This window comes from Serratia sp. 22278, from assembly GCF_052045405.1.
In the GTDB taxonomy this organism is placed as follows: Bacteria; Pseudomonadota; Gammaproteobacteria; order Enterobacterales; family Enterobacteriaceae; genus Serratia; species Serratia marcescens.
On sequence record NZ_JBQEOW010000001.1, the window covers coordinates 666447 to 723121 of the forward strand.

The 56675-nt window shown below is 60.5% G+C and carries 53 protein-coding genes (2 of these 53 cut by a window edge); 22 read left to right on the plus strand and 31 right to left on the minus strand.

The features are described from left to right. A protein-coding gene (locus ACTJJ6_RS03380) for an MFS transporter (RefSeq protein ID WP_033640564.1) crosses the window boundary here: on the minus strand, window positions 1-633 show its 5' portion. 627 nt of this gene lie to the left of the window's left edge; 633 of the gene's 1260 nt are visible here — the first part of the coding sequence; the start codon lies at window positions 631-633; its stop codon lies off the left edge, out of view. A 168-nt stretch (window positions 634-801) separates the two neighbouring features. Further along, entirely contained in the window at window positions 802-2106 is a 1305-nt protein-coding gene (locus ACTJJ6_RS03385; RefSeq protein WP_079449325.1) for an MFS transporter, read from the minus strand. Window positions 2107-2327: 221 nt separating this feature from the next. Here ACTJJ6_RS03385 and ACTJJ6_RS03390 point away from each other — a divergent pair, with 221 nt between their 5' ends. Then, entirely contained in the window at window positions 2328-3239 is a 912-nt protein-coding gene (locus tag ACTJJ6_RS03390; protein WP_004941330.1) for a LysR family transcriptional regulator, read from the plus strand. Between the two features lie 167 nt (window positions 3240-3406). Further along, complete coding sequence (locus ACTJJ6_RS03395; protein WP_143778905.1) at window positions 3407-4429, plus strand: alcohol dehydrogenase catalytic domain-containing protein; 1023 nt, start codon at window positions 3407-3409, stop codon at window positions 4427-4429. Window positions 4430-4484: 55 nt separating this feature from the next. Here ACTJJ6_RS03395 and pckA read toward each other — a convergent pair whose 3' ends face one another. Continuing rightward, window positions 4485-6104 carry a phosphoenolpyruvate carboxykinase (ATP) gene (gene pckA / locus ACTJJ6_RS03400; protein ID WP_015377656.1) on the minus strand — a complete coding sequence of 540 codons (1620 nt, stop codon included), beginning with the start codon at window positions 6102-6104 and terminating at the stop codon, window positions 4485-4487. A gap of 432 nt (window positions 6105-6536) precedes the next feature. Here pckA and ACTJJ6_RS03405 point away from each other — a divergent pair, with 432 nt between their 5' ends. Together ACTJJ6_RS03405 and ACTJJ6_RS03410 are read left to right on the plus strand one after the other, a co-directional pair. Further along, on the plus strand, window positions 6537-7880 hold the full coding sequence (locus ACTJJ6_RS03405; protein ID WP_049300216.1) for a 2-hydroxycarboxylate transporter family protein: 1344 nt from the start codon (window positions 6537-6539) through the stop codon (window positions 7878-7880). A 333-nt stretch (window positions 7881-8213) separates the two neighbouring features. Next, a complete protein-coding gene (locus tag ACTJJ6_RS03410) occupies window positions 8214-9632 on the plus strand; it encodes a serralysin family metalloprotease (protein ID WP_016928016.1) in 1419 nt (472 codons plus the stop codon). 147 nt (window positions 9633-9779) lie between these two features. Here the strand turns inward: ACTJJ6_RS03410 and ACTJJ6_RS03415 are convergent, their stop codons facing one another. Beyond that, a complete protein-coding gene (locus ACTJJ6_RS03415; protein WP_016928015.1) occupies window positions 9780-9989 on the minus strand; it encodes a hypothetical protein in 210 nt (69 codons plus the stop codon). 159 nt (window positions 9990-10148) lie between these two features. On the opposite strand from ACTJJ6_RS03415, the gene ACTJJ6_RS03420 reads away from it, so the two are divergent. Continuing rightward, the gene (locus ACTJJ6_RS03420; RefSeq protein WP_162835083.1) at window positions 10149-10301 is read left to right on the plus strand and encodes a hypothetical protein; all 153 of its coding nucleotides are present in this window, start codon (window positions 10149-10151) and stop codon (window positions 10299-10301) included. Window positions 10302-10337: 36 nt separating this feature from the next. On the opposite strand, the gene yniD is transcribed toward ACTJJ6_RS03420, so the two are convergent. Next, on the minus strand, window positions 10338-10430 hold the full coding sequence (gene yniD, locus ACTJJ6_RS03425; RefSeq protein WP_016928013.1) for a small membrane protein YniD: 93 nt from the start codon (window positions 10428-10430) through the stop codon (window positions 10338-10340). A 339-nt stretch (window positions 10431-10769) separates the two neighbouring features. On the opposite strand from yniD, the gene ACTJJ6_RS03430 reads away from it, so the two are divergent. Together ACTJJ6_RS03430 and ACTJJ6_RS03435 are read left to right on the plus strand one after the other, a co-directional pair. After that, on the plus strand, window positions 10770-11162 hold the full coding sequence (locus ACTJJ6_RS03430; protein ID WP_004931522.1) for an ASCH domain-containing protein: 393 nt from the start codon (window positions 10770-10772) through the stop codon (window positions 11160-11162). A 4-nt stretch (window positions 11163-11166) separates the two neighbouring features. Beyond that, window positions 11167-11766, plus strand: a complete 600-nt coding sequence (locus ACTJJ6_RS03435) for a papain-like cysteine protease family protein (protein WP_049300218.1) — start codon at window positions 11167-11169, stop codon at window positions 11764-11766. 54 nt (window positions 11767-11820) lie between these two features. Here ACTJJ6_RS03435 and ACTJJ6_RS03440 read toward each other — a convergent pair whose 3' ends face one another. From ACTJJ6_RS03440 to yebS, 10 genes are all read right to left on the minus strand, one after another. Next, window positions 11821-12060 carry a DUF1480 family protein gene (locus ACTJJ6_RS03440; RefSeq protein WP_004931517.1) on the minus strand — a complete coding sequence of 80 codons (240 nt, stop codon included), beginning with the start codon at window positions 12058-12060 and terminating at the stop codon, window positions 11821-11823. 135 nt (window positions 12061-12195) lie between these two features. Continuing rightward, on the minus strand, window positions 12196-13128 hold the full coding sequence (locus ACTJJ6_RS03445; RefSeq protein WP_079449321.1) for a Csu type fimbrial protein: 933 nt from the start codon (window positions 13126-13128) through the stop codon (window positions 12196-12198). Between the two features lie 20 nt (window positions 13129-13148). Then, window positions 13149-15569 carry a fimbria/pilus outer membrane usher protein gene (locus ACTJJ6_RS03450; RefSeq protein WP_440802104.1) on the minus strand — a complete coding sequence of 807 codons (2421 nt, stop codon included), beginning with the start codon at window positions 15567-15569 and terminating at the stop codon, window positions 13149-13151. Between the two features lie 67 nt (window positions 15570-15636). Beyond that, on the minus strand, window positions 15637-16401 hold the full coding sequence (locus ACTJJ6_RS03455; RefSeq protein WP_033640548.1) for a fimbrial biogenesis chaperone: 765 nt from the start codon (window positions 16399-16401) through the stop codon (window positions 15637-15639). 24 nt (window positions 16402-16425) lie between these two features. After that, a complete protein-coding gene (locus ACTJJ6_RS03460; RefSeq protein WP_086013591.1) occupies window positions 16426-16974 on the minus strand; it encodes a Csu type fimbrial protein in 549 nt (182 codons plus the stop codon). Between the two features lie 5 nt (window positions 16975-16979). Continuing rightward, on the minus strand, window positions 16980-17483 hold the full coding sequence (locus ACTJJ6_RS03465) for a Csu type fimbrial protein (RefSeq protein ID WP_049300220.1): 504 nt from the start codon (window positions 17481-17483) through the stop codon (window positions 16980-16982). 2 nt (window positions 17484-17485) lie between these two features. After that, window positions 17486-18025, minus strand: a complete 540-nt coding sequence (locus ACTJJ6_RS03470; RefSeq protein ID WP_016928005.1) for a Csu type fimbrial protein — start codon at window positions 18023-18025, stop codon at window positions 17486-17488. A gap of 274 nt (window positions 18026-18299) precedes the next feature. Further along, window positions 18300-19736, minus strand: a complete 1437-nt coding sequence (gene rsmF / locus ACTJJ6_RS03475) for a 16S rRNA (cytosine(1407)-C(5))-methyltransferase RsmF (protein ID WP_049300221.1) — start codon at window positions 19734-19736, stop codon at window positions 18300-18302. A 102-nt stretch (window positions 19737-19838) separates the two neighbouring features. Next, window positions 19839-22469, minus strand: coding sequence for an MlaD family protein (locus tag ACTJJ6_RS03480; protein WP_440802108.1), 2631 nt, complete (start codon window positions 22467-22469; stop codon window positions 19839-19841). After that, window positions 22438-23685, minus strand: a complete 1248-nt coding sequence (yebS, locus tag ACTJJ6_RS03485; protein WP_049300246.1) for a membrane integrity lipid transport subunit YebS — start codon at window positions 23683-23685, stop codon at window positions 22438-22440. Before yebS ends, ACTJJ6_RS03480 begins: the two co-directional genes overlap by 32 nt. A gap of 255 nt (window positions 23686-23940) precedes the next feature. Here yebS and ACTJJ6_RS03490 point away from each other — a divergent pair, with 255 nt between their 5' ends. The 5 genes from ACTJJ6_RS03490 (at window position 23941) to ACTJJ6_RS03510 (ending at window position 29554) form a co-directional block, all read left to right on the plus strand. Beyond that, window positions 23941-24438: a GAF domain-containing protein gene (locus tag ACTJJ6_RS03490; RefSeq protein ID WP_097102273.1), complete on the plus strand. Its 498-nt coding sequence runs from the start codon at window positions 23941-23943 to the stop codon at window positions 24436-24438. Between the two features lie 96 nt (window positions 24439-24534). Next, window positions 24535-25245 carry an RNA chaperone ProQ gene (proQ, locus tag ACTJJ6_RS03495; protein WP_016928000.1) on the plus strand — a complete coding sequence of 237 codons (711 nt, stop codon included), beginning with the start codon at window positions 24535-24537 and terminating at the stop codon, window positions 25243-25245. A gap of 19 nt (window positions 25246-25264) precedes the next feature. Then, window positions 25265-27313, plus strand: coding sequence for a carboxy terminal-processing peptidase (prc, locus tag ACTJJ6_RS03500; protein ID WP_016927999.1), 2049 nt, complete (start codon window positions 25265-25267; stop codon window positions 27311-27313). Window positions 27314-27622: 309 nt separating this feature from the next. After that, on the plus strand, window positions 27623-28507 hold the full coding sequence (gene htpX, locus ACTJJ6_RS03505) for a protease HtpX (RefSeq protein ID WP_016927998.1): 885 nt from the start codon (window positions 27623-27625) through the stop codon (window positions 28505-28507). 339 nt (window positions 28508-28846) lie between these two features. Then, complete coding sequence (locus tag ACTJJ6_RS03510) at window positions 28847-29554, plus strand: hypothetical protein (protein WP_420276942.1); 708 nt, start codon at window positions 28847-28849, stop codon at window positions 29552-29554. A gap of 90 nt (window positions 29555-29644) precedes the next feature. Here the strand turns inward: ACTJJ6_RS03510 and ACTJJ6_RS03515 are convergent, their stop codons facing one another. After that, on the minus strand, window positions 29645-31039 hold the full coding sequence (locus ACTJJ6_RS03515) for an MFS transporter (protein ID WP_049300224.1): 1395 nt from the start codon (window positions 31037-31039) through the stop codon (window positions 29645-29647). Window positions 31040-31270: 231 nt separating this feature from the next. Here ACTJJ6_RS03515 and kdgR point away from each other — a divergent pair, with 231 nt between their 5' ends. Then, on the plus strand, window positions 31271-32062 hold the full coding sequence (kdgR, locus tag ACTJJ6_RS03520) for a DNA-binding transcriptional regulator KdgR (RefSeq protein ID WP_028128163.1): 792 nt from the start codon (window positions 31271-31273) through the stop codon (window positions 32060-32062). A gap of 46 nt (window positions 32063-32108) precedes the next feature. Here the strand turns inward: kdgR and ACTJJ6_RS03525 are convergent, their stop codons facing one another. From ACTJJ6_RS03525 to phnR, 5 genes are all read right to left on the minus strand, one after another. Beyond that, window positions 32109-32912, minus strand: a complete 804-nt coding sequence (locus ACTJJ6_RS03525) for an ABC transporter permease (protein WP_016927993.1) — start codon at window positions 32910-32912, stop codon at window positions 32109-32111. Window positions 32913-32914: 2 nt separating this feature from the next. After that, a complete protein-coding gene (phnU, locus tag ACTJJ6_RS03530) occupies window positions 32915-33778 on the minus strand; it encodes a 2-aminoethylphosphonate ABC transporter permease subunit (RefSeq protein ID WP_440802117.1) in 864 nt (287 codons plus the stop codon). Window position 33779: 1 nt separating this feature from the next. Beyond that, the gene (gene phnT / locus ACTJJ6_RS03535; protein WP_046688468.1) at window positions 33780-34904 is read right to left on the minus strand and encodes a 2-aminoethylphosphonate ABC transport system ATP-binding subunit PhnT; all 1125 of its coding nucleotides are present in this window, start codon (window positions 34902-34904) and stop codon (window positions 33780-33782) included. Window positions 34905-34912: 8 nt separating this feature from the next. After that, window positions 34913-35923 carry a 2-aminoethylphosphonate ABC transporter substrate-binding protein gene (locus ACTJJ6_RS03540; RefSeq protein WP_097102267.1) on the minus strand — a complete coding sequence of 337 codons (1011 nt, stop codon included), beginning with the start codon at window positions 35921-35923 and terminating at the stop codon, window positions 34913-34915. Window positions 35924-36105: 182 nt separating this feature from the next. Continuing rightward, a complete protein-coding gene (gene phnR, locus ACTJJ6_RS03545; protein ID WP_033642859.1) occupies window positions 36106-36825 on the minus strand; it encodes a phosphonate utilization transcriptional regulator PhnR in 720 nt (239 codons plus the stop codon). A 154-nt stretch (window positions 36826-36979) separates the two neighbouring features. Here phnR and phnW point away from each other — a divergent pair, with 154 nt between their 5' ends. Continuing rightward, window positions 36980-38083 (plus strand): 2-aminoethylphosphonate--pyruvate transaminase, encoded by a 1104-nt coding sequence (phnW, locus tag ACTJJ6_RS03550; RefSeq protein WP_033640525.1) that lies wholly within the window; start codon window positions 36980-36982, stop codon window positions 38081-38083. A 9-nt stretch (window positions 38084-38092) separates the two neighbouring features. After that, window positions 38093-38902 carry a phosphonoacetaldehyde hydrolase gene (gene phnX, locus ACTJJ6_RS03555; RefSeq protein WP_016927987.1) on the plus strand — a complete coding sequence of 270 codons (810 nt, stop codon included), beginning with the start codon at window positions 38093-38095 and terminating at the stop codon, window positions 38900-38902. A 63-nt stretch (window positions 38903-38965) separates the two neighbouring features. Here the strand turns inward: phnX and ACTJJ6_RS03560 are convergent, their stop codons facing one another. The 4 genes from ACTJJ6_RS03560 to ACTJJ6_RS03575 form a co-directional block, all read right to left on the minus strand. Then, the gene (locus tag ACTJJ6_RS03560) at window positions 38966-40357 is read right to left on the minus strand and encodes an L-cystine transporter (RefSeq protein WP_049300227.1); all 1392 of its coding nucleotides are present in this window, start codon (window positions 40355-40357) and stop codon (window positions 38966-38968) included. A 181-nt stretch (window positions 40358-40538) separates the two neighbouring features. Then, complete coding sequence (locus tag ACTJJ6_RS03565) at window positions 40539-41087, minus strand: metal-dependent hydrolase (protein ID WP_004931456.1); 549 nt, start codon at window positions 41085-41087, stop codon at window positions 40539-40541. Window positions 41088-41498: 411 nt separating this feature from the next. Then, entirely contained in the window at window positions 41499-42164 is a 666-nt protein-coding gene (gene hxpB, locus ACTJJ6_RS03570) for a hexitol phosphatase HxpB (protein ID WP_033640522.1), read from the minus strand. Window positions 42165-42227: 63 nt separating this feature from the next. Further along, window positions 42228-43508, minus strand: coding sequence for an HdeD family acid-resistance protein (locus ACTJJ6_RS03575; RefSeq protein WP_143778915.1), 1281 nt, complete (start codon window positions 43506-43508; stop codon window positions 42228-42230). Window positions 43509-43693: 185 nt separating this feature from the next. On the opposite strand from ACTJJ6_RS03575, the gene ACTJJ6_RS03580 reads away from it, so the two are divergent. After that, the gene (locus tag ACTJJ6_RS03580) at window positions 43694-44254 is read left to right on the plus strand and encodes a YniB family protein (protein WP_004931453.1); all 561 of its coding nucleotides are present in this window, start codon (window positions 43694-43696) and stop codon (window positions 44252-44254) included. Between the two features lie 35 nt (window positions 44255-44289). Here the strand turns inward: ACTJJ6_RS03580 and ACTJJ6_RS03585 are convergent, their stop codons facing one another. The 6 genes from ACTJJ6_RS03585 to ghoS all read right to left on the minus strand — a co-directional run bounded on the left by ACTJJ6_RS03585 (window position 44290) and on the right by ghoS (window position 49372). Further along, entirely contained in the window at window positions 44290-45159 is an 870-nt protein-coding gene (locus ACTJJ6_RS03585; RefSeq protein ID WP_004931452.1) for a fructosamine kinase family protein, read from the minus strand. A 236-nt stretch (window positions 45160-45395) separates the two neighbouring features. Then, window positions 45396-46250 (minus strand): metal ABC transporter permease, encoded by an 855-nt coding sequence (locus tag ACTJJ6_RS03590; protein WP_033640520.1) that lies wholly within the window; start codon window positions 46248-46250, stop codon window positions 45396-45398. Next, window positions 46250-47110 (minus strand): iron/manganese ABC transporter permease subunit YfeC, encoded by an 861-nt coding sequence (gene yfeC, locus ACTJJ6_RS03595; protein WP_049300231.1) that lies wholly within the window; start codon window positions 47108-47110, stop codon window positions 46250-46252. Before yfeC ends, ACTJJ6_RS03590 begins: the two co-directional genes overlap by 1 nt. Beyond that, entirely contained in the window at window positions 47110-48000 is an 891-nt protein-coding gene (locus tag ACTJJ6_RS03600) for a manganese/iron ABC transporter ATP-binding protein (RefSeq protein WP_049300232.1), read from the minus strand. Before ACTJJ6_RS03600 ends, yfeC begins: the two co-directional genes overlap by 1 nt. Then, on the minus strand, window positions 47997-48941 hold the full coding sequence (locus ACTJJ6_RS03605; RefSeq protein WP_049300233.1) for a metal ABC transporter substrate-binding protein: 945 nt from the start codon (window positions 48939-48941) through the stop codon (window positions 47997-47999). Before ACTJJ6_RS03605 ends, ACTJJ6_RS03600 begins: the two co-directional genes overlap by 4 nt. A 131-nt stretch (window positions 48942-49072) precedes the next feature. Further along, window positions 49073-49372, minus strand: coding sequence for a type V toxin-antitoxin system endoribonuclease antitoxin GhoS (ghoS, locus tag ACTJJ6_RS03610; protein ID WP_016927977.1), 300 nt, complete (start codon window positions 49370-49372; stop codon window positions 49073-49075). A gap of 109 nt (window positions 49373-49481) precedes the next feature. Between ghoS and ACTJJ6_RS03615 the strand changes: the two genes are divergently transcribed. The 6 genes from ACTJJ6_RS03615 to ACTJJ6_RS03640 form a co-directional block, all read left to right on the plus strand. Further along, window positions 49482-50147 (plus strand): transglycosylase SLT domain-containing protein, encoded by a 666-nt coding sequence (locus ACTJJ6_RS03615; protein ID WP_004931439.1) that lies wholly within the window; start codon window positions 49482-49484, stop codon window positions 50145-50147. Window positions 50148-50454: 307 nt separating this feature from the next. Next, window positions 50455-51180, plus strand: coding sequence for a gluconate 2-dehydrogenase subunit 3 family protein (locus ACTJJ6_RS03620; protein ID WP_033640515.1), 726 nt, complete (start codon window positions 50455-50457; stop codon window positions 51178-51180). Window positions 51181-51182: 2 nt separating this feature from the next. Next, the gene (locus ACTJJ6_RS03625; RefSeq protein ID WP_004931432.1) at window positions 51183-52964 is read left to right on the plus strand and encodes a GMC family oxidoreductase; all 1782 of its coding nucleotides are present in this window, start codon (window positions 51183-51185) and stop codon (window positions 52962-52964) included. 12 nt (window positions 52965-52976) lie between these two features. Then, window positions 52977-54314 (plus strand): c-type cytochrome, encoded by a 1338-nt coding sequence (locus tag ACTJJ6_RS03630; protein ID WP_033640514.1) that lies wholly within the window; start codon window positions 52977-52979, stop codon window positions 54312-54314. A gap of 257 nt (window positions 54315-54571) precedes the next feature. Further along, window positions 54572-55855, plus strand: coding sequence for a serine/threonine protein kinase (locus ACTJJ6_RS03635; protein WP_028128168.1), 1284 nt, complete (start codon window positions 54572-54574; stop codon window positions 55853-55855). Window positions 55856-56005: 150 nt separating this feature from the next. Next, on the plus strand, window positions 56006-56675 hold the 5' portion of the coding sequence (locus ACTJJ6_RS03640; RefSeq protein WP_028128169.1) for an ABC transporter substrate-binding protein. It continues 464 nt past the right edge of the window; the window shows 670 of its 1134 coding nt (coding positions 1-670); the start codon lies at window positions 56006-56008; the stop codon falls past the right edge of the window.

A 56675-nucleotide genomic window follows, 5' to 3' on the forward strand; every position in this document is an offset into this window, starting at 1 on the left:
CGCGTCCTGCAGCCGCAGGTTTTCCGGTTTGCCGAACGCCAGGCCGGCCATGGCATTCGGCTTCAGCTCGCGTACCTGGCTAAGCAGCACCAGGAACACCACGGCGGCGGCGGAGGCCAGCCAGAAATTGATGTTCGGATTGATATTGAAGATAAAACCGGCCACAAAGGTGGCGCTGGCCCAGCCAAGCGAGCCCCACATGCGGGCGCGGCCGAATTCGAAACCGCTGATGCGGCTGACTCGCTCGGTATAAGATTCCAACGCGCCGATACCGGCGAAGAAGGTCGCGCCGATGAACACCCCGCCGACCAAAGCGCCGAGCGGCAGGCTGCTCGCCAGCAGCGGGGCGTAAACGTAGATAAAGAACGGGCCGGTCAGCAGCAGCATCACGCCGAGAAACTGCAGCAGGTGTTTGCGCAGCCCAAGTTTATCCTGAATAAACCCGTACAGCGGCTGTGCGCACAGCGCCACCAGCGAGATAGCGGAGAAGATCAGGCCGGTCTCGGCGCCTTTCAGGCCGATCTTTTGATTCAGCCACAGCGAGATCAACGAAAAGCTGGAAGACCAGGTGAAGAAAAAGAAGAACAGCAGGCCGCTGAGCAGCACGTAATATTTTTTCGTTTCGCGGTTCATGGGTAGGGCCCCGGTGAGTGAAGTTAGCTCTATTGTTAACGTTAACTCGCGAAGGGATGAAGCGGCCAGATATCACGCATGAGATGTTAATCACAAAAGTTAACGTTAACATTTTTGCCTTGTGATCGAGGTCACGAGTTGGCAAGGGGGCGATGCGCCCCCGCAGGATTAACGTTCGTTCAGCGAGCGCAGATGATCGTCGCGGCGCAGCGTCATCAGCGCAAACAGGCTCACCACCGAGGTGGCGACCACGTAGTAGGCGGGAATGTCGATATTGCCGGTCTGTTTGATGAGGCCGGTGATAATCAGCCCGGCCGAGCCGGAAAACACCGCATTGGATAGCGAGTAAGCCAGCCCCAAACCGGTATAGCGCACCCGGGTCGGGAACATCTCAGCCAGCATCGCCGGGCCGGGACCGGCCAGCAGGCCGACCACGGCGCCGGCGACCATCACCGCCAGCCCTTTGGCCCACAGTGAACTCTGCGCATCCTGCAGCAGGTGCAGTAAGGGAAAGGTGAACAGGATCACCGCCGCCACCGCCGTCAGCATCACCGTTTTACGTCCCAGTTTGTCGCTGATGATGCCCGCCGGCAGAATGGTCAGGGCGAAGCCGACGTTGGCCAGCACCGTCGCCACCAGCGCCTGCTGGAAGGTGGCGTGCAGCGAGGTTTGCAAATAGGAAGGCATCACCACCAGAAAGGTATAGCCGGCGGCCGACCAGCCCATCATGCGGCCGATGCCGATCAGTATGGTTTTCGCTACGCCGCCCAAGCTCGCTTCCGGCGGTGGGGCGCTGTGTTCCGCGGCCTGTTGCGCCTGGGTAAACGTGGGCGTCTCTTCGAGCTTGAGCCGCAGCCACAGCGCCACGGCGCCCATCGGCAGCGCCAGCAGGAACGGAATGCGCCAGCCCCAGTCATGCAGCTGCTGCGCGCTGAGCAGCGCGGCCAACAGCGCCACCAATCCGGCGCCGGCCAACAGGCCGAGCGCGACGGTCAGCGACTGCCAGGCGCCGAACAGCCCGCGCTTGCCCTTCGGGGCGAACTCGGTCATCAGCGACACGGCGCCGCCGAATTCGCCGCCGGCGAACAGCCCCTGAAACATGCGCAGCAGCGTCAGCAGCAGCGGGGCGGCGACGCCGATCGAGGCATAGGTCGGCATGACGCCGATCAGCGCGGTGGCCAGCGTCATCAACAGCAGAACCGCAATCAGCGTCGGGCGACGGCCGATGCGATCGCCGATGCGGCCGAAGATCACCGCGCCGATCGGCCGACAGAAAAACGCCAGCGCGAAAGCGGCGTAGGTGAGGATCAGACTGGTGATTTCATTTTCACCCTGCAGCGTGAAAAAATTGGCGGCGATAACGGTGGCCAGGAACCCGTATACGCCGAACTCATACCATTCGATAAAGTTGCCGACCGAGCCGGCCAGCAACGCCTGACGCGAGCGGCGCGCGTCGAGAGTCTGTTGATTCATCCCCGTTCCCATATTTTGAATTATTGTTCGTCAGTTCTAAATTTATACGACAAAACAATCAATTGATTTCAGCGGGAACTGTGAAGCGCTCAGCGCATGCCGTCGATGCGCCACCATCCGGGGCACACATCGGCGAAAACGCGGATTGCGCCGTATTGTGAGCCGCATTCATCTGTGGCATGTTAATTGTTCAATTTATGTCACTATTTTGCGATGCCCCCATGAATGCTGCTTACCCGTTCAAACAGGGCGATCTGTTCGCCTTGACCGTTTTTCTGGCCGTCGCCACCCATCGCAGCTTTCACGCGGCGGCGGTGGAGCTGGAGGTGACGCCGTCGGCGGTCAGCCACTCGATAAAAAACCTGGAACAGCGGCTTGGGGTGAGGTTGTTCAACCGCACCACGCGCAGCGTGGCGCCGACCGAAGCGGGTGAGCGTTTGGCGGCGCAGCTGCGCCCGGCGCTGTCGTCTATTTCGCAGGCGCTGCATGAAGTGGATGAATGGCGCGCCACGCCGAGCGGCACCGTGCGCATCAACGCCAGCGAAGGGGCAGTCAGGCTGGTATTGCGTCCGTTGCTGGCTGATTTTCTGCGCGAGTACCCCCATATCCACCTGGATATCGTCTGCGACGGCAAGCTGAGCGATATCGTCGCCGAGGGGTTTGATGCCGGCATTCGGCTGGCGGAAGCCGTACCGCAGGACATGATCGCGATGCGCGTCAGCCCGCCCGTGCGTTTCGCCGCCATCGCCGCGCCCGGCTATTTCGCCGTCCATGGGCGCCCGGCGACGCCGCAGGATTTGCTGCGTCATAACTGCATCCGCTTTCGCTTCGACAGCGGCACGATTTACCGCTGGGAATTCGAACGTGATGGCGTGAGCGAGTCGATCGGCGTTACCGGCTCGCTGACGCTGACCGATCAGCCTCTGATGGTGGACGCCGCCATCGACGGTATCGGCATCGCTTTCGTTCCTGAACATTTGGCGCTGGAAGCGCTGCACGACGGGCGCCTGGAGCGCGCGCTGGACGCGTGGTGTCCGGCTTATCCGGGGCTGTGCCTCTATTACTCCGGCCATCGCCACGTGTCGGGCGCGCTGAAGGCGTTGATCGAGTATCTGCGCGCGGCGCAGTCCTGATGCGTTCGCGTTCTGCTTTTGGCTACGCCAATTAGTGAGCCGCCTTCATCTCCACAGTGAGGTTCGCCTGCATTGTTGCGGCGTGGAGCCTGCCTTACGCTCATGAGGAGACGCCGGGCAACCGCCGGGCGCCACCCTGCTGCGAGGAGTTGATGATGGATAAGAAGATGAAAGCGGTAGTTATGACCGGCGCCAACCGGCCCTGGGAAATCAGACAGGTGCCGATGCCCCGCACCGAGCCGGGCCAGGTTCTGGTCAAAGTGCACGCCTCGGGCATGTGTTATACCGACGTATGGGCGACGCAAGGATATGGCGGCGATATCTACCCGCAAACGCCCGGCCATGAAGTGGTGGGGGAAGTGGTTGAGGTAGGGGCCGGCGTGCATACGCGGCAGATTGGCGATCGCGTCGGCACCACCTGGGTGCAATCGGCCTGCGGCCGCTGCCCGTACTGCCGTGAGAATCGGCCGCTAACCGGGCAAACGGCGATGAACTGCCCGGCGCCGCGCACCACCGGTTTTGCCGCCCAGGGCGGCCACGCCGAGTATATCGCCATCGCCGCTGAAGGCACGGTGTTGCTGCCGGACGGGCTGTCTTACATCGACGCCGCGCCGATGATGTGTGCGGGGTATACCACCTGGAGCGGCCTGCGCGACGCGGCGCCGCTGCCGCATGAGACGGTGGCGGTGTTAGGCATTGGCGGGCTGGGGCACGTCGCGTTGCAACTGTCGAAAGCCTGCGGTTTCGATACCGTTGCCATCACCCACTCGCCGGACAAGCACGCGCTGGCGAAGCAACTGGGCGCCGATCGCATCGTCGCCTCCGGCCAGGCGCTGCGGGAGAACGGCGGCGCGGACATTCTGCTGGTGACCACCAATGACTTCGACTCCGCGCAGGAGGCGATGAGCGGCTTGCGGGTCGATGGCCGCGTGGTGCTGTGCGGGCTGGACTTCAGTAAACCGTTCGCGATCTCTTCCGAAGGTGTGCCGTTCCATATGATGCGTCAGCGGGTGATCGGATCGACCCACGGTGGGCAGCGCTACCTGAGTGAGGTGCTGAACCTGGCGGCGAAAGGCAAAGTGAAACCGATGGTCGAGACTTTCACGCTCGATCAAGCCAGGGAAGCTTATGAGCGGCTTGCCTCCGGCAACATGCGTTTTCGTGGGGTTTTCGTGCCGTCGGCGATGTGAGAAAGGGCCGACGGATCGGCCCTTGAGTGCAGGGGCGCTGCGGCGCCCCGACTTTTTACAGCTTCGGCCCGGCCTTCACCAACTTTTCGCCCGCCGGGGTGACGGTATATTTGGCGAAGTTGTCGATAAAGCGCTGCGCCAGATCCTGCGCCTTCTCCTGCCACAGCGATTCGTCGGCGTAGGTTTTGCGCGGATCGAGGATCGACGGATCGACGCCCGGCAGTGCGGTCGGCACGTTCAGCCCGAAGATCGGCAGCGTGAAGGTCTCGGCCTGCTCAATGTCGCCATTCAAGATGGCGTCGATGATGCCGCGCGTATCTTTGATCGAGATACGCTTGCCGCTGCCGTTCCAGCCGGTGTTCACCAGGTAAGCCTGGGCGCCGGCGGCCTCCATGCGTTTCACCAGCACTTCGGCGTACTGCGTCGGGTGCAGCGTCAGGAACGCGGCGCCGAAGCAGGCGGAGAAGGTCGGCGTCGGCGCGGTGATGCCGCGTTCGGTGCCGGCCAGCTTGGCGGTGAAGCCGGACAGGAAGTGGTATTGGGTCTGCTCCGGCGTCAGGCGCGACACTGGCGGCAGCACGCCGAAGGCGTCGGCGGTCAGGAAGATGATCTTGCGCGCATGGCCGGCTTTGGACACCGGCTTGACGATGTTCTCGATGTGATAAATCGGGTAAGAGACGCGGGTGTTCTCGGTTTTGCTGGCGTCGTCGAAGTCGATGCTGCCGTCGGCCAGCACGGTGACGTTTTCCAGCAGCGCATCGCGGCGGATCGCCTGATAGATTTCCGGCTCCGCCTGCGGCGACAGCTTGATGGTTTTGGCGTAGCAGCCGCCTTCGAAGTTGAACACGCCGTCGTCGTCCCAGCCGTGCTCGTCATCGCCGATCAGCTGACGCTTAGGATCGGTGGAGAGGGTGGTTTTGCCGGTGCCGGACAGGCCGAAGAATACCGCCACGTCGCCTTGCTCGCCGACGTTGGCCGAGCAGTGCATCGAGGCGATGCCCTGCAGCGGCAGCAGATAGTTCATGATCGAGAACAGGCCTTTCTTCATTTCGCCGCCATACCAGGTGCCGCCGATCAACTGCATGCGCTCGCTCAGATTGAAGGCGACGAAGTTCTCCGAGTGCAGCCCTTGCTGCTGCCAGTCCGGGTTGGTGCATTTGGCGCCGTTCATCACCACGAAGTCCGGCTCGAAGTCAGCCAGCTCTTCGTCGCTCGGGCGGATAAACATGTTTTTCACGAAGTGCGCCTGCCAGGCCACCTCGGTGATGAAGCGCACTTTCAGACGCGTGTCGGCGTTGGCGCCGCAGAACGCGTCCACCACGAACAGACGCTTGCCGGAGAGCTGATTGCCCACCAGCGTCTTCAGATGCTGCCAGACTTCCGGCGAGAGCGGCTGGTTGTCGTTCTTGCCGGTGCCGTTGTCCGACCACCAGACGGTATCGCGCGTGGTGTCGTCGCGCACGATGTATTTGTCCTTCGGCGAACGGCCGGTAAATTCACCGGTCGCGACGTTGACCGCACCCAGTTGGGTGAGGGTGCCGCGCTCCAGCGGCGGCAGGTCGGCGCGGGTCTCTTCGGCGAACAGCAATTCATAGCTGGGGTTATAGACGATGTCGGCGGCCTGATGGATGCCGTAGCGAGCGAGGGTTTGTGGGGTAACAGCGCGTGAAGACATATTCTACTTCCTTATGAGTCATATTATGCCTCTTTCCCGTGCGGTGCCGCGCGCAGGATTGAGATTCGGATCAAGCTGACCGGATTCAGCTAATGCGTTTCCGGTTCTTTATTAATAAAACAGGGGGCTTTTTCGCCCTCCTATAGCATAGCAGCGAATTTAAGCCTGCTTACTTTAATTACAAAATGCTGACGATAATTAATTAAAACCAACCTTGGCGGAGGGTCACAATATTGAATTCCGCCGGCGTAATTTAGTTTTGCATTTTTATTTTTTATCATATCGTCAGGGCTGTCTACTGTTTTATTTCTTATTAGAAAAAGCGAAATCCACAATAGGATTTTTCGTAATCATTTGTTTTTGCTTGGCTATGGCAAATTTTTTGCGCCAGGTGAATCTAACCGTACTGTACGCTTGTCAGCAGGGTGAATAATGAAACAGATAAATGCAGAACTGGCCTGTGATAAAAATACGGCATCGTCCGAATCCTCAGGATTAATTAATCAACTTCGTCAAATAGATATCGGCGCGGTACCGATCGCCTTGTTTATCACGATTTGCGCGATCGTAGCGATTTCCGCCTACGCCAACTTCCTGCCGAAGAATATGATCGGCGGCCTGGCGGTGATAATGACGCTGGGCTTTGCGCTGGCGCAGTTGGGAAAAAGCATTCCCGTGCTGCGCGATATCGGCGGGCCGGCCATTCTGTGTTTGATGGTGCCGTCGGTGCTGGTCTATTTCGATGTCTTCCAGCCCAACGTCATGGGCACCGTCCATTTGCTGATGAAAGACGCGAACCTGCTTTATTTCGTCATCGCCAGTCTGGTGGTCGGCAGCATTCTCGGCATGAACCGGGTGATCCTGATCCAGGGGATGATTCGCATGTTCGTGCCGCTGGTGGTGGGCACGATCACGGCGGTGATCACCGGGCTGCTGGTGGGCAAGCTGTTCGGCTTTACCTTCTATCACACCTTCTTCTTCATCATCGTGCCGATCATCGGCGGCGGCATCGGCGAGGGGATTTTACCGCTGTCGCTGGCCTATTCGGCGATCCTGGGCTCGACGCCGGATGTCTATGTCGCGCAGCTGGCGCCGGCGGCGGTGCTGGGTAACATCTTCGCCATCGTGACCGCCGGGGTGCTGGCGCGCATCGGTATGCAGCGCAAGGCGCTGAGCGGCGACGGCATGCTGATCCGTTCGGCGCAGGAGAACGCGATGTTCGCCATCAAGGAGCAAGGCGGCAACGTCGATTTCCAACTGATGGGCGGCGGGCTGCTGGTGATCTGCGCCTTCTTTATCGTCGGCGGCCTGTTCGAACACATCGTGCATATTCCCGGCCCGGTGCTGATGATCCTGTTCGCGGTGCTGTGCAAGTACTGCCGGGTGATCCCGGCTTCGATGGAAACCGGCGCGCACAGTTTCTACAAGTTCGTCTCCACCGCGCTGGTGTGGCCGCTGATGATCGGTCTGGGCATGCTGTACGTGCCGCTGGAAAGCGTGGTGGCGGTGTTCTCGGTCGGTTATGTGGTGGTCTGTGGCTCGGTGGTGCTGTCGATGGGACTGGTCAGTTTCTTGATTGCGCCTTACCTGAAGATGTTTCCGGTGGAGGCGGCGATTGTCACCTGTTGTCACAGTGGCCTGGGCGGCACCGGTGACGTGGCGATCCTGTCGGCGTCGAACCGCATGGGGCTGATGCCGTTCGCCCAAATCGCCACGCGCATCGGCGGCGCTTCCACGGTCATCGGCGCGACGCTGCTGCTTGGTTGGTTAGTCTGAGTCCAGAGTATCTTATGGATAACCGGGGTTGGATTGCCCCGGTTTTTTTATGCGTTTTTATTCGCTTATCGTGATAGTGCTGATTATTGCCTTGAAAATCATTCGTGTGGCGCAAATGCATAGCCGTACTTTATCTAAGAAAATTCTGTAATCGGTGAAAATGTGTCTATTCTTTTCTCTTAAGGGATTATCGTTCTCATTCAGAGTGCCGAGGGAAGGCGCCAGCGCATTACCGATATCCCCGTATTGATTCAACACCGGGCCGCTGCCGTTCAGGCAATCCGCCAGTTGGGGCATCCCCCCGATTGAATTGACGAATATGGAGATAAGGTTATGTCATCAAGCAATGCTTCCGTTAAGGCCGAAGGCGTATTAGCCCTGCTGGGCGCTTATAAACCCGATGAAGACGACACCATTACCGTGCTTCATCCGTCGAAAACGTTCGAAAACGCCGGCCTGGAGCTGGTGCGCGGCGATCGCAGTTGGCACGACAAGGGCGTGACCGACACGCCGGTCTCCCTGACCTACAGCTTCTGGGAAAAGGCGCCGGGCAACATGTCGAGCATGAGCATCAGCGGCTTCAGCAGCTTTAACGCCGAACAGCGCGAGCAGGCTAAACTGTCGCTGCAGTCATGGTCAGACGTGGCTAACATCACCTTCACCGAAACCAGCAACACCGCCGCCGCCAACATCAAATTCGGCCTGTTCGACTACAGCTCGCGCGGCTCTTATGCCTTCGCGTATAACCCGGACTCCTCGCCTTCGGTCGCCGGGCAAACCTGGTATAACGCCAAGAACCCTACCTTCGTCAACAACCAGATCCATGAGAACGAGTACGGTCGCCAGACCTTCACCCATGAAATCGGCCATGCGTTGGGGTTGCAGCATCCGGGCGACTATAACGCCGCGCCGGGCGTCAGCATCACCTACGCTAAAGACGCGACCTACTTTGAGGACAGCCGCGCGCACAGCCTGATGAGCTATTTCAGCGAAAGCAACACCGGGCAGGACTTTAAAGGCGCGTACTCTTCCGGGCCGTTGCTCAACGACATCACGGCGATCCAGCATTTCTACGGCGCCAACATGAACACCCGTACCGGCGACACGGTTTACGGTTTCAATTCCAACACCGATCGCGACTTCCTCACCGCCACCGGCGCGCAGGACAAGATAATCTTCACCGCCTGGGACGCCGGCGGCAACGACACCTTCGACTTCTCCGGCTTCGGCCAGAATCAGCGCATCAATCTGAATGAAAAGGCGTTCTCGGACGTCGGCGGCCTGAAAGGCAACGTGTCTATCGCCGCAGGCGTAACGATTGAAAACGCCATCGGCGGGTCGGGTAACGATGTGCTGGTAGGGAACGCCGCCGATAACGTGCTCAAGGGCGGCGCGGGCGATGACGTGCTGTACGGCGGCAAAGGGGCGGATCAGCTGTGGGGCGGCGCCGGCAAGGACACCTTCGTCTACTTTGCGGCGGATGAGTCGACGGCGGCGGCGCCGGATTGGATCCGCGACTTCGTGCGCGGCGAGGACAAGATCGATCTGACGCTGTTCAACACCGGCAGCGCCGACGGCATCCGCTTCGTCGATCAGTTCAGCGGCAAGGCGGGCGAGGCGACGCTGAGCTACGATGCGCAAAATCACGTCAGTGACGTGGCGATCAACCTGGGCGGCGGCTTTGACGGCAGTGATTTCCTGGTGAAAGTGGTGGGACAGCCGCTGGATGCGGGGGATTTCGTGCTGGCCTGATGCAGGCAACAAAAATAGGGCATTTTGGGCAAAAACCCGACAATTCCTATTAATTACGTCATATTAGCGTGACATAGTAGCGCGCAGAAGGCCGGGCTTGCATACCTCGGGCTTCTGTCGGATCGCCAACCTTCTTCGGTTGGCGATTCATTTTCCGCCTTTCAGCATGTTGATGGCGGCGCCGAGCAGGATACGCCGTTCGATGTCGTTGCTCTCGGCCAACTGCCGCGTCAGATGTTTTTCCAGCGTTTCCACCGACAGCGCTTCGCCGCGATGACGCAGTTGCATCACGCCATCGCCGATCAGGCGTGCGACCTCATCCCATACGGGTTTAATCTCCTGTTCCGAGAACGTCATGGCCTACACCTCGGTGGGTTGATTTTTGCCCAATGTAGCAGCTGAGCTGCGGCTTCGCTACCCGCCGCCTAAAACAGGAAGCATAAAAAACAAGCCATCAGTATTTCTTCTGGTTTTTACGCTCAATACTTGCGTTGTCGAAAAGCAGGAGAAAACATCATGAACTGGGTCGAAACCTTGGCGGAGTACTACCGCCTGAGCCGCACGGGTGAAACGCAGCATTGGCTGTGTCGCCGCTGGTTGCTTCAGGAGGAGGCGCGTTTGGCCTATTTGCGGGAGTTGCTGGAGCCGACTGCGCCACGGCGGCGGTGAACAGGGCGCCGGCGTTGCCGGCGTCGTTTCGCGGGATTAACCGAAGGCGATCGCCGCCCAACGCAACAGCAGCAGCGCCAGGCAGATCAGCAGCAGCACCACGACCATTTTACTGAGCTTGTTGCCCATGCGTTTTGTCGCCACGTCGCCTTCCTTTTTAGCTGAAATACCACCCGCCGGCGAGGAGGATGAGGAAAAGCGTCACTAACGCGACGCCGTTGAGTAAGTCGCTGAACGTATCGTCAGCATCGATGTCATTTTGCCGCATGTTACCGCCTGGCGGACGCCATTGGGTGAATAATGTTCACAGTATGCGCCCCGCAGCGCGACAGGCACAGCGAAGAACGGTAAAAACGCGTAAAGACGGCGGTGGCGGAATGCGCAGTCGCGCCTGCGACGGGTGCAGACGGCCGGCAATACGTTGTACTATCCTGTCTGCATTGAGGCATTTTTCCAAAAGGTATAATCATGGCGACGGCAATTCCACAGAAATACGAACACCTTGAGCGTTGGGCATTCGGCGATACCGAGCAGCAGGCCGATGAAGTGGTGCAATTGATCCTCAATGGCACCAAAACGGCCACCTGTTCCAACCTGGACGGCGAAGGGATCCCGCAGGCCGGCGATCTGTTCCTGGTGGTGGATGGCAAGGGGGAGCCGGTCTGCGCGGTCGAGCTGACCGCGGTGGAAATGAAAACTTACGATCAGGTCGATGAAGCGCACGCCTTTGCCGAAGGCGAGGGCGATCGCTCGCTGGCGCATTGGCGCAAAGAGCTGCAGCGCTTCTTCGAAGAGTACGATCTGTTCTCGCCGGACATGACGCTGGTGCTGATGAATTTCAAAGTCGTCGACAAATTCTAATCTTATGCGCGCCGTTCCCTACGAGTGCCAGTGGGCGAGCCCGGCGTTGGCCGCCGATCTGATAGCCGGCCGGGCGACGCTGGCGCAAGACGAAAATTGGGCGCGCAGCGGCGCCCGCGATCGGGCCGAGTACATCGAGTGGGCCAACCACGTGTGTGGCATGGCCTGCCTGAAAATGGTGCTGGGCCATCGCGACGGCGCAGCGCCGCCGCTGCTGGAGCTGGCGCGGCGCAGCCTGCCCTATGGCGCCTATGTGCGTGAGGGTGAGCGGATCAAGGGCCTGATTTACGCGCCGTTCGTCGAGTACGTGCGCGAGCAGTTCGCGCTGCAAGCGGAGGTGAAGGTGGGGCTGGCGGCTGCCGACGTGCCGGCGCTGCTTAGCGAATGCCGTTACTTTATCGCCTCGGTGCATCCCGCCATTCGCCGGCCGGAGAGCGCACCGCCGCACAGGGGCGGGCATCTGGTGCTGATCACCGCCGCCGATGCGCAAAGCGTGACCTTCCATAATCCTTCGGGCGACAGCCCGGCGACGCGTGAGCACGTACAGCTGTCACTCAACCGCTTCGCCCCTTTCTTTGCCGGCCGCGGCATCGCCATCGCATAAAAAACGCGCTGTTTCCGATGAAAACAGCGCGTCGTCAGCAGTTCTGAGGCATTTTCATGCCAGCCGCATCACCCAGGCGTCCGCCTGCCGATCGTAGTGTTGCTTGTACAGCAGCGACTGTTTGCCGTCGAGGATCGCCGGGATGCTGGTGTGTTCATCCCAGCCGTCCAGCTGCATGCACAGATCCGGATCGGACTTGCAGGGAATGCTCAGGGTGCCGGCGCGGTCGGCGCCGGCGTGAAGATGCGCGTCATCGACCTCGAAGCTGCCAATTTTTACGACGGTTTTGCTCATGGGAACTCCTTGCTCAATGGTGTGGTAGGAGGTTAGACCAGTATGGTCATCGGTAAGAGCATAGCCAAATGAGCAAAAAATGCCACATAAAAATTACATTTTGGAAACAATTTCCACGCCGGCAAAACACAACGCCTAGTACTCCACCACAAAACTGAGGTTGTCCTGATAGCTGCCGACCGCCACTTCCGTCTGCGCCGCATTGACCGCCGCCTTATACGGGATGCTTTGCGCCAGGCCGGTGCCGGCGCCGCTCTGTTTGTTGGTGCTATCCCAAACGGTCGTCGTATTAGGCAAGTAAATCTGATACTGCATGAAATTGCTGGTGCCGCTTTTCATGCGCCGCCAACCGGTGACCGGGTTATTGCCGTTGGTGAAATAGGTGTTGTATCCCTCGGTTTTGGTGCAGGTCAGGGTAATGCTCTGATTGACGGGATTGAACTGTCCGACCAACGCCATGCTGCCGAAGTTGACGTTGGGTGCGGTGCCGATCAGGCAATCTTTGGTGATGGTGACGCTGACGCTGACCGTGCTGGGTTTGTCGACGCCATCCCACCAAACGCACAGGCCGAGCACGCCCAGACCGCAAATATGGTAATTCCAGATCAGGTTGATGCTGTCGGTATAGGTTCCTGCGCGCACGTTGGCGCCGGCGGTGGTTTTGATATACAGCGGAAAGTTGACGTTGGAGGAAATCAGGATCAGCGACAGCAGGTTCAGCGAGCTGTAGTCGATGGTTTGGCCGATGCTGTATGGATATTGGTAGTTGGCGTCGGGGTAGATCAGGTAAGCGATTTTATCGCCGGAGCCGTCGGTGTTGGCAACCGCCATATTGTTGGTGGTGGAGGCGATCTTGACCGTGACGGTGTTTTGCGTGAGCAAATTGAGGCCGAGGCCGGTGCAGTTGAGGCCGGCGGTGCCTTGGGCGTTGATCTGCCCATTGTAGACCACGAAAGAGCTGCTCCCCGGTAAGGTGACGGTGCCGTTGGTGGTGGCGCAGTCGGCGAATGCGCGCTGACAGAGCAGCAGCGAAAGGGTCAACAATAAGGCTTTCAATCCCCGAAACATAGTGACTCTCCGTCGTTGAATTAGCGGCAGACAACCGGGCCGACGCGCTGGATGCCCTGAGGCTTCGCCAAACTGAATTCCGCCTGGCATGGCGGGCCGCCGTCGGCCGGGATCACGCTCAGGCGATTGTGTTGTTGCACCGGGTCGATATAGGTCATGCCATCCCAACCGACATAGCTCTGCTGACGGCCGCCAACCACCGCCACCTGGCTGCCGTTGGCCAGCGGTTTGCCTTGCTCGTCAACCAGTTCGACGTCGGCGGCGGAGATGGGTTGGATGGGGAACTCGACCAGAAAACCGCTGTGATCGCGAATGGCGACGGTTTTTTCCACCGTCGGCAGCGCGACGTCGGCGGGCAGGCTGAGCGGATCAATCTGGAATTTCGCATGGTAGTAAGAGGTGACGGTCGGCACCAGTAAATAGCCCTGGGCATCGGTCTTGCCGATCGGCTGGTTCTCATAGCTCACCGGAATGTCGGCGTATCCTTGCGTGGACACCAGCGCAAAGGCATCGTTGATGGTGTTGGTGGCGTATACGCCGCCGTTCATCGCCACCAGCGAACCGCTGATTTCTCCCCAGTGGTTGGTTTCATCGCGGGTGCCGTATACGCCCGCGCGGGCTTCGAGCCTGCGGGTTCGCCAGGTCAGATCCGCCTGGCGGTAATCGCCGCCGCTCGGGTTATTGGCGTAGGCCAGATTCCAACCGAAACCGCCATCGGTCGGTGCGGCGCGGCTGTAGCTGACGCGTTCGCTCCAGCGGTTGTTGTTGTCGCGCGCGGCGCTGAAGCTGGCCGTGCCCCAACTGTCGAACGGAATCGAGAGCTGCAGTTGGGCGCTGTAACCGCTGCTGCCGATTTCCCGGTTCAGCGAGGCGTACAGGCTGCTGTTGCGCCAAAGCGACACACTGTAGGACAGGTTCACCAGGCGGGTTCGTTGAGCGATGGCGTCGCGAACGTCAAAATAACCGGCGCCGAGGCTGCCGAGCCGGCCCAGGCTGACGCTGCCGGTCAACTGATCGGTGCGGCGGCTCAGACGGTAGTCGCTTTTATACACGGAAATGTCGCCAAAATCGGCGCTGCGCAGGATGCGTTGCGCGTTGAGGCTGAAGCGTGAGTTGCTGTAGGTGTAGCCAAAACTGCTCTGATCGCCGTGGTTGCCGGTGTAGCGATAGACGGGCTGGGGATCCGGCTGTTGCAACGGCCTGCCGGTCAGCGGGTCATAATACGTGGGGGATTGTATCGGCCTGCCGCCGTTAAACGCTTCGTCGCCGGCCTGGCTGACGCTGTAGGACGCGTTGAAAACCCCCCATTGTCCGATGCGAATGTCGGCGCCGCCGCCGCCGACCGCCAACTCGGCTGCGCCTTCGGCGCGCCCTTCCAGGGTTAACCAGTCAGTGACGCCGTAACGTAAGCTGGCGCTGCCTACCCATTGCCCGTAATCGGCAGAATTCAACCCGTAGTTGCGCCGCAGCAAACCGGTGGAAATGCTGAAATCGCTCATGCCGGTCTGCAGCAGGTTGCTGGCCACGTAGAACGGTACCGTGGTGCTGACCTGGCGGCCGAGGGCGTCGGTGGTGACGACGGTGGCCTGACCCGCGCCGTTAATGTAGGGCACGCTGTTGAGGGTAAACGGCCCGGGATTGATGTTGGTGGTGCTGTTTTTATAGCTGTTGATGTATAAATCGACGCTGCTGGGCAATGCCGCCTGGCCGGAAAACTGCGGCAGCGGGTAGGTGATAAGATCCGGGCGCACCGCGAAATTGCGCGCCAATTGCAAGCCGCCGATGCGCACGGCGCTGCTCCAGGGGAGCGAGCCGGTGGTTAGGTCACCGGCGATCACACTCAGCATCCGCTGGTCATCGTTGAAACGCCAGTAGCTGTCATACCGAATATAGCGGCCGCCATCGTCGTTTGGCCCGCCGTTAAACCCGCTGCGGTAGATGCCGGTGTTGGCGACGACGCCGAACCCGTCGAACAGCCGCTGTTCGCTCCACGCCGACAGGTAGCCCGGCCGGCCATTGCCGTTGCTTTGGCTGGCGTAGATGTCGTAGTTGAACAGCAAACCGAGGCTGCTTTGCGCCGGCAAGCGCTGCAACGGTGAACGGGCGCCGATGGTTTGCTGCGGCAACCAGTCGTTGGGCACGTTGATCAGCAACTGCTGGCTCTCGCCGCTGTAGTTGACATTCACCTTCTCCAGCCGATCGACGGCGATTTCTTTCGCCTGTTTATCCGCTACCGGCAGCCCGGCGTCGAGCAGTTGTTGGGGCGTCATGTAGTAATGGCCGCCGCGGTAGTTGACCGGCACGACGTTGCCGGTTTGGCGCCCGTTGACGACCGGCTCCAGATACAGCGTGGTGTCCGGCATGCTGATGGCGCTGGGCGGCGGCGGCAGATCGTCGCCGAGCGCAAACGGCAGCCAGCCGCCGGCCGCCATGCTCAGCATGGCACACGCCAGCGGCTTAAGGCTGAAGCGCCGCGTCGATAGCCTCCCTGTCGGCTGCACCTGGGCCTCAATAAGACGGAATGGCTACGGGCTGTTTGTTGTCATTGACCGTAGCCATCAGCTTGCCGCTGCTGAAACCGCCGGCGGGCGGCAAGGCGAAGCGCATCTGTGAACCGGGCAGCACGTATCCCATCAGGCCGGGATTCAGGCTGCGGCCTTGCAGCGTCACTTTCGATATACGGGCATGCACTGCGCCTTGATTTCGCACCTCCAGCCAGCGTTCGCTGCTTTGCTGCTGTAGACGATAGCTGAGCAGGGGTTGGCTGGCGGTCGCGTAATCGCGCGGTTTTTCGCTGTCCTGTTTGGTCCAGATGCCCTTGCCGCTGACGAACAGCGGCACCGAGTAGCGCATCTGGAATTTCAACCCCATCTCCGCACCGCCGGGAGCGGCGCTCGACGATGGTTCTTTCACCGGCACTTCATCGACCAAAATGCGGTAGGCCCGCTCCTGTCCCGCCGCCGGCGCCGACTGTTTGATCAGGCGTATCAGCTGGCGTTTGCCTGGCGCGATCGACGCCACCGGCGGGCTGGCGATCACGTCGCTTTGGTTGCTGTAATCGTCTTTGCCGGCGGTTTGCTGCCAACCCAACACGCGAATTTGCATATAGACCGGTTTGCTGTCGCGATTTTCCAGCCACAGCGCGGTGGCCTGTTGTTGATCTTCAATCACCGGATCGATCGGCCAGATGAGAATGGAAGCCGCGGCCAGGGCGTGCTGTTGGCTTGCCAGGAGCAAGGCTGCCGTTAACGGCAGACGGAAGGGTATGCGCATAACTCAATCCTTATTGCAAAAAACTTAATAAGTGACCGTCAACAAGACCGTATCGCTGTAAACGCCACTGGTGGGCAGGGTACTGGTCGAAAACAGACGGGCGTAAACCTTGATTTCTTGCGTGCTGCCGGTGGCGGCGACGGTCTGCGCCGCGCCGCCGTTGGCGCCATCTCCCCAAAGGGTGGCGTAGTTGCTGTCTTGATAAAGTTGATACAGCAGCGTTTCAGACGTGACGGCGTTTTGTAATTTTCTGCCGCCGGCGATGGATCCGGTCACGTGATTGCCGACGCCGAGGGCTAGCGTGACGCTCAGCCCCGGGTTGCAGCGAAACAGCACCGAACCGGCGCCGCTGCTGGAGACGACGCTGACTGCGTTGCTCAGCGAGGACAGTTGGCCGAAGTTCAGGGTGCCGAAGGTGGTCACGTCACTGACGCCGCTGCCCAATACGCAGCCTTTTACCACGGTTGCATTGACGGTGAACGGCTGGCTTTTGGTCAAATCGTTGACGCCGGTATCGCTTTGGGCCGGGGAAAGCGGCAGGCAGAACAGCAAACCGCAAATGGAAGCGCGCATCGTCATTACCAATTGATCGTGACCTGTACCGTATCGGTGTAGCTGCCTGTCGGGGGCGTGGACTGCGCCGGAATCATGCCATAGACCGGCAACCAGTTGTCCGCACCGTTGGCGGTTTGTGACACGCCCGTCAGATTATCCCAAATGGCGCTGTGGGCGGCGTTGGTGTACAGGTTGTAATTCACCCGTTGGCCCGCCGCGCTTTGCAGGTAGCGGGCAGCGGTATTGCCGCTTTGCCCGCCGCCAAGCAGAACGCTGTAGCTGGTGCCGTTGGTGCATTTCACCCGAATGGCGCCGGCGTTTTGCTGCCCGGCGACGCTGGTTGCGGTGCTGAGAAAATACAGCGTGCCGAAATTCAGCGTGCCGAAGCTGACGTTGCCGCCTGAACTGCTGCCGGCCTCACAGGCGCTGAGCAAGGTCGCGCTGACGCCGAGGGTCGCGGTTTTACTGTCGGCCTGCGCCAACAGGCTGCACGCCCATAATCCGCAGCAGCAGAACGCGCGCCGCACCGTTACCAGGTGACCGTCATCGTGACGGTGTCGTTATAGGTGTCCGCCGCCGGGGTAGAGCCGGCCGCCGGTACGCGGCCATACACGATCAGCGGAACGGCGGCGCCGGTGCCGGTACCGGTCCGCGCGTTGGCACCGCTGCCCCAGGCGGTGGTGCGTGCGGCATCCTGGTACAGGTTATAGCTGATGAATGCGCCTGCCGTGCTGGCCATGCGGCGTTGGGTGCCTGAAGTGACGTGGAGCCCGTTGTCCAGCGCCACCGTGTAGTCTGTGCCGGTAGTGCAGGTCAATGACAGCGTACCGGCCCCCCCTGCGCCGGTGGCGCTGGCGTCGATGATGTTGGCCAGTGAAGAGTAAGTACCGAAGCTGATGGAGCCGAAGTCGTTGACGGAACCGCTGCTGCTGCCGCCCCCCACGACGCAACCGGCGCCGATGGTCAGCGTCACGCCTAACGTGCCTTGAATGGTGCCTGCTGCGTTAGCCGCGCCGTTGGCGCACAGCAGGGTTGCTACCGAGGTCAATGCCATCAGAGTTTTTTTCATCTTATATTCCTTGCCGTATGAGAGAAAGCCCGCAAAGACGCCACCCAGAGGTGGGTTGAACGTATTCATTTAGCTGCACTTTAATTAATAGAATAAGAATCGGGAATTGTCTTGATGAAAACGAGAAACTTTTTATTCTCATTCCCCGTATGACGGGGTTTGTAGGCGAGGTATACCGATAAAGTGAAATGATTAGAATAATAACGAACGGCGATGGGAATATTATTAGTGTTATTTTATCGCCGGGGAGTTTCATTCCCCGGCGCGGTATTATTTACAGGTGGAAATCGAGCGCGCCATCCCGCACCAGTTCACGCGGCAAATTGTTTTTGATGCGGCTGCCAATGCGTTTGGCGATGCCCAGCGGTTGCCCCTGATAGGTGACGATGCACTCGTCGCCCGCCGGAGGCTGCTCAGGGTAGAGATCGCGGCCGTGATACCACGCCTGGGCCAGCGCGGCGTCCAGCTCGAAATGCTGTTTGCCGCCGGCGCCTGCGAGGGCGATCGCCGCTTCGTGCTGCCAACGGAAACCTTTCGGGAAGCGTTCCGCCAGCTTGAGACCGATACGCGAGAAGCGCACCTTGCCGAACAGCGGCTCCAGCTCGGCCGGGAACAGCCAGATTTCCTTATCGCGCTCCCACAGCCGGCTGTCATCGCCCCAGGTTAAGCCGGATGCGGCGGCGGCTTGGGCGACCAGCGCCGCCTCTTTGCCGGACAGCGGGCTGAACGGAAACTTACCGACTTTATAGGTCGGCTTCGCCAACGGCGCTACGGCGTGCTGTTTGCGCAGACGGGCGACGAAAAAGCCTTCGCTGTCGTAAATCTGCGGGAAGACGTGCAGGAAACCTTCGGCGGTCAATGCCTTGCCGGCGCCGGGGAACAGCTCACCCAGCGGCTCGACGCTGACCGCGTCACCATAGGTGTCCAGCAGCCAGCGCACCACCTGCTGATTTTCCTGCGCATTGAGCGTGCAGGTGGAATAAACCATCACGCCGCCCGGCGCCAGCGCATGAAACGCGCTGTCGATCAGCTCACGCTGAGTGGCGGCGATCTCGGCGACGCTGTCCGGCGACCAGTTGCTCATGGCGTCCGGATCTTTACGCACCACGCCTTCACCGGAGCAGGGGGCGTCGAGCAGAATGGCGTCGAAGCTTTCCGGCAGCGCGGCGCCGAACACCCGGCCGTCGAAGTGGGTCAGCGCGGTGTTCTTCACGCCGCAGCGGCTGATATTGGCGTGCAGCACTTTCACCCGGCTGGCGGAGTATTCGTTGGCGACGATGCCGCCCTGGTTGCCCATCAACGCGGCGATCTGGGTGGTTTTGGAGCCCGGCGCCGCCGCCACGTCCAGCACCCGAGTCGGCGCCGCGTCGCCGGCGAACAGCGCGCTGACCGGCAACATCGAACTGGCCTCCTGAATGTAGAACAGACCGCTCAGGTGTTCGGCGGCGCTGCCCAGACGCAGTTCTTCATCGTCGCGCTCGATCCAGAACCCTTCCGCGCACCAGGGAATGGGCTCCAGTCGCCAGTCGTAATCCTGCACCAGCGCCAGGAAGTCGGCGACGCTGATTTTCAGCGTGTTGACGCGCAGGCTGCGGCGCAGCGGGCGTTGACAGGCGGCGATAAAATCGTCCATCGCCAGCTCGGCGGGCATGATGGCGCGGGTGGCGTCAAGGAAAGCGGGGGGCAGAAAAACGGCGGTGGATTTGGCCACGGGGCGAACTCTCAGGGTGCAATAAAGACAAGGGCGAGAGTTTATCACAAAGCGGAAAAAAACAGGGCCCGGCATTGCCGGGCCCTGAGGAAAACGCGAAAGTTAATCGCGCGGAATGGCGGTGCCCCAGGTTTTCCAGTCCTTCGGCTCTTCCGGATTCAGCAGGAAGTGCTTGTTCGGCGTCGCTTTCGGCGCCAGTGGAATGGTCGGCGGCGTGGCGAAGGCGATGCCGCCGCGGATGAACTGCTGGAAGGTGCCGCTCTTGATCACGCCGCCGGTCAGGCCGAACTGCAGGTTGTAACCCGACGCCAGCCAGAACACGCTGTTGTTGCGCACCAGATGTTGATACTTCTTGCTGATGCGCAGCGCAACGTGCACCCGGTCGGACATGGCGCCAAGGTAGAAACCGGTGATGGTGCCGACCTCCACGCCGCGGAACAGCACCGGCGTGCCGATCTGCAGCGAGCCGGTTTCGGCCGCGTCGAGCACGACGCTCAGGCCATCGAGATAGCGCGAGTCGGTGATGCTGGCCTGCTGCAGCTCGAAGGTGCGCAGCTCGCGGCCGCGCCCCGGCTCCACGTTGATATAAGGTTGAAGCAGGGTATCGAGATTGCTGACGCCGGCGGCGGAGATCTCCGGCGACACGATCGAGAAGCGGCTGCCGAGGCGCGCGAAGGTCTGCACGTATTCCGGATACAGCACCGCTTTGGCCAACACTTCGTTGCGCTCCGGCGCCAGCTGCAGCGACTCCACCTGGCCGACGTCGATGCCGAGGTAGCGCAGCGGCATGCCCGCCGACAGCTTGCTGGCGTCATAGGTTTTCAGCGTGATTTGGCTGCCCACCGCGCGGGCGGCGGTTTCGCTGGCGTACAGCACGCGGTTGGCGCCCTTGTTCAGCGTCACGCCCTGTAGATTATCGAAGCTGATGGCGCCTTTCAGCGCGCGGTTGAGCGGCGAAGCCTGCACCGTCAGCCCGCTGCCGTTGAGCTGCACCTTGGCGCCGCCTTCGGCCCAGAAGATGCTTTCGCGCGTCAGCAGCTTGCGGTATTCCGGGCTGATGTAGACGTCCACCTCAAACTCGTTGGCCTTCGGCCGAACGTTGACGATCTCGCCCACCTGGAATTTGCGGTACAGCACTACCGAGCCGGCCTGCACGTCCGGCAGGCTGGTGGCGCTGAGGGTCAGGGTGGTGGCGGGGGCGTTGCCGACGATGCCTTCCTCGGCTTTTTCGCTGTTGGCGTACAGCGGGTATTGGCCGCCCGGTTCCCCCTTGCTGCCGGGAATAATGCGCACGCCGCCGTCTACCCATTCCTGGGCGCTGGCGCCAAGCACTTCCATGCCGTCAATGCCCAGCTTGACGTCGAGACGGCTGTTGACCACGAATTTGCTGTCTTTGTGCAGCAGGCCGCGGTACTGCGCGTCGATGGCGGCGGTGAATACCACGCCGCCGGCGGTCAGCGTGCGGCTCAGGATTTGGCCGACTTTCACGCCGTGCACCACCAGCGGCTGCCCGACGTCGATGCCGTAGCTTTGCGGCGCATTCAGCGTAACGGTCAGCGCGCCAGGCTGTTGCAACAGCGTTTCGCTGCTGTCCAGCACGTTGAAGCGCTGCTGCGGCTCGCCTTCGCCCGGCACCAGCTCCAGCGTGGTGCCGGTCAGCAACTGGCTAAGCTTGGCGTCGTTGAGGCTGATGCGCGGGCTGCGCATCACGATGCGGGTGCCGCTGCGCATCAGATCGACCACCGAAGGATCGATGGTCAGTTCACCGACCACTTTGCTGTCCTGTTGCAACGTCAGCTTGGTCAGGGTGCCGACCTGCAGCCCCTGGTACATCAGCGGCGTGCGGTTTTCGCTCAGGCTGTTGCCGCTCGGCAGATCCAGCAGGATATTGACGCCGCGCTGGCTGTGGGCCAGATCAGGATACAGGGTATAGCTCTGATCGCCCTTGGCCTGCTGGCCATCGGCCGGAGAATCGAAGGCAATGGCGCCGTTGACCAGCGCAGCCAGGCTCTCCATCTGCACCGTGGCGCCGGACAGGCTAAAATCGCCCTTGAAGCCGGAAACGTTCCAGAAGCGGCTGTTGCTCTTCACCAGGTTGGCGAAGCGGCGGTCGATCAGCACGTCGATGGTCACGCCCTTGTTGCCTTCGCTGATGGTGTAGTCATACACCTTGCCGACCGGAATTTTACGGTAGTAGACCAGCGAGCCGCTGTTGAGCGAGCCGAGATCGTCGGCGTGCAGGTGAATCATCAGTTCACCGGTGTTCAGGCGGTACTTCGGCTGGGTATCGAGCGCGGTGAAGTGGGTTTGCTCCTTGCCGCTGCCGGGCATCATGCCGATATAGTTGCCGCCGACCAGCGCATCGAGGCCGGACACCCCGGCCAGCGAGGCCTTGGGCGTCACCAGCCAGAACTGGGTGCCTTCGCGCAGCGAGTCTTCCAGATCGCTTTTGATGCTGGCTTCCACCACGATGCTGCGCAGATCTTTGCTCAGACTGATTTTTTGCACCGTGCCGACCTCAACGCCCTGGTAGCGCACCGGCGTGCGGCCGGCAACGATGCCCGCCGCCGATTGGAAATCGATGGTGACGGTGGTGCCGCGCTCCTGGACATTGTTATAGACCAGCCACCCGGCGATCAGCAGGGCGATGAACGGCAGTAACCAGAACGGTGAAATGCGGCGTTTGTTCTTGACCCGCGCTTCAGTCGGTGTAGTCGGCGTTTCCTGTTGCATGTGCATCCCAAATCAATCGGCTATCGAGCCACTCAACGGCAAGAATAGTCAAAATGACCGCCGAGCCAAAGTAAAACGCGGCCGGTCCCATAGTAAAAGATAACAGCTGGTCGCGGTTTACCAGCGACATCATCAAGGCGATAACGAACAGATCGAGCATCGACCAGCGGCCGATCCAGGTGACCAGACGCAGCAGACGAATGCGCGTCTTCAGGCTGTGCGAGGTTTTGAAGTGGATGCTCAGCAACAGCGTGATCAGCACGATCACCTTGGTAAAAGGCACCAGCACGCTGGCGATGAACACGATGGCGGCGATCGGCACGTTGCCGGAGGTGGCCAGTGAGACCACGCCGGAGAAGATGGTGTCTTCCATCCGCACGCCGTTGGCGTAAATGATGGAAATCGGCAGCAGGTTGGCCGGTATCAGCAGGATCATCGCCGCGATCAGCGCTGCCCAGGTTTTCTGCAGGCTGTAGGGCTGGCGGTGGCACATCGGCACATGGCAGCGCGGGCAGCGGCCGCGCGCGTCAGGGTAGCCGGTATAGTGACAGGACAGGCAAATATGCAGCGCCGCTGGCGGGCCTTCCGGCTGTTCCTGCGGATAGTAACGCTCCCACAGCTGCTCTAGGTTAGCGTGGATCAGCGTCAGGATGCTGAGCAGGGTGAGCGACAGGTAGGCGATCAGCGCGCTGCCCGCCTGGATGTCGGCGTAATCCTGCACCTTGATGGCCGCCACCGCCATGCCGATCAGATAAATGTCCAGCATCACCCACTCTTTCAGCCGTTCCAGCATCAGCAGCACCGGGCGCAGGTTCATGCCGAGCGCGTGGCCGAAGCGCAGGTACAGCAACGACAGCGCCAGCGTCAGCGGGGCGCCGAGGGTGCAAAACGCCACCATGCTGGCGGTGAGCGGATCGCCCTGGCGGCTCATCTGCCAGATGCCCTCCAGCAAACTGGCGTCGATGCGCGTGCCGAGCAGGCGGATGCTGATCAGCGGTTCGGTGAAGGCGAACGGCATCAGCAGCAGCATGGTGATCGCCATGGCGGTCAGACGCGTCATCGACCAGTCGCGGCCGTGCACCACCTTGGCGTTGCAGCGCGGGCAATAAGCGGCCTGATTGCCGCTGAGCGGCGGCAGCATGAACAGCAGATCGCACTCGCAGCAGCGTTGGTGGCGCGCTTTGGAAAGGGGGGCGGTGATCGCGTGTATTTTCATTTTTGACAAGTCGCTGCCCTTGAGCCCGCCGGAACTGTCAGCGTAGCTGAAAAATAAACCGGCCGCGTCACTGGCGATCGGGCGCCGGACGGTAAAACGAGGTAAACCGGGATTCTGAGCGGCAAACATACCCCGAGCGACGGGGTTTTGTGAAGCAACAGATGATTAACCTTGTGGCTATACGCATTTAATGCTTATTTTATAGGGCCTAAGCTTTGGGCTTCTGGCCATCTTCACTGTTTCAATGGTTATCACATGACAAAAGAACAATTCTACGCGGAATTAAAACGTGATCTGAGCGCGTTGCTCGGCGGGGAGACCAACTTTATCGCGGCGCTGTCCAACGCCAGCGCCTTGCTCAACGAGCGTCTGGATGACGTGAACTGGGTCGGTTTCTATCTGATGGAGGGCGAACAGCTGGTGCTGGGGCCGTTCCAGGGCAAGATCGCCTGCGTGCGCATCCCGGTGGGCAAGGGCGTGTGCGGCACGGCGGTGGCGGAAAATCGCGTGCAGCGCGTCGGCGACGTGCATGCGTTCCCGGGCCATATCGCCTGCGATGCGGCCAGCAACGCGGAAATCGTGCTGCCGCTGGCGGTTGGCGGCCGGACGATCGGCGTTTTGGATATCGATAGCACGGTTTATCAACGCTTCGACGAACGGGACGAAGCGGGCCTGAAAGCAGTGGTGGCGGGGCTTTGTGAGCAACTGGAACAGTGCGACAGTGCGAAATATGTGACTGTGGCGGCAAGTTGATCGACGGTTAACGTGGCAATTACCGATGGCGTCATTATAATGACGCCTGTTCATGCCTGTGGCTTGTTGGCAATACCGTTGTAATCAGGAAATTTCATGGAAAATCAACCTAAGTTGAACTCTAGTAAAGAAGTCATTGCTTTTCTTGCCGAGCGTTTTCCGCTCTGCTTTAGCGCCGAAGGCGAAGCTCGTCCGCTGAAAATCGGTATTTTTCAGGATTTGGTAGAGCGCGTGCAGGGGGAAGAGAATCTCAGCAAAACGCAATTGCGTTCTGCCCTGCGCCTGTACACCTCAAGCTGGCGTTACCTGTACGGCGTTAAAGTCGGCGCGCAGCGCGTCGATCTGGACGGCAATCCGTGCGGTGAACTGGAACAGCAGCATGTCGATCATGCTCGCCAGCAGCTTGAAGAAGCCAAAGCGCGCGTTCAGGCACAGCGTGCCGAACAAAACGCCAAAAAACGTGAAGCCGCCGGCGAATCCGCCGATGCTGCGCCACGCCGTCCGCGTCCAGCCGGTAAAAAGCCCGCTGCACGTCGCGAAGGCGGAGCCGCGCCGGAAAACCGCAAGCCGCGCCCACAAACTCGCCCACAGCCCGCTCGCCAACCTCGTGTAGCCAAAGAGGAAAGCCAGCCGCGTTATGCGCCAGTCACGGATATCTCTAAACTGCAAATTGGCCAGGAAATCAAAGTCAGAGCAGGCAAGAGCGCGATGGATGCTACCGTACTCGAAATCGCTAAAGATGGCGTACGTGTGCAGCTCTCTTCCGGTCTGGCGATGATTGTGCGCGCAGAACACTTGCAGTTCTGATACGGAGGCCAACCCAGGCATGAACAAATTCGTCAGATTAACAGCGATTGCAGGGCTGCTGTGGGCGGGTGTCAGTTACGGCGCGGAAACAGCCAACATCCGCATCGGCCAACTGCCCCAACTGCAACAGGAACCCCAGCACGCTACGGTGAGTGAGCGCGTTACCTCGCGCTTCACTCGCTCTCATTACCGCCAGTTCGCCCTTGACGCGGAGTTTTCAGGCAAGATCTTCGATCGCTACCTGAACATGCTGGACTACAACCATAACGTATTGCTGGCTTCCGACGTGGCGCAGTTCGCCGGCAAACGCAATCAGGTTGGCGAAGAGCTGAAAACCGGCAAGCTGGACACCTTCTACGCGCTGTTCAATCTGGCGCAGAAACGCCGTTTCGAGCGTTATACCTATGCGTTGTCGTTGCTGGACAAGCCGATGAACTTCACCGGCAACGGCACTATCGATCTCGACCGCAGCAAAGCGCCGTGGCCGAAAGACAAGGCCGAGCTGGATAGCCTGTGGGATGCGAAAGTCACCTATGACGAGCTGAACCTCAAGCTGACCGGCAAGACCGACAAAGAAATCCGCGACACGCTGACCAAGCGTTATCAGTTCGCCATCAAGCGCCTGACGCAAAGCAACAGCGAAGACGTCTTCCAACTGGCGATGAATGCCTTTGCGCATGAAATCGACCCGCACACCAACTATCTGTCTCCGCGCAACACCGAGCAGTTCAACACCGAGATGAGCCTGTCGCTGGAAGGCATCGGCGCGGTGCTGCAGATGGATGACGACTACACCCTGATCAACTCGATGGTGCCGGGCGGCCCGGCGGCGAAGAGCAAGGCGATCACCGTAGGCGATCGCATCGTCGGCGTCGGCCAGGCCGGCAAACCGATGGTGGACGTGATCGGCTGGCGTCTGGACGACGTGGTGTCGTTGATCAAAGGGCCGAAGGGCAGCAAGGTGCGCCTGGAAGTCCTGCCGGCCGGCAAGGGCACCAAAACCCGCGTGGTCACCTTGACCCGCGAGCGCATCCGCCTGGAAGACCGCGCGGTGAAAATGACCATCAAGACCGTCGGCAAAGAGAAGGTGGCGGTGTTCGACATCCCCGGCTTCTACGTCGGTCTGACCGATGACGTGAAAGTGCAGCTGCAGAAGATGGCCAAGCAGAACGTCAAGAGCGTGATCATCGACCTGCGCACCAACGGCGGCGGCGCGCTGACTGAAGCGGTGTCGCTGTCCGGCCTGTTCATTCCGAGCGGCCCGGTGGTGCAGGTGCGCGATAACAACGGCAAAGTGCGTGAAGACGCCGACACCGACGGCGTGACCTACTACAAAGGCCCGCTGGTGGTGCTGGTCGATCGCTTCAGCGCCTCCGCCTCCGAGATCTTCGCGGCGGCGATGCAGGATTACGGCCGCGCGCTGATCGTCGGCGAACCGACCTTCGGTAAAGGCACCGTGCAGCAGTACCGTTCGTTGAACCGCATCTACGATCAGATGCTGCGCCCTGAGTGGCCGGCGCTCGGTTCGGTGCAGTACACCATTCAGAAGTTCTACCGCGTCAACGGCGGCAGCACCCAGCGGAAGGGCGTGACGCCGGACATTCTGATGCCGACCGGCGTCGATCCGGCGGAAACCGGCGAAGCGTTTGAAGACAACGCCATGCCGTGGGACAGCATCAATGCGGCGACCTACAGCAAGACCGGCGATATGACGCCGTTCGAGCCGGAACTGCTGAAAGATCACCAGCAGCGCATTGCGCAAAATCCGGAGTTCCAGTACATCGCGCAGGATATCGCGCATTACAAGGCGCTGAAGGATAAACGCAACATCGTGTCCCTCAATCTGGCGGTGCGCGAGAAAGAGAACCACGATGACGACGCGACCCGTCTGAAACGCATCAACGAGCGCCTGGAGCGCGCGGGCAAGAAGCCGCTGAAATCGCTCGACGATCTGCCGAAGGATTACCAGGAACCGGATCCGTACCTGGATGAATCTGTGCATATCGCGCTGGACCTGGCTCATCTGGAAAAAGATCAGCCCGCTCAGCAGCCAACGCCGGCCAAATAAGGCCGCCTACGGCAGGATGAAAAACGCACCCTCGGGTGCGTTTTTTTATGGCGACGCGAAGGCCAGCCTCCCTGCTGGATGAAGGGAGGCGGGCTGATGCATCGCCTGACAAATTTAGGGTAAAAAAACCTCCGCCTTGCGCAACAATCGTTTACAATTTGCCAAATCCCGGTCGCGCGCCGTTTTTGTAAAGTTTCGTATTTTTAGTAGGTTAATGACGCGCGACTCTTGAAACTGTGACGAATGCCCATACGATCTAGGGTATCTTAGACAGCGTTTTGTTAACATTTATGAGGAAGTAAACATTTTATGATGCGTATAGCTCTGTTCCTGCTCACCAACCTGGCGGTGATGTTGGTTTTCGGGCTGGTGCTCAGCCTGACAGGAATCCAATCCAGTAGCGTTCAGGGCCTGATGATCATGGCCGGTCTGTTCGGCTTCGGCGGCGCTTTCGTGTCGTTGCTGATGTCCAAGTGGATGGCGCTGCGCTCCGTCGGCGGGGAAGTGATTGAACAACCGCGTAACGAAACCGAAAACTGGCTGCTGGAAACGGTACGCCGTCAGTCGCAGCAGGCGGGCATCGCCATGCCGCAGGTCGCTATCTACCACGCGCCGGACATCAACGCCTTTGCTACCGGCGCACGCCGCGACGCCTCGCTGGTCGCCGTCAGCACCGGCCTGCTGCAGAGCATGAGCCGCGACGAAGCGGAAGCGGTCATCGCGCACGAAATCAGCCACGTTGCCAACGGCGATATGGTGACCATGACCCTGATTCAGGGCATCGTGAACACCTTCGTCATCTTCATTTCACGCCTGATCGCGCAGGTCGCCGCCGGTTTCCTCGGCAACCGCGACGGTGATGGCGAAGGGGAAGGCAACGGCAACCCGATGATTTACTTCGCGGTGTCGATGGTGCTGGAACTGGTGTTCGGCATCCTGGCGAGCATCATCACCATGTGGTTCTCGCGTCACCGCGAGTTCTATGCCGACGCCGGCTCCGCCAAACTGGTGGGCCGCGAGAAGATGATCGCCGCCTTGCAGCGTCTGAAAACCAGCTATGAACCGCAGGAAGCGGGCAGCATGATGGCGTTCTGCATCAACGGCAAATCCAAGTCGTTCAGCGAGCTGTTCATGTCGCATCCGCCGCTCGACAAGCGTATCGAAGCGCTGCGTTCCGGCCAGTACCTGAAATAATCGGCTGAATGAAAGGAAAACCCCGGCTTGCCGGGGTTTTTTTTATGGCATACCTGAACCGCTTGGTCAGCGGCGGTGACGGATTCAACAATGAAATTCGGCAATGAATGGGGTAAAGCGCCTCACCAAAGTCTACGGGCGTTAATGCTGCGCAGCAGCGTCCGAAGTCCCTGAAGCCCACCTGAAAATAGCGTCTTTCTGCCTCTCAGCCTGGGCAGGTGCGATGCCCGTTCACCCGGTGAGTGGGTAAGCCGCATCGTGCTCGGTCACGGCCGGCTGTTTGGCTTTGGAGGCGCATGTTATATGCTTTGGCGCAATGACATTTGTCCCTGAGGCCCTATGAAAATCAACCACCTTCCCTTACTCAACGGTGATGAGCTACCGGCGCGCCTGGCCGAATTGACAAGCGGTATCGCCGATGCGGTTGCGGAACTGTTCAACCGGCATGATGACGATGCTGAACAGCCGGCTATTCGCTGGCATTCAGGCGATCTTCACCTCCCGGCATTTTTCCCCGACGAGCACGACAGCCACGAGTACGATTACCTGATCGTGGACGGCGATGTGATCGTGGAAGGATGCCTGGCGGTGTCACCGCAGCGCGAGGACGGCGGCATTGTCGTGCTGGGTCGGGTGCAGGCGGATACGCTGATTTGCTGGGGCGGACTGGTCGTGCGTGATGATGTCCGCATACGCCACGCCTATTGCAGCTCAGGAAACGACGGCGCATTCGTGGTGGGGGGAGACCTGACCGCGCTCACTCTGGTAGAGACGGGGGAGTTTATCCATGTCCATGGCGATCTCGACGCGCGGTGTCTCGCTTCGTTGCAGAACTTCGTTCAGGTTGACGGAGACACGCGCTGTGATTGCCGCATCGACAGCGCGCAGGCCGAAGATCTGATAAAGCGGATGTTCGTCCCTGGCTTACTGAAGGGCTTCGAGGGGGTGGATAACGACGGCCAACGCATTGTTGGCTGGTATCCGGATGACGACGCCTATTTAGCGTGTCTACGACAAGGCCGCAGCCCTTTGAGGAGCGGCGACTGACGCCAGGCCTGCATCGCACTCGACGCGGCCCGGCTCAGGCAGGCCGCGACGGTTTTAAAATCGATTGGGTTCCGGCTCTTTCAATGTCCTCTATTTCACCTCGCGGCTGGGCTGCGCCGTTTGCGCGGTCGATTGGGTGATGCGCAGGCCGCTGACCGCCGCCGCCAGGGTAGCGAACACGCCGGCCAGGATCAGCGAAGCGTGGGTGCCGGAGGTAGGGAACAGGTTGAACATCAGCGCCACCAGCGCGGCCCCCGAGGTTTGCCCCAGCAGGCGGGCGGTGCCCAGCATGCCGCTGGCGCCGCCGCTGCGGTTGCGCGGCGCGGCGGAGATGATGGTGTGGTTGTTGGGCGACTGGAACAGGCCGAAGCCGGCGCCGCACAGCACCATGCGCCAGATGATGTCCATATTCGACGGCGCCGCCGGCAGCAGCGCCAGCGAAAACAGCCCGAGCGCGAACAGCGCCAGCCCAATACAGCCCAGCAGGCCGGCGTGCACGCGCTCCACCAGCCGACCGGCGATCGGCGCCATCACCACGATCGCCAGCGGCCACGGCGTCAGCAGCAGCCCGGTCGCCACCTCGTCGCGGCCCAATGCACTTTGCAGGAAGAACGGCAACGACACCATCGCCAGCATTTGCGCGGCGAACGAACAGATTGAGGTGCCCATCGACAGGGCGAAGATCGGGATACGCAGCAGGTCGACGGGCAGCAGAGGGAATTCCTGGCGCAACTGACGGCGCACGAACACCGCGCCAATCGCCAGCAGTGCGGCGATTTCGCTGAAGATCAGCGTCAGGCTCTGGCCCTGGGCGAAGCCGCTGATGGCGGTGATCAGCAGGCCGAAGGTCAGCGCGTTCAGCACCGCGCTGGTGGGATCGAAACGGCGGTTATCGCTTTTCTGGCCGTTGGCCGGCAGGAATTTCATCCCCAGCAGCAGCGCGACGATGCCGATCGGCAGGTTGATGGCGAACAGCCACTGCCAGGACGCGACCGACAGGATAGCGGCCGCCACCGTCGGCCCGGCCGCCGAGGAGCAGGCGACAATCAGCGAGTTGATGCCCATGCCGCGGCCGAGAAAACGCTGCGGGTAGATGATGCGGATCAGCGCGGTGTTGACGCTCATGATGGCGGCGGCGCCAAAGCCCTGCAGCACGCGGGCGATGGTCAGGGTGAGCAGCGAGTCGGACAGGGCGCAGAACAGTGAGGTGATGCTGAACACCAGCAATCCGGCCTGATAGATGCGGCGATAGCCGACCAGATCGCCGAGCGACGCCAGCGACAGCAGAGACACGGTGATCGCCAACTGATAGGCGTTGACTACCCAAATGGAGCTGGCCGGGCTGGCGTTGAGATCGCGAGCGATGGTGGGCAGCGCCACGTTGGCTATCGCGCCGTCGAGCACGGATACGGTAATGCCGAGGGCGATGGCGAGGATCGCCCCATAGCGTTGCGGGACGGGGAGGCCGTCGGAACAAGGACGCATGTTGGTCTCAGCGGTATTTATTCAGGGGAGTATTATCATGCTAATCATATTCGCCCGTGATTGCATGCCCCTTGTCCGCTTAATTGTAAACGGCGGTGAGCGGGCCAACGGTTATCCATTTGGCTTCAATTGCTTAGCGTTCAGCCGCGTTGCGCGCTGCGATCTGTTCCGATTATACTGAAACCCTTGTTTAAATTTCCTGAAACAAAACCGTTAAGTAGGGTATGCACCATGGCTAACGCAGATTCAGACAAGCAACCGGATGCCGTCTCATCCGTGATGAAAGTGTTCGGCATTCTGCAGGCGCTTGGCGATGAGCGCGAGATTGGCATTACCGAACTGTCCCAACGGGTGATGATGTCCAAAAGCACCGTCTACCGTTTTCTGCAGACCATGAAAGCGCTGGGCTACGTTTCGCAGGAGGGCGAGACGGAAAAGTATGCGCTGACGCTCAAGCTGTTCGAACTGGGCGCCAAATCGTTGGAGAACGTCGATCTGATCCGCAGCGCCGACGTGCAGATGCGCGAACTGTCGAACCGCACCCGCGAAACCATCCACCTCGGCGCTCTGGATGAGGACGGTATCGTCTATATCCACAAGATCGACGCGATGTACAACCTGCGCATGTATTCGCGCATCGGTCGCCGTAACCCGCTGCACAGCACCGCCATCGGTAAAGTGCTGCTGGCCTGGCGCGATCGGGATGAGGTGGCGCAGATCCTGTCGCAGATTGAATTTACCCGCAGCACCGAGCATACCTTGGCCAGCGCCGCCGAACTGTTGCCGGTGCTGGATCGGGTACGAGCGCAGGGATTCGGCGAAGATGCCGAAGAGCAGGAGGCGGGGATCCGCTGCATCGCCGTACCGGTCTTCGATCGGTTCGGGGTGGCGATCGCCGGGTTGAGCATCTCTTTCCCGACGCTGCGTTTTTCCGACGCGGCGCGGGAGGAGTATGTGGCGTTGCTGCACGTCGCCGCCCGACGCATTTCCGAGCTGCAGGGCTATCACGACTACCCGTTCTGACCCTTCGTTTCTAAAAACAAGGCGCCGCCATGGCAGCGCCTTGTTGCTATTTTGCGCCCGGCGTCAGCCGCTGCGCAATCCGCTCCAGCACTAACATCAGCAACAGCGTGGCCGCCACCAGGATCATGGTCAGCGTCGCGCCGTTGGCGATGCTGCCGCGATCGGTCAGGCTGAAGATCGTGACCGGCAGCGTCGCCCAACTCGGCGGGTAGATCATCATGGTCGCGCCCAGCTCCCCCATCGACAGCGACAGGCTGAGCGCGAAGGCGGAGATCATGTAGGGGGCGATCATCGGCAGGGTGACGTGGCGCAGGCGGAACAGCGGCGAAGCGCCCAGGCTGGCGGCGACGTTCTCGTAGTCGCCAGGTAGCCGGGTCAACCCGGCCATCACGTTGCCGAAGGTAAAGGCGGAAATCAGCACGAAGTGAGCGGCGGGCACGATCAGGAAGGTGCCGTTCATCTGCAGCGGTCCCTGGCTGAACGCCACCAGCATCCCCAAACCGATAGAGACCGAAGGCACCGCGCTGGGAATGAAAAACAGCGTGCCCAGCAGCCGTCGGCCGCGTTCAGGCGCGTGGCGCAGCGCCAGCGCCGCCCAGGTGCCGCACAACAGCGCGAACAGGCTGGCGCTGAAACCGATAGCCAGACTGGCGACCAGCGCGTCCCAGGAGGCGCCGCTGAACGCCTGGCGGAAGTGGTTGAGGGTGAAACCGCTCGGCAGCACGCCGTTCCACTGTTCACTGAGGCTGGACATCAGGATCACCGCCAGCGGCAGGCAGAAGAACAGGGCGAACAGCGTGATCGTCAACGTGCAGGTCAGGGTGCGTCCGGTGCGGGACCATATCAACATCGTCAGTTCCTCAGCCCGGCGCGCGCCGCGGCGTAGCGGTAAAGGGAGAACAGCCCGAGCGACAGCGCGATATTCACGACGGCGATCGTGCAGGCGACGGCGTAATCCGACTCCAGAATCGCTTTGGTGTAGACCATCATCGGCAGCGTGGTGACGCCCTTGGCGCCGATAAACAGCACGATGCCGAACTCATTGGTGGTCAACAGCAGGCACAGGCTGCCACCGGCCAGCAAGGCCGGCAGCGCGGCCGGTAAAATCACCTGGCGCACCACGCGCCCCGGCCGGGCGCCGAGAATGCTGGCGGCCTCGAGCTGGTTGCGATCGATCTGCGACAATGCCGCCATCAGCGGGCGCATCACCAGCGGCGTAAACACGGTGATTTCCGCCAGGATCACCCCCCAGATGGAGTAAAGAAAGTCCACCGGCGGCAGGGTGAAACCGAAGGCCGTCATCAGCGTGCCGTTCAGCAGACCGGCGGAGCCGTAGATAAAGGTGAAGGCCAGCGTGATCAGGAAGGTCGGCATGGCGATAAAGGTATCGATCACCCGGGCGATCAGTCGGCTGCCGGGGAACGGCGTGAACACCAGCAGCAGCGACAGCAGGGTGCCAAGCACCAGGCAGCCCAGCGTCGCCAGCAGCGCAATCTGCAGCGTGTTGAGCAGAGCGCTGACAAAGCGCCGGGATTCGAACACCTGTTGCAGCGCGGCGGCGCTGAATAGCCCCTGATCGTCGGTAAACGCCTGTTTGACGATCAGCGCCAACGGGTAGAAAAACAGCGTCGCCAGCACCAGCAGCGGCAGCAGGATCCACAGACTGCGCGGGAAACGCAGCCGCAGGGCCGGGCGAATAAGCGTAGAGTCGGTCATGTCAGTCCTCGATCAGTACCGCATCGTCGGGGGCGAAATAGAGCGGCACGCGCTCGCCGATCTGCGGCATCCGGCTGCGATGGGTGGTGACCACGCGCAGCGAATGGCCTTGTACCTCGAACTGCAGGTGCGTCAGCTCCCCCTGCCAATGAATATCGCGCAGCGTGCCGATGAGGCAGTTGCTGCGCTGGGCGTCGGCATCAAGCGCAATATGCTGCGGCCGGATGCACAGCAGCTTGTCGAAGCCGCGTTGTGCGCCGTAGGTGAAACAGCCGATCACTTTGCCGGCGCAGCTGACGGTGGTCATGCCTTGCTGCGCGGTAGTCTCAAGGGCGGTGGCCGGCAGCAGGTTGGCGCGGCCGAGAAACTCGGCGGCGAAGCGGTTCGTCGGATGGTGGTACAACGCGCGGGTTTCGCCGTGGGCGATCAGGTGGCCGTCGCGCATGATGCCGATCTTGTCCGCCAGCGTCAGCGCTTCCCCCTGATCGTGGGTGACGTACAGGATGGTCAGATCCGGCAGCTCGCGGTGCAGGCGGGCGATCTCTTCCACCATGCTGTGACGGATTTGCGCGTCCAGCGCCGACAGCGGCTCATCCAGCAGCAAGACTTTGGGGCGCACCGCAATGGCGCGAGCGATCGCCACCCTCTGCTGTTGGCCGCCGGAAAGCTGGCTGGGATAGCGCTTGGCGTAGGCGGACATGCCGACGATGGCCAACGCTTCTTCGACGCGCTCGGCGGTCAGGCCGCGCGGCTTGCCTTGCGCGCGCAGGCCGAACGCCACATTGTCCTCGACGCGCATATGCGGAAACAGCGCGTAGTTCTGTACCACCATGCCCAGGCCGCGCTCATAGGGCGGCACGTCGGTGACATCGATGTCACCGATGGCGATGCGTCCGGCGGAGGGCTGCACGAATCCGGCGATCGCCCGCAGCACGGTGGTTTTACCCGAGCCGGAGGGGCCGATCAGCGCCAGCACTTCGCCGGGAGCGATGGTGAGCGTGAGGGGTTTCAGCACCTCGGTGCCGCGATACGACACGCTGACGCGGTTGAGCTGAATGCCCGACGGCCCGGCGATGTCGAGGCTGCTATCCCGCGCCTCGGCGCGGGAAGAGAGGGTAGAAGGCATCGTCAGCGTCATTCGGTCACCTGGCGCCAGCGGGAGATATCGGCGGACAGGCTGTTCACCACCTGGTTCCAGTCCGGCGCCCAGATGTCCACGCCTTTCAGCGCCGCCTGCGACTGCTTGAAGTTATCGTCGGTCGGGGTGACGTCCTTGCGGACCGGCATACCGTAGGAAATGGCGCTGACGCTGCTCTGCGCTTCTTTGCTCAGCAGGAAGTCGATCAGTTTTTTGCCGTTGGCGCTTTGCGGCGCGCCTTGCACCAGGCCGATATAGTAAGGCAGCACCAGCGTGCTGCGTTTGCCGTCCGGCCCGGCCGGCCAGAACACCTTCACGTTCGGATTGCTGCGCATTTGCGCCAGATTCATCTGCAGATCGCCGTTGGCCACCAGCAACTCGCCTTTATTGACCAGCGCGGTCAGCTTGCCGGTGGAGGCCGAAGGGCCGACGTTGTTGCTTTGCAGCTTGCCGAGGTAGTCGAAACCGGCATCTTTGCCGCCGAAGCTGTGAAACGCCTGCAGCATCACCGCGGTGCCGTCACCCGCCTGACCCGGCGTGGAGTACTGCAGCTTATTGCGGAATTGCGCGTCCAGCAGTTGTTGATAGCTGGCGGGCGCCTGCGGCAGCAGTTTGGCGTTATAGATGAAGCTCAGGTAGTTGTTCACCAGCGGCACGAACTGCGGCTGGGCGTCGGCGATCTGCGCCGCATCCTGCGGGGTGAAATCCTGCAGCAGTTTTTCCGCGGCGGCGCGCTGGATGAACGGCGGCAGCGTCACCAGCACGTCGGCCTGCGGGTTGCTGCGCTCCTTCGACAGGCGCTCCACGATGGCGCCGGAGCCGCCTTCGACGTACTGCACTTTGACGCCGGTCGCCTGGGTGAAGGCGTCGAACTGGGTTTGATACCAGCTGTGATCGCCGTCGTGCAGACCATCGGCGGAGTAGACGGTCACCACCGCGTCGGCGGCCCAGGCCGGCGCGGCGCCGAGTGCGATGGCGGTCATCACGACCAGACGAGAGAATTTCATAGCTTCAGCCTCACTGTTGCGGGTTCATGCGAAACTGGTATACACCAGATATGCGGCCAAGCTAATCGGCAAATATGACAAACAAATGAAAGCGGCAAAATATAGTTGCCGGCGGCGGGGAGCGGGGATTAGGCGTGGGAGAGAAAGGCGGAGCGGCAGGCGCAGCCCCGTCATGCAGGGGGTTAAAGCGTATCGACTTCGATGCGCAGGCTGTCGTGGCGCCAGTATTCGATATCGAAATCGAGAATGCGGCCGTGCTGATCGTAATTCAACCGGCGCAGTAGCAACGCGGGCAGGCCGACCATGGCGCCGAGCGCATTGGCGGCGCGATAAGGCAGGGCGGTCGGGTAGAACGACAGGTGCATGTTGCTGTAAATCAAATCGTAATGCTGCTGATAAACCTCGGTCAGGCTGCCGTTGAGATCGTGACTGAGCAGTGCCGGCACCCGCTGCGGCAGGCAGTGGTTCTCGCAATAGCAGATGGCGCGGCCGTCGGCATACCGCACGCGGCGCAGCAGATACACCTGATCGAACGGTTCGAGCGCCAGCGGCTGCATCACGTCGAGCGGCACCGTGGTTTTTTCGCCGGACAGCAGCGCGGTGCGCGGCGTGCGCCCTTGCTCCTGACAGAGACGGTGGAAGTTGGTGTTCTGCGTCGGATCCAGCCACAGCCGTTCCGGCGTGACGAACCAGCCGCGGCGATCGGCGCGGTAGATGGCGCCGGTGGCTTCCAATTGCGCCAGGCTTTCGCGAATGGTGACGCGGGTGGTGGAGAAGATGGCGCACAGCTCGCGCTCCGAAGGCAGCTTATCGCCGGCCTGTAGCGCGCCGCGGGTGATGCGCGCCTGAAGCTGATCCTTGATCTGCAGGTAGTGAGGCATATCGCCCTGATGTTCTTTCATTTCATCTCGCTATGGCATCGGCCCGACATTCCGGCACGCGCTTATTATACATAGCCAGATGAATTTTTTGTTTCACCGCGCTTTGTCGTTTGACCGGGGCAGGAACTTGCCGCCACAATGTGCGCAATCTGGTATAGACCAACAGGTGAATAACATGTCCGATCGTAACTACCTGCTGTTGACCCCCGGCCCGTTGACCACGTCGAAAACGGTGAAAGAGGCGATGCTGTATGACAGCTGCACCTGGGATGAAGATTACAACCTCGGCGTGGTACAGCGCATTCGCCAACGGTTGGTGGCGCTGGCGACGCCGTCTGCCGGTTATACCTCGGTGCTGCTGCAAGGCAGCGGCAGCTTCGCGGTAGAGGGCGTGCTGGGCACGGTCATCGGCCCGCAGGACAAGCTGCTGATCGTCAACAACGGCGCCTACGGGGCGCGGATGATCGAAATGGCGCGGCTGATGGATATCGACCACCACGCTTTCGACTGCGGTGAGGTGAATGAACCGGATGTGACGGCGATGGAGGCGGTGCTGAAAAGCGATGCGCGCATCAGCCATATCGCCATGGTGCACTGTGAAACCACCACCGGCATGCTCAACCCGCTGCAGAAGGTTGCCGGTCTGGCGGCGCGCAACGGCAAGACCTTTATCGTCGACGCCATGAGCAGCTTTGGCGGCATCCCGTTGGATGTGGACGCGCTGGGCATCGATTTTCTGATCAGCTCCGCCAACAAATGCATTCAAGGCGTGCCGGGCTTCGCTTTTGTCATCGCCCGCCGCAGCGAGCTGGAGAAATGCGCCGGCCGTTCACGCTCGCTGTCGCTGGATCTGTATGCCCAGTGGCGCTGTATGGAGGATCAGGCCGGCAAATGGCGCTTTACGTCGCCGACCCACACCGTGCTGGCCTTCGCGCAGGCGCTGAAAGAGCTGGAACAAGAGGGCGGCATTGCCGCGCGCCACCACCGCTATCAGACTAATCAGCGTCGGCTGGTGGCGGGCATGCGCGAGCTGGGCTTTGAAACCCTGCTGGACGATGCGCTGCATTCGCCGATCATCACCGCGTTCTATTCGCCGAAGGCCGACACTTACCGCTTCGCCGAGTTTTATCAGCGCCTGAAGCAGCAAGGTTTCGTGATTTATCCCGGCAAAGTGTCGCAGAGCGACTGCTTCCGCATCGGCAACATCGGGGAAATTTATCCGCAGGATATCGAACGTTTGCTGGCGGCCGTCGGGCAGGCGATGTACTGGAATCAATAAGGATTGACCATGAAACAGATCAACGCAGTGATCCTCGACTGGGCCGGCACCACGGTGGACTTTGGTTCCTTTGCGCCGACGCAGATTTTCGTCGAGGCGTTCAAACACACCTTCGATATCGACATTAGCCTGGCGGAAGCGCGCATTCCGATGGGCCTCGGCAAATGGCAGCACATCGAGGCGCTGGGCAAACTGCCGGCGATCGACGCGCGCTGGCGACAGAAGCTGGGCCGCTCGATGAGCCATCAAGACATCGACGCGCTGTATCAGGCGTTTATGCCGCTGCAAATCGCCAAAGTGATCGACTTCGCCGATCCCATTGAGGGCGTGCCGCAGGTGATTGCCGGGCTGCGCGAACAGGGCATTAAAATCGGCTCCTGCTCCGGTTATCCACGCGCGGTGATGGAGGTGCTGGCGCCGGCCGCCGCGCAGCGCGGTTACGCGCCGGATTACTGGGTCGCCACTGACGATCTCGCGGCCGGCGGGCGGCCGGGGCCGTGGATGGCGTTGCAGAACGCGATCGCGCTGGGCATCGATGCGGTGGCGCACTGCGTGAAGGTGGATGACGCGGTGCCGGGCATTGCCGAAGGGCTGAACGCCGGGATGTGGAGCGTCGGGCTGGCGCTGTCCGGCAACGAGTTCGGCGCTACCTGGTCGGAGTACCGTCAAATGGCGGCAGGGGAAATAGCGCAGCGCCGCACGGCGGCGGCCGATAAGCTGTACGCGGCGGGCGCGCATTATGTGATAGACACGCTGGCGCAATTACCGGATGTGATCGCCGATATCAACCGGCGGCTGGCGAACGGCGAGCGGCCGTAACGACCGAACGCGGGGCATAAAAAAACCGGGGATAATCCCCGGTTTTTTTGTTCTGAGACGGCGTTAGCGGTGCGCCAGTTCGACTTCGTCTTCGCTGTCCATCACGGCTTTGTCGGTTTGCTTCATCAGCTGGCTGGTGATGGTGCCTGCCGCCATGGAGCCGTTGACATTCAGCGCGGTGCGGCCCATGTCGATCAACGGTTCGACCGAGATCAGCAGCGCGACCAGCGTCACCGGCAGGCCCATCGCCGGCAGCACGATCAGCGCGGCGAAGGTGGCGCCGCCGCCCACGCCCGCCACACCGGCGGAGCTGAGGGTGACGATGCCGACCAGGGTGGCGATCCACACCGGATCCAGCGGGTTGATGCCGACGGTCGGCGCAACCATCACCGCCAGCATCGCCGGGTAGAGGCCCGCACAGCCGTTCTGGCCAATGGTGGCGCCGAACGACGCCGAGAAGCTGGCGATGGATTCCGGCACGCCCAGACGACGGGTCTGCGCTTCCACGTTCAATGGAATGCTGGCGGCGCTGGAGCGGCTGGTGAAGGCGAAGGTAATCACCGGCCACACCTTGCGGAAGAACTTCATCGGGTTCACGCCGGTGAAGGCCAGCAGGATGGCATGTACCACGAACATGATGGCCAGGCCGATGTAGGAGGCCACCACGAAGCTGCCGAGCTTGACGATGTCGTGAATGTTGGAACCGGCGACCACTTTGGTCATCAGCGCCAGCACGCCATACGGCGTCAGCTTCATGACCAGACGCACCAGCTTCATTACCCAGGCCTGCAGGGTGTCGATAGCCACCAGCACGCGTTCGCCTTTCGGCTTGTCGTCTTTCAGCAGCTGCAGCGACGCCACGCCGAGGAAGGTGGCGAAAATCACCACGCTAATGATAGACGTCGGGCTGGCGCCGGTCAGATCGGCGAACGGGTTTTTCGGGATGAACGACAGCACCATCTGCGGCACGGTCAGATCGGCCAGTTTACCCACGTAGTTGGTCTGGATCGCCGTCAGACGCGCGCTTTCCTGCGCGCCCTGCACCAGGCCTTCGGCGGTCAGGCCGAACAGGTTGGTGACCAGCACGCCCACCAGCGCCGAGATCAGCGTGGTGAACAGCAGCGTGCCGATAGTCAGGACGCTGATTTTGCCCAGAGAAGAGGCGTTATGCAGCTTGGCCACCGCGCTCAGGATCGAGGCGAACACCAGCGGCATGACGATCATTTGCAGCAGTTGTACATAGCCGTTGCCGACGATGTTGAACCAGCTGATGGATTCTTTCAGTACCGGGTTGTCGGAGCCGTACACCAGCTGCAGGCCCAGGCCGAACACCACGCCGACCACCAGGCCGACCAGCACTTTTTTCGCCAGGCTCCATTGCTTGTGGCGGGTTTGCGCCAGCAGCAAAAGGAGCGCGACAAACACCAGCACGTTAATCACGAGCGGAAGATTCATCCCCAATGTCTCCAATAATCTTTCTTATAAAAACGACAACGCATCACGTATGTCGCGATGTAAATATCGTAACAGTTTGCCGAGTGGCCCACTTATATCCAAATGGAATTTGATATAGCTTTTTGTGTGTTTTTGTTCGTTTTATATACATCAAGGTGATGGGTTAAGCGTTTTTTTGTGATCAGAGTCTGATATTTCTGATTTGCTCGACATAGGATTGCACCGGCAGGGTGAAATCACCTTGCCAGCAGATGGCAAACGCCACCAGGCACAGACACAGCACCCGCTCCAGCTGGTTGCCTTTTTGCGAGTTGAGCAGCGGCAGGCGAAAACGCCAGCGGCATGGCCACAGCAGCGGCACGCCGGCGGGGGTGAGCATATCGGCCAGCAGATGGCTGAAGTAACCGATGATCATGGCGTGCAGCGCGTCGGCCGGGATCGGCCAACTGCGCGGCACGTCCAGCTGGAACAGCGCCATGCCGCCGGCGATCGCCAGCAGGCTGTGGGTGAAACCTCGGTGGCCGAAGGCGCGGGCGATGGGCAAGGCGATCCAGCGCAGGCGCTGGCCCAGCACCGACTTGGGGTGATCGATGTCCGGCAGCAGCGAGGTCAGCAGCGCGGCGGGTATGATGTGCCACCAGTCGCCGGTAGCCAGCTCTGGCGTCACTTCCGCCTTCTTGGCGAAGATCGCGCAAGCGACAGAGAATATAAGGTGTCCTTCCGCGGTCATGCTGTTGCGATTCCGGCTGGTAAACTGTTAATTTATCCAGTATATGGGAAAATTCCCAGTAGTGGAAGCAGTTACCCTGTAACCAATTGTTTATTTTTCCCTGTTTTACAACGGCTTGTTACGGTAATGCGTAACAAATCATCGATTTTGACGGGCGAGAATAAAAAGCGGGCAATGGGCGATGCATTAAGATGAGAAAAAAGGACGGTAGGCGGGAGGAAGCGGCGGCCCTGAACAGCGCTGCGTGGCAGTGACAACGCTCCGCGGACCGTCGCTTTCCTGCCGCCCAGCATAATAATAACAACATGCTAATTCAATAATAATGAAACGCTGTTTTGTTTATTTTGCAGTACGGATCCCTTTTATGGCGCAGGGCGGCAAACGCAGGGCGCCGGCGGCCGGCGCCGCTGGTCAGGCAAAGTGAGCGGCAGTGAGCTGTTCCAGGGTCTCCAGCTTGTGGTCTGCCAGCGCCCAGCGCGGATCGTGACGGTATTCGGCCGCCGGGATGACGATGGAACGCATGCGCGCGGCCTTGGTGGCGATCATGCCGTTAAAGGAGTCTTCCAGCGTGATGCAGCGCAACGGATCGCTGCCCAAGCGTTCGGCGGCGATCAGGTAGACCTCGGGGTGCGGTTTGCTGTACGGCAGGTATTCGGCGGAAACCAGCTGATCGAAGTAACCTTCAAGATCGAACATCTTCAGCACCTGCCGTTGCATGTGCAGCGGCGAGGCGGAGGCGAGACCGATGTTCAGCCCCTGACTGCGGCACAGCTCCAGCGCCTGCTGGACGCCCGGCAGCAGCGGGCGCGTCTCGTGCACCAGCTCGATGGCGCGCTCGATAATCCGCGCCGACACCTCATCGAGCGAAACCCCTTGCCACGGCATCGCCTGGTACCACATCTTCACCACCAGATCGATGCGCAGCCCCAGCGTGTCCGGCAGCTTGTGACGATCGGACAGATCCAAACCCAGCGCACCGAAGATATCCAGCTCGGCCTGCAGCCACAGCGGTTCCGAGTCGATCAACAAGCCGTCCATATCAAAAATTGCGGTTTCAATGCGTTGCGAATAAGCCATTAGCGGTTAACTCCTGTCGGCGCGGGTGAATGTGCCGACACTCTATCATCGCCGGCGGCGAGACTAAAATCTTTGCCTGCGCGCGTGGCTTTTGCCAAAGCGAAGGATAGTCCACATTTCGCGCAGCTTTAGCCACCAACGTTGGTGCTGGCGCTCGGTAACCTGTTGCAACATGCGCGCATAGTCCAGCACCAAGCCTGGCGTCCAGGTCATGCTTTCGCCACGGCTGCGCAGTACCGCCAGCATCCACAGGTTGGGATCCAGCACCAGCAGCAGAAAACGGCGCCACAGATGTTTATCGCCCAGCACGCCTTCCAACGCGCTGTCGAGCGCGCCGATGACCGTGGTGGAGCAGTTGCGCCGAGTCAGGTTGTAGGTGGCGTCCTGCCGATAACGCAGCCAGAATGCGCGCAGCGCCGCCGGGTTATAGCGATAGAACTGAATTTTCTTGTCCGGTGGGCACCAACTGGCGATCTCGCCCGGCAGGTCGGGCAGAAAGCGCCCATCGACGTTGTTTTGATCGCCGGCATGCAACAACTGGCGGAAATCTTGAACGGAATGGCTGATGTCGTTGAGCGGGTAGTGACTGATATACACATCCGGCGCGAGCGCCAGGGCGGCGTGACCGGTGGAGATATTGCCGCCGCCGTCGACCGCCGCGATGTATCGGTCGACGATGTAACGCCGGCGCGGATCTTTAGCCGCACCAATCGGTGTCCAGACATACACCGTGAGCGGCGCAGTCTCATCCTCCGGGGGCGGTGGCTGCCGCGCGGGGTGCTGATTCAGAGAGAAGTTTGTCAGTCTGCGGGCGATACGCAATAAGGCCCAGCCGGAAAGCACCATCATCACGCCGAGGCAAAAGGGCACCGTCATCCGATGCGGCGCCGGCCAGCCGACAAAAATCATCAATGAAAGCAGGATCTCGCCGCCGCCCGCCAGCGCCACGCCTTTCCATCGACTGTGCTGAATCACCGTGGAGGAGGCGATGCGCACGGCGCCGTCAAGCAGCAGTGCACTGCCAAACACCACGGTGGCGACGATGTTATCGTCTGCGGGCACGTCCAGCATTAAAAAAGCCATAAAGACAAAACCCAATCCTTTCAGCAGCACCGGCCTGCTGGCCGAAGAGCCGATCACCAGCGCGGCGGATACCGCCACCAACCCCTCCAGCGCCAGGATGACCGCCAGCGCATCCAGCGCCAGCACCGACCGGCCATCCTGCAGTATGTCGAACAGCATCAGCGCCCCTGCGGCTATCCACAGCCAACCGAACAGCACCAGCAGGCGGCGCTGGCCATGCAGCGCCTGCGCGCCCAGCAATAAGATAATCAGTCGAATCATGGCGGCCTCTGCCCGAATGGATAACGTTATCTCTTCAATGATAGTGTGCCGGCGCGGTTAAGTTTTTGATTTCGACTAATTCGGCTAAGCTTGTAGCACAGCGGGAATGAAGAAAACGGTGGGCGAGTTTCGCCAACTGCAGGTAGACTTAGCCGATTCGGTTACGTCGCTAACAAGGGGAACACATGACGTATCAACAGGCCGGGCGTATCGCCATTTTGAAACGCATTCTCGGATGGGTGGTTTTTATCCCGGCGTTGCTGTCGACGCTGATTTCCGTGCTGGGCTTTATCTATCAGCACAGTGAAAAAACCAAAGGCATCAACGCAGTGATGCTGGATTTTGTCCACGTGATGGTGGATATGGTGCGTTTCAATACGCCGTTCCTGAACCTTTTCTGGTACAACTCGCCGGTGCCTGACGTGGATAAAAGCCTGTTCAGCGGCGCCAATTTGATGTTCATCATCATCTATATATTGATCTTCGTCGGGCTGGCCTTGCAGGCTTCCGGCGCGCGCATGTCACGTCAGGTCAAGTTCATTCGCGAAGGGCTGGAAGATCAGATGATCCTGGAGCAGGCCAAGGGCAGCGAAGGGCACACGCGCCAGCAGTTGGAGGAGCGTATCACGCTGCCGCACCACACCATCTTCCTGCAGTACTTCCCGCTGTACATCCTGCCGATCGTGATTGCGGTGATCGCCTGGTTCGTGATCCGCTTGTTAGGGCAATTGGCCGGCGCGGCCTGAGCCATCAACGGGGCGCCGCTCGGCGCCCCGGAACGTTATGACGCCTCCGGCTGCAACAGCGCCTCCACCGCGCGTTGTGCAGCCACCAGATGCTGGCCGCCGAACAGGTTGCTGCGGTTGAGCAGGTAGTACAGCTGATACAGCGGCTGGCGCTCGATAAACCCGGCCCCCAGAGGCCACACGCTCTGATAGCCGTCGTAGATCTGCGGCGGCAGCTCCGGATACAGCGGCAGCATCGCCAAATCGCACTCTCGATCGCCCCAGTAACTGGCCGGGTCGAACAGAATCGGCCCGTGGGCGGTCATCGCGCAGTTGCCCGGCCACAGGTTGCCGTGCAACAGGGACGGTTGCGGCTGGTGGTGCTGCAAGCGCAGATACACCCGATCGACAATGTCGTCGATATCGCCGAAGGTCATGCCTTTCTCCGCGGCCAGTTGCAGCTGCCAGCCGATGCGCTGCTCGGCGAAGAATTCCGACCAGCGGCGCTGCCAGGCGTTGGGTTGCGGGGTGGTGGTCAGATCGCTGTCGAAGTCGAGACCGAACTGCGGTTGCTCGCTCCACTGGTGCAAATGCGCCAGCTGCTGGCCCAGGCAGTAGGCGCCGTGAGCATCGAGGGGTTTCAGCTGCTGATACTCCAGCAGCAGGAAGCTGTAGTCGCGATCGCTGCCGACGCCGTACACTTCCGGCACCCGCACGCTTTTGCTGCGCGCCAGCAACGCCAGCTGATCGGCTTCGGCGGTGAATATCGGCAGTTGTTCCCGGGCGTCGCATTTCACGAACACCTCGTTATCACCGTAACTCACGCGCCACGCCGGGTGAATGTCGCCCCCGGGCAGTTCAATCCTTTCGCGTATCTCTGCGCTGCCAAGATGTTCACTTAACAGACGGCTAACGGCTTGCCACATGGTATCTCCCCCTCTGTGCTGCCTGATAATTCATTAGGTTAGCGTCTTTCCCGTGGTGAAAACACGACGCGGCGCACAGCCGGCGTCAAAGGCGGCGATTTTTTCAACGGCTCGCCAGCTCAAAGTATATACCCTATTGATTAATTTAAGCGCAATACCGGTTGCAACTTGATGACAACGGATAAGCGAGGGAAAGATAGGATGCGGCGGGGAACCCCGCCGCATCAGAGGGGCGTTTAACTGCCCATCGGGGCGTTTTTGTTACCCTGTAACGGACGCAGCTTGCTGTACAACAAGGCGACAACGAACAGCACGGCCTGCACGATGACGATGCAGGGCCCGGTGGCGCCGTCGATGTGGAAGCTGATCAGGGTGCCGAGCACGCAGGAGAACACCGACACCACCGTCGCCGCCATCAGCATGCGATCAAACCGGCGGCACAGCATAAAGGCGATGATGCCGGGGGCGATCAGCATGGCGATCACCAAAATCACCCCTACGGCCTGCAGCGAGGCGACGATGGTCATCGCCAGCAGGCACAGCAGCCCGTAGTGCAGCAGCTTGACCGGCAGGCCAATCACCCGGGCGTGGTGCGGGTCGAAACAGTACAGCATGAAGTCTTTGCGCTTGAGCAACACCACCGCGAGGGTGATGCCGGCAATCAGCAGGGTTTGCTTCAGCTCGCCGTCGGTGATGCCCAGCATGTTGCCGAACAGAATGTGGCTCAGGTGCTGGTCGGTGTCGATGCGCGAGAACAGCACCAGGCCGAAGGCGAACATGCCGGAGAAAACGATGCCCATCACAGTGTCTTCTTTCACCCGGCTGTTCTCTTTCAGGTAGCCGGTGGCCACCGCGCAGAAGATGCCGGAAAGGAAGGCGCCGATCGCCAGCGGAATGCCGACCACGAACGCCACTACGATGCCGGGCAGCACCGCGTGCGAGATGGCATCGCCCATCAGCGACCAGCCTTTGAGCACCAGATAGCAGGAGAGCACGGCGCACACCACGCCGGTAACGATGGCGGCGACGATCGCTCGCTGCATGAACGGGTAGGCGAAGGGTTCGCTGAGCAGTTGGTAGAGCGTGTCCATCAGCGGCCTCCGGTTTGCGAATGCGCCACGCGACGTTTTGCCGCCAGCAGGCCGTGTTTCGGCGCGAAGAAGAACGCCGCCAGGAACACCAGCGTTTGCAGGGTGACGATCACACCGCCGGTGGCGCCGTCGAGGAAGAAACTCAGATAGGCGCCGACGCCGCTGGTCAATGCGCCGATGATGATGGCGATGATCACCAACCGGCTGAAGCGGTCGGTCAGCAGGTAGGCGGTGGCGCCCGGGGTGATCACCATGGCGATCACCAGAATGGCGCCGACGGTTTGCAGCGCGGCGACGGTGCAGGCGCTGAGCAGGGTGAAGAACAGGATCTTCAGCTTTAGCGGCGACAGGCCGATCGACACCGCGTGGCTTTCGTCAAAGAATACTGCCAGCAGGTCTTTCCACACCAGGCACAGGATCAGCAGCGAAACGCCGATGATGATTTCCACCTGCAGCACGTCTTCGTCGGCGATGCCGAGAATATTGCCGAAGATGATCGACTGTACGTTGACCGAGGTGGGGTTGAGCGACACGATCAGCAGGCCGACGGCGAAGAAGGTGGAGAAGATAAAGCCGATGATAGCGTCTTCGCGCAGCCGGGTGATGTGGCGCACCAGCGTCATCGCCAGCGCCGCCAGCATGCCGGTGAAGAAGGCGCCGGCGGCGTAGGGCAGGCCGAGGGCATAGGCGCCGGCCACGCCGGGCACCACCGAGTGCGACAGCGCATCGCCCATCAGCGACCACCCTTTCAGCATCAGATAGGCGGACAGGAACGCGCAGGCGGCGCCGACGATGGCGCTGACCCAGATGGCTTTCACCATGTAGTTATAACTGAAAGGTTGCAGCAGAAGGTCCAGCATCAGGATTGTTTCTCCCTGGCCTGGCTGTTGGCCGGCGGATCGCTCTTGGTGTGGCCGTAGAACACCGCCGGGCGTTCATCGTCGGTCAACACCGTAACGGTACGCGGATCGTTGTCGTCGTGCAGATCCGGACCGGAGAGGTTGATATGGCGCAGCACGCCGCCGAACGCCTGCTCCAGGTTGCTCTGCGTGAAGGTGGTTTCGGTCGGGCCGGCGGCCAGCACCGTGCGGTTGATGAGGATCACCCGATCGCAAAACTCCGGCACGCTGCCGAGGTTGTGGGTGGAGACCAGGATCAGATGCCCCTCGTCGCGCAATGCGCGAAGCAGCTCGATAATGGCATTCTCGGTTTTCACATCCACGCCGGTGAATGGCTCATCCAGCAGCAGCACGGTGCCCTGTTGCGCCAACGCGCGCGCCAGAAACACGCGCTTTTTCTGGCCGCCGGACAGCTCGCCGATCTGCCGGCCGCGCAGCTCGCTGAGGCCGACGCGCTCCAGCGCCTTGTCGACCCGCAACCTGTCCTCACGTGACGGAATGCGCAGGAAATTCATCTTGCCGTAGCGGCCCATCATCACCACGTCTTCCACCAGCACCGGGAAGTTCCAGTCGACGTCTTCGGTTTGCGGCACGTAGGCGATCAGGTTCTTTTTCAGCGCGTCCGCCACCGGTTTGTCGCTCAGCGAAACCCGGCCGCTGGTGGGTTTGACCAGCCCCATGATGCTTTTGAACAGCGTCGATTTGCCGCTGCCGTTGACACCGACCAGCGCGCAGATCGAACCGCCGCTCAGGGTAAAGCTGGCGTTGTGAATGGCGGTGTGTCCGTTGTTGTAGGTCACGGTGACGTCGTCCACGTTCAACTCCGGGCGGGCAAACGGTTCATGGGTCATTGATCGAATCCTTTGGCGATGGTTTGCACGGTGGTGTTGAGCAGGTCGATGTAGGTCGGCACTGGGCCATCGCGAGTGGACAGCGAGTCTACGTACAGCACGCCGCCGTATTTGGCGCCGGTTTCTTTCGCCACCTGCTTGGCCGGCTTGTCGGAAATGGTGCTCTCGCTGAACACCACCGGAATATGGTGGGCGCGCACGGCGTCGATCACCCGGCGCACCTGCTGCGGCGAGCCTTGCTCATCGGCGTTGATCGGCCACAGATAAACCTCTTTCAACTGATAGTCCTGCGCCAGGTAGCTGAAAGCGCCTTCACTGGTCACCAGCCAACGCTGTGCGGCCGGAATGCGCGCCAGGCGTTCGCGCAGCGGGGCGTCCAGCGCGCCGATTTTCTCTGCGTAGGCCTTGGCATTGCGGTTATAGGTTTCCGCATTGGCCGGATCGTGCGCCACCAGCGCCTTGCGAATGTTCTCGATATACACCAGCGCGTTGCTTGGCGACATCCAGGCATGCGGGTTCGGGTTGCCGTTATAGGGCCCTTCGCGGATCGGCAGCGGGGTAATGCCTTCGGTGACTACCGCCGCCGGCACCTGCTTGATGTTTTCGAAGAAACGCTGGAACCAGCGCTCCAGGTTCATGCCGTTCCACAGGATCAGGTCGGCGTGCTGCGCCTTGACGATGTCGCGCGGGGTCGGTTGATAGTCGTGGATCTCGGCGCCCGGCTTGGTGATGGATTCCACCACGGCGGCGTCACCGGCCACGTTCTGGGCGATATCCTGAATGATGGTGAAGGTGGTCACCACGCGCAGCTTTTTTTCCGCCAGCGCGTTTTGACTGACCAAGGCGGCGCCGAGCAGCAGGCAGGCGAGCGTAAAAGGGCGTAACAGTGCGGCAGCGCGGGAAGGGCGACTGCGATGAAAAGCGCAACTTATCAATGGCATGATGACGTCTCCTGGTTCAAATGAAAATGATTATCAATATCAATTGAAGCGAAGTCAAGCGTCACTTGCCCACCGCCGGCGGGGTATTTCTCCAACTGAAAAAATAATACCGTCCGGGGAGTTATAGCATTTTATGTATCAGTATGTAACCGCTGAAGGTAGTCCTCACAGCTGCATATCGCCACCTCCGGCTGTTTTCCCAATGCCAACTGCCCGAACCCCTGCGCCAGGCGCAGTACATCCTCTTGATCCAACACGGTTATGAACGCAAAACTGTTGCTGCCGAGTTCGTGGTGAACGCCATTTTCGTCTGTCACCGACGTGACAAAACCTTCGCGCGTCAATTGCCCGGTCAGCTTCGCCAGGTCGGTTAATCCCGCTTCCTGATAGCGAAAAGTCACCACAAAGCAGCTTGTTGCAGATTGACTCATAAATCACCTCTTGGTATATGGATAGCTTGAGATTAGCCCAAAAAATTACTGCAGGTGTCCTTACAAGTTGTATATGCTACGCAACTCATTGAAAGGAGTGAGGGATTCTGTGAAAACAAAAATAGGTTGCCTTACGGCAATTTTACTTTTGTCGGGGTGCGCCAAAGACCCGCAAACGGCAAGCAATATTTCAGGCAGTGGCACAACGCGCGGCGGTTGGTTAAAACCCCCTCCGCAGGCACCGGTAAACCGTACGGGCACCCCGGTTGCTTATAACGATTACATTCGTCAGGCGGCCAGCAACTATGGCGTTGACGAAACGCTGATTAAAGCGATTATTCAGGTGGAGTCCGGGTTTAACCCGAACGTGGTCAGCACCTCGAACGCAGTGGGATTGATGCAGCTTAAGGCTTCTACCGCCGGCCGCGACGCCTATCGCATGAAGGGACGAAGCGGGCAACCCAGCTCGCGTGAGCTGAAGGATCCGGCGGTCAATATTGATCTGGGAACGGCCTATATCAATATTCTTCAAAGCCAGCAGCTAGCCGGGATCAACAACCCACAGACTTTACGTTACGCCACTATCGTTTCGTACGTGAACGGGGCGGGTGCCATGTTGCGGACCTTCTCCTCGGACAAGCGCGTGGCGGTCAATCGCATCAATCAGATGAGCCCGGATGAGTTTTATCAGCACATCCAGAAAAAGCACCCGGCGCCGCAGGCGCCGCGCTATTTGTGGAAGGTGACCACCGCCTATCAGGCGATGTCGCAGTAATCCTCTTTTTTGTCGAGTCGGCCGCTTAACGCGGCCGATTTTGTTTTCGGCACAGTTCCAGTGCGCGACCCACTTCTCATTTTTCGTTATTTCCTCACCGCTTATCGGAAAAACCGCACAAAAAGTTAAATTTACGTTAGCAGATAAATCTTTACGTTCATTCAATAAGTTACCGGTAACATTTTTGCTTTTGTGCGCATTCTGACCTTCAATAAATATACAAATAAGTAACAAATTATTTTAAAAACCCGTATCGATCGCAAGGTTGCGGTTAAATAGTTGTGACTATCTTTGGATGGAATGTGACATGTCGAATCATAAAACCAACAATTCGCGGCGCGATTTCTTGTTGAAATCGATGACCTTAATTCCTGCGGCGGTAATTGGTGGCAGCGGCGTTGGCGCGCTGACGGCACCGACACCGGCGGTCGCTGCCTCGAACACCTCAACGCAGAACGATTACCAACCGACCTTTTTCACCCCGGAAGAGTGGGCCTTCATCAAGGCTGCCGTCGCGCGCCTGATCCCGGCCGACGAACGCGGCCCCGGCGCGCTGGAAGCCGGCGTGCCGGAGTTTATCGATCGCCAGATGAATACCCCGTACGCCACCGGTTCCATCTGGTACATGCAGGGGCCGTTCAACCCCGATGTGCCGAAGGAAATGGGCTATCAGCTGCCGCTGGTGCCCAAGCAAATCTACAACCTCGGCATCGCAGACGCCGACGCCTACAGCAAGAAAAACGCCGGCAAACCCTTCGCCGAACTGGATGGCGCGCAGCAGGACGCCCTGCTGCAAAAGTTCGAGTCCGGCGAGGCGGAGTTCCAGCAACTGCCGTCGAAACTGTTCTTCTCCTATCTGCTGCAAAACACCCGTGAAGGTTTCTTCAGCGATCCGATCCATGGCGGCAACAAAGACATGGTTGGCTGGAAGCTGATTAATTTTCCGGGCGCGCGCGCCGATTTTATGGACTGGGTTGAGCGAGGGGAGCGTTATCCCTTCCCGCCGGTCTCGATTCGTGGGGAGAGGGGCTAACCATGGCAACGGTAATGAAAAAAGTAGACGCGGTGATCGTCGGCTTCGGCTGGGTGGGCGCGATCATGGCCAAAGAGCTGACCGAGGCCGGCCTCAACGTGGTGGCGCTGGAGCGCGGCCCGATGCGCGACACCTATCCGGACGGTTCTTACCCGCAGGTGATCGACGAGCTGACCTATAACATTCGGCGCAAGCTGTTCCAGGATCTGTCGAAAAGCACCGTCACCATTCGCCATAACAGCAGCCAGACCGCGGTGCCTTACCGCCAACTGGCGGCGTTCTTACCGGGCACCGGCGTCGGCGGCGCCGGCCTGCACTGGTCGGGCGTGCATTTCCGCGTCGATCCGATCGAACTGCGCATGCGCAGCCATTATGAAGAGCGTTACGGCAAAAACTTCATTCCGAAGGACATGACCATCCAGGACTTCGGCGTGACTTACGACGAGCTGGAGCCGTTCTTCGACAAGGCGGAGAAAGTGTTCGGCACCTCCGGCACCGCCTGGACCATCAAAGGGCAGAAAGTGGCGCAGAAGGGCGGTAACCGCTTTGCGCCGGATCGCTCCGACGACTTCCCGCTGCCGGCGCAGAAAAATACCTACTCCGCTCAGCTGTTCGAGAAAGCGGCGCTGGAGGTGGGTTACCACCCCTACAACCTGCCGTCCGCCAACACCTCGGATTCTTACACCAACCCGTACGGCGCGCAGATGGGCCCGTGCAACTTCTGCGGTTTCTGCAGCGGCTACGCCTGCTACATGTATTCCAAGGCCTCGCCGAACGTCAACATCTTGCCGGCGCTGCGCATGGAGAAACGCTTCGAGCTGCGCACCAACGCTAACGTGCTGAAGGTCAACCTGACCGACGACAAATCCCGCGCCACCGGCGTGAACTACGTCGATGCGCAGGGCCGCGAAATTGAACAGCCGGCCGATCTGGTGATCCTGGGCGCGTTCCAGTTCCACAACGTGCACCTGATGCTGCTGTCCGGCATCGGCAAGCCTTACGATCCGGTAACCGGCGAAGGCGTGGTCGGGCGCAACTTCGCCTACCAGAACATGACCACCATCAAGGCGTTCTTCGATAAAGACGTGTTCACCAACCCGTTCATCGGCGCCGGCGGCAACGGCGTGGGCGTGGATGACTTCAACGCCGATAACTTCGATCACGCCAAAGAAGGCTTCGTCGGTGGTTCGCCGTTCTGGGTCAACCAGGCGGGCACCAAGCCGATCTCCGGCCTGCCGACCCCACCGGGCACCCCGGCCTGGGGCAGCAAGTGGAAAGCGGCGGTGGCGGATGCCTATACCCATCACGTCTCGATGGACGCCCACGGCGCGCACCAGTCGTACCGCAACAACTATCTGGATCTCGATCCCAACTACAAGAACGTGTTCGGCCAGCCGCTGCTGCGCATGACGTTCGACTGGCAGGAAAACGACATCAAGATGGCGCAGTTCATGTACGACAAGATGGCGCCGATCGCCAAGGCGATGAACCCGAAACTGATCGCCGGCAGCCCGAAAAACGCCAACAGCCACTTCGACACCACCAGCTACCAGACTACCCACATGAACGGCGGTGCGGTGATGGGGGAAGATCCGAAGACCAGCGCGGTCAACCGCTATCTGCAGAGCTGGGACGTGCACAACGTGTTCTCGATCGGCGCATCGGCCTTCCCGCAAGGGCTGGGCTACAACCCGACCGGCACCGTGGCGGCGCTGGCTTACTGGTCTGCCCGCGCCATTCGCGAGCAGTATCTGAAAAACCCAGGCCCATTGGTGCAGGCATAAGGACGGCGAACGATGAAAGCATTTGTACCGGCACTGGTTCTCAGTGCAGTGAGTTTTTCCGTTTGGGCGCAGGACGCCACCGTCAGCAGCGAGCTGATCAAGCGCGGCGAGTACCTGGCGCGCGCCGGTGACTGCGTGGCCTGCCATACTGATGGCAAGAGCGGCAAAACCTTCGCCGGCGGCCTGGCGATGGAGACGCCGATCGGCACCATCTACTCGACCAACATCACGCCGGACAAGAAAACCGGCATCGGCGATTACAGCTTCGAGGATTTCGACAACGCGGTGCGTAAGGGCGTAGCCAAAAACGGCAGCACCCTGTACCCGGCGATGCCGTACCCGTCGTTCGCGCTGGTGAAAGAGGACGACATGCGCGCCATGTATGCCTATTTCATGCACGGCGTGCAGCCGGTGGAACAGGCCAACAAAGACTCCGACATCCCGTGGCCGCTGTCGATGCGCTGGCCGCTGAGCATCTGGCGCGGCATGTTTGCGCCGTCGCCGGCGGACTTCGTTGCCGACGCCAAGGCCGATCCGGTGATTGAACGCGGACGCTACCTGGTGGAAGGCCTGGGCCACTGCGGCGCTTGCCATACCCCGCGCAGCATCACCATGCAGGAAAAAGCGTTGAGCAACAGCGAAAGCGACGACTACCTGTCCGGCAGCAACGCGCCGATCGACGGGTGGGTGGCTTCCAGCCTGCGCGGCGACCGCAAGGATGGCCTGGGCAGCTGGAGCGAAGCCGAGTTGACAGAGTTCCTGAAAACCGGCCGTAACGACAAAGCCATCGTGTTCGGCGGCATGAGCGACGTCGTGGAGCACAGCCTGCAATACCTGAGCGACGACGATCTGACCGCCATCGCGCGCTACCTGAAATCGCTGCCGCCGAAAGACGGCAAGCAGCAGGCGGCGCCGGTCGAAGACAGCGTGGCCAAGGATCTGTGGCGCGGCGACGACAGCAAGCCCGGCGCGGCGCTGTATGTCGATAACTGCGCGGCCTGCCACCGCACCGACGGCGTGGGCTACAAGCGCGCCTTCCCGTCGCTGAAGGGCAATCCGGTGGTGCAGACCGAGGACGCGACTTCGCTGATCCACATCGTGCTGACCGGCAACACTACGCCGGCGGTGCAGGGGGCGGTATCCAACATCACCATGCCGCCGTTTGGCTGGCGTCTGAACGATCAGCAGGTGGCGGACGTGGTGAACTTCATCCGCTCCAGCTGGGGTAACAGCGCCAAACCGGTGAGCGCTTCCGACGTAGCCGACGTGCGTAAAGATCGCTCGATGATCCGCGACGAGAAGGAGATGGGCAGCGCCGAGGTGCCGGACCATCCGGACGCGAAGAAATAAACCGCTTAAGGGCTCCGCAAGGGGCCCTTAGTTTTTACTGAGCGCGCCGTTTTTTTCAGCACAATGTGTTCGCAAATCGTTCATTCAGCCGATAAAACATAGACCCGCAGCGGATTTTTCATTATCCTTTGCCGTCCTTTCATCAGGCGTAAGTATGAAATATCGCTTTAATTCACTGATTATTATTAAAAAACTCGCGGAGAAGGATATCCCGTTAGGCGCAATCGTTGTCGCCGCAGATTAAGGTAGACTGTCTCATGAGTACGATTTCTCCCGATTCAGGCACGCTGACGGCCGCTCAGACTGCCAAATGGAACAAAACCGACACCGTCTGGATGTTCGGTCTCTATGCGACTGCGGTGGGCGCCGGTACGCTGTTCTTGCCGATCAACGCCGGCCTGAACGGCCCGCTGGTGCTGCTGTTGATGGCGCTGTTCGCTTTCCCGCTGACCTATTTGCCGCACCGCGCGCTCAGCCGCTTCGTGCTTTCAGGCTCCAGCCGCGATGGCAACATTCACGATGTGGTGGTGGAACACTTCGGCGTGCTGGCCGGCAAAATCATCATGATGCTGTATCTGATGGCGTTCTTCCCGATCGTGCTGGTGTACAGCATTTCGATCACCAACGCGCTGGACAGCTTCCTGATCCATCAGTTCCACGTGGCCCCGCTGCCGCGCATCTGGCTGAGCCTGGCGGTGGTGGTGGTGCTCAATCTGGTGCTGCTGCGCGGCAAAGACAGCATCGTGGCGGCGATGGGCATGCTGGTGTTCCCACTGCTGGTGTTCCTGATGGGCATTTCGCTCTATCTGATGCCGAGCTGGAATACCGCCAACTTCGTGCACGGCCTGGCCGCCACCCGCTTCGACACGCCGGGGCTATGGCATTCGCTGTGGCTGGCCGTGCCGGTGATGGTGTTCTCCTTCAGCCATGCGCCGATCATCTCTTCCTTCGCCTCGACCCAGAAGAGCCTGTACGGCGACAAGGCGGAACGCCGCTGCGCGCGCATCATGCGCTATAGCTATGTGCTGATCTGCGTTACCGTGCTGTTCTTCGTGTTCAGCTGCGTGCTGAGCCTGTCTCATGAAGACATGCTGCAGGCGAAAGAGCAGAACATCACGGTGCTGACCACGTTGGCCAACAAGTTCTCCAACCCGCTGATCGCCTACCTTGGCCCGGTGATGGCGATGCTGGCGATGGCCAAGTCCTATCTCGGCACGTCGCTGGGAGTGACGGAAGGGGCGACCAGCCTGATCGACGGTGTCACGCGCGCGATCGGCAAGCCGCTCACCTCGCGCATGACGCACCGCATCTCGGCGGCGTCGCTGTTCCTGCTCACCTGGGCGGCGACGGTGTGGAACCCCAGCGCGCTGCACATCATCGAAACCATCAGCGGCCCGCTGATTGCAGCGATCCTGTTTATCCTGCCGATGTACGCCGTGCGTGCGGTGCCGGCCATGCGCCAGTACCGCGCGGCGAGCAACGTCTTCGTGCTGGTGATGGGCCTGATTGCGCTGTCGGCGCTGATCTACGGCCTGATGTGATCCCCTGGGCGCGCCGCTTCCGGCGCGCCTCTTATCCTTCCTTTACACATCCCTTTGCAATTAATCGCCGACATGCCGGGCGTTACCTTTGATAATGCAAGCCATTCTCATTAGTATTTCCTGAATGTATTCATGACCAAGGAGTTTTTCGTGCACCGTCGAATCACTTTGCCGGCGCTGGTTTGCGCCGCCTTGCTCGCCTCTCCGGCGATGGCCACTACCTATCCGTTGACCCTGACCGACACCTCCGGGCAGACGGTCACCCTCCAGCAGGAGCCGAAACGCATCGTGGTGCAGGACGGGCGCGACATTCTCACGCTGGCGCTGCTCGATCGCGCCAACCCGTTCGGCCGGCTGGTGGCCTGGAATAACCTGCTGAAGAAAAGCGACGCGGCGACCTGGGATATCTTGCAGAGCAAATGGCCGGCGGCGAAAAACATCATCGACATGGGATTCAGCGATAAAGGTGAAGTGAATCTGGAGAGCGTGATCGCCAAGCGCCCCGATCTGATGATCGCCCAGCTGCGCTCCAAGCCTTCGCTGAGCCAAACCGGCGTGCTGGATAAGCTGAAGGCGCTGAACGTACCGGTGTTGTTTATCGATACCATGCTCAAGCCGGTGGAAAACACGCCGAAAAGCGTGACGCTGTTGGGGGAAACCCTCAACCGCGAAAGCGAAGCCAAGCAATATACCGATTTTTATCAGCAGCATTATCAGGCCATTCTGGCCAAAACGCAGGCGGTGGAGCCCAAACCGTTGGTGTTCTTCGAAGCCAAGGCCGGTCTGAATGGTCTGGAATCCTGCTGCTTCACCCATGCGC

Bases quoted from the DNA above. Each gene is read 5' to 3' on its own strand.
- proQ (WP_016928000.1), top strand. From the start codon at position 24,535: ATGGAAAATCAACCTAAGTTGAACTCTAGTAAAGAAGTCATTGCTTTT.
- ACTJJ6_RS03585 (WP_004931452.1), bottom strand. From the start codon at position 45,159: ATGTGGCAAGCCGTTAGCCGTCTGTTAAGTGAACATCTTGGCAGCGCA.
- ACTJJ6_RS03580 (WP_004931453.1), top strand. From the start codon at position 43,694: ATGACGTATCAACAGGCCGGGCGTATCGCCATTTTGAAACGCATTCTC.
- ACTJJ6_RS03600 (WP_049300232.1), bottom strand. From the start codon at position 48,000: ATGACCCATGAACCGTTTGCCCGCCCGGAGTTGAACGTGGACGACGTC.
- ACTJJ6_RS03490 (WP_097102273.1), top strand. From the start codon at position 23,941: ATGACAAAAGAACAATTCTACGCGGAATTAAAACGTGATCTGAGCGCG.
- ACTJJ6_RS03515 (WP_049300224.1), bottom strand. From the start codon at position 31,039: ATGCGTCCTTGTTCCGACGGCCTCCCCGTCCCGCAACGCTATGGGGCG.
- ACTJJ6_RS03420 (WP_162835083.1), top strand. From the start codon at position 10,149: ATGAACTGGGTCGAAACCTTGGCGGAGTACTACCGCCTGAGCCGCACG.
- ACTJJ6_RS03630 (WP_033640514.1), top strand. From the start codon at position 52,977: ATGAAAGCATTTGTACCGGCACTGGTTCTCAGTGCAGTGAGTTTTTCC.
- ACTJJ6_RS03445 (WP_079449321.1), bottom strand. From the start codon at position 13,128: ATGTTTCGGGGATTGAAAGCCTTATTGTTGACCCTTTCGCTGCTGCTC.
- hxpB (WP_033640522.1), bottom strand. From the start codon at position 42,164: ATGGCTTATTCGCAACGCATTGAAACCGCAATTTTTGATATGGACGGC.
- ACTJJ6_RS03525 (WP_016927993.1), bottom strand. From the start codon at position 32,912: ATGTTGATATGGTCCCGCACCGGACGCACCCTGACCTGCACGTTGACG.
- ACTJJ6_RS03410 (WP_016928016.1), top strand. From the start codon at position 8,214: ATGTCATCAAGCAATGCTTCCGTTAAGGCCGAAGGCGTATTAGCCCTG.
- pckA (WP_015377656.1), bottom strand. From the start codon at position 6,104: ATGTCTTCACGCGCTGTTACCCCACAAACCCTCGCTCGCTACGGCATC.
- htpX (WP_016927998.1), top strand. From the start codon at position 27,623: ATGATGCGTATAGCTCTGTTCCTGCTCACCAACCTGGCGGTGATGTTG.
- phnU (WP_440802117.1), bottom strand. From the start codon at position 33,778: ATGACCGACTCTACGCTTATTCGCCCGGCCCTGCGGCTGCGTTTCCCG.
- ACTJJ6_RS03440 (WP_004931517.1), bottom strand. From the start codon at position 12,060: ATGAGCAAAACCGTCGTAAAAATTGGCAGCTTCGAGGTCGATGACGCG.
- ACTJJ6_RS03510 (WP_420276942.1), top strand. From the start codon at position 28,847: ATGAAAATCAACCACCTTCCCTTACTCAACGGTGATGAGCTACCGGCG.
- ACTJJ6_RS03590 (WP_033640520.1), bottom strand. From the start codon at position 46,250: ATGGACACGCTCTACCAACTGCTCAGCGAACCCTTCGCCTACCCGTTC.
- ACTJJ6_RS03435 (WP_049300218.1), top strand. From the start codon at position 11,167: ATGCGCGCCGTTCCCTACGAGTGCCAGTGGGCGAGCCCGGCGTTGGCC.
- phnR (WP_033642859.1), bottom strand. From the start codon at position 36,825: ATGAAAGAACATCAGGGCGATATGCCTCACTACCTGCAGATCAAGGAT.
- yniD (WP_016928013.1), bottom strand. From the start codon at position 10,430: ATGGGCAACAAGCTCAGTAAAATGGTCGTGGTGCTGCTGCTGATCTGC.
- prc (WP_016927999.1), top strand. From the start codon at position 25,265: ATGAACAAATTCGTCAGATTAACAGCGATTGCAGGGCTGCTGTGGGCG.
- ACTJJ6_RS03405 (WP_049300216.1), top strand. From the start codon at position 6,537: ATGAAACAGATAAATGCAGAACTGGCCTGTGATAAAAATACGGCATCG.
- ACTJJ6_RS03625 (WP_004931432.1), top strand. From the start codon at position 51,183: ATGGCAACGGTAATGAAAAAAGTAGACGCGGTGATCGTCGGCTTCGGC.
- phnX (WP_016927987.1), top strand. From the start codon at position 38,093: ATGAAACAGATCAACGCAGTGATCCTCGACTGGGCCGGCACCACGGTG.
- kdgR (WP_028128163.1), top strand. From the start codon at position 31,271: ATGGCTAACGCAGATTCAGACAAGCAACCGGATGCCGTCTCATCCGTG.
- ACTJJ6_RS03470 (WP_016928005.1), bottom strand. From the start codon at position 18,025: ATGAAAAAAACTCTGATGGCATTGACCTCGGTAGCAACCCTGCTGTGC.
- ACTJJ6_RS03620 (WP_033640515.1), top strand. From the start codon at position 50,455: ATGTCGAATCATAAAACCAACAATTCGCGGCGCGATTTCTTGTTGAAA.
- ACTJJ6_RS03575 (WP_143778915.1), bottom strand. From the start codon at position 43,508: ATGATTCGACTGATTATCTTATTGCTGGGCGCGCAGGCGCTGCATGGC.
- yebS (WP_049300246.1), bottom strand. From the start codon at position 23,685: ATGAAAATACACGCGATCACCGCCCCCCTTTCCAAAGCGCGCCACCAA.
- ACTJJ6_RS03460 (WP_086013591.1), bottom strand. From the start codon at position 16,974: ATGCGCGCTTCCATTTGCGGTTTGCTGTTCTGCCTGCCGCTTTCCCCG.
- ghoS (WP_016927977.1), bottom strand. From the start codon at position 49,372: ATGAGTCAATCTGCAACAAGCTGCTTTGTGGTGACTTTTCGCTATCAG.
- ACTJJ6_RS03395 (WP_143778905.1), top strand. From the start codon at position 3,407: ATGAAAGCGGTAGTTATGACCGGCGCCAACCGGCCCTGGGAAATCAGA.
- ACTJJ6_RS03560 (WP_049300227.1), bottom strand. From the start codon at position 40,357: ATGAATCTTCCGCTCGTGATTAACGTGCTGGTGTTTGTCGCGCTCCTT.
- ACTJJ6_RS03385 (WP_079449325.1), bottom strand. From the start codon at position 2,106: ATGAATCAACAGACTCTCGACGCGCGCCGCTCGCGTCAGGCGTTGCTG.
- phnW (WP_033640525.1), top strand. From the start codon at position 36,980: ATGTCCGATCGTAACTACCTGCTGTTGACCCCCGGCCCGTTGACCACG.
- phnT (WP_046688468.1), bottom strand. From the start codon at position 34,904: ATGCCTTCTACCCTCTCTTCCCGCGCCGAGGCGCGGGATAGCAGCCTC.
- ACTJJ6_RS03480 (WP_440802108.1), bottom strand. From the start codon at position 22,469: ATGCAACAGGAAACGCCGACTACACCGACTGAAGCGCGGGTCAAGAAC.
- ACTJJ6_RS03540 (WP_097102267.1), bottom strand. From the start codon at position 35,923: ATGAAATTCTCTCGTCTGGTCGTGATGACCGCCATCGCACTCGGCGCC.
- ACTJJ6_RS03430 (WP_004931522.1), top strand. From the start codon at position 10,770: ATGGCGACGGCAATTCCACAGAAATACGAACACCTTGAGCGTTGGGCA.
- ACTJJ6_RS03450 (WP_440802104.1), bottom strand. From the start codon at position 15,569: ATGCTGAGCATGGCGGCCGGCGGCTGGCTGCCGTTTGCGCTCGGCGAC.
- ACTJJ6_RS03455 (WP_033640548.1), bottom strand. From the start codon at position 16,401: ATGCGCATACCCTTCCGTCTGCCGTTAACGGCAGCCTTGCTCCTGGCA.
- ACTJJ6_RS03635 (WP_028128168.1), top strand. From the start codon at position 54,572: ATGAGTACGATTTCTCCCGATTCAGGCACGCTGACGGCCGCTCAGACT.
- ACTJJ6_RS03390 (WP_004941330.1), top strand. From the start codon at position 2,328: ATGAATGCTGCTTACCCGTTCAAACAGGGCGATCTGTTCGCCTTGACC.
- ACTJJ6_RS03605 (WP_049300233.1), bottom strand. From the start codon at position 48,941: ATGCCATTGATAAGTTGCGCTTTTCATCGCAGTCGCCCTTCCCGCGCT.
- ACTJJ6_RS03565 (WP_004931456.1), bottom strand. From the start codon at position 41,087: ATGACCGCGGAAGGACACCTTATATTCTCTGTCGCTTGCGCGATCTTC.
- ACTJJ6_RS03415 (WP_016928015.1), bottom strand. From the start codon at position 9,989: ATGACGTTCTCGGAACAGGAGATTAAACCCGTATGGGATGAGGTCGCA.
- yfeC (WP_049300231.1), bottom strand. From the start codon at position 47,110: ATGCTGGACCTTCTGCTGCAACCTTTCAGTTATAACTACATGGTGAAA.